This is a genomic window from Roseburia porci (genome assembly GCF_009695765.1).
In the GTDB taxonomy this organism is placed as follows: domain Bacteria; phylum Bacillota; class Clostridia; order Lachnospirales; family Lachnospiraceae; genus Roseburia; species Roseburia porci.
In genome coordinates, this window is record NZ_VUNI01000021.1 from 1 (window position 1) to 56511 (window position 56511).

Genomic DNA, 56511 nt, shown 5'->3' on the forward strand with positions numbered 1-56511 from the left:
AAAGAAAATAATAGCCAAGCTGGGATATACATCCATGCTTGACTATTATCTAATAGTTAGTGAAAACTAAAGAACCGCCCTGGTACGGAACCGTATGCCGGGTGGTGTGGGAGGACGGTAAATAAAATAATTATTTACCTCCTACCCGATTGGAAATTACTTTGACCTGAGAAAAAGGAGGATATCATGGTCTACGAAATGAACGGGAACGTACGATACAGCGAGGTGGATGCAAAAGGACAGATGACATGGCTGGCTCTTTTGTCGTATTTTCAGGATTGCTCCGTGTTTCAGTCAGAACATCTGAACATGGGCGTCAGATATCTGGCTGAACATCATATGGCATGGGTATTATCCTCCTGGCAGGTCCGTGTGGATGAGATGCCGTATCTTGCGGATGAAATTCACGTGCAGACATGGGCATATGACTTTAAGGGATTTTATGGATACCGCAATTTTGCATTGAATAATGCAGAGGGAAAACGTCTTGCATGCGCCAATTCCATATGGGTGCTGGTAGACACGGAAAGCGGACGTCCACTGCGTGTGCCACAGGATATGGGAGATACCTATGGTATGGATGAACCCCTTGAACTTTCCTGTACAGAACGTAAGATCCGTGTTCCGGAAAACTATGAAGAAAAAGAACCGGTTCGTGTACAAAAGTATTTTATCGACACGAATCATCATATGAATAATGAAAAATATGTCATGATCGCACAGGAATTTGTACCGGAGCATTTTCAAATAGAAGAAATCCGTGTAGAATATAAAAAAGCAGCGGTTCTGGATGATGTTCTGTATCCGCGTGTGACGATCGAAGATCATGAAGTGGTGACTGTTCTTGCAGAGGAGAACGGAAAGCCATATGCAATTGTAAAATTTCTTGGAAGAAAAGAGGGATGAGATGAGATTAGGTGAATATCAGGAATTATATTATGTAAAAAAAGTAGACTTTGGTGTATATCTGGCAGAAGATCCGGACAGCGAGACGCATGTACTGCTCCCGGCGAAACAGGTTCCAGAGGATGCAAAACAGGGAGACAGGATCAGAATCTTCTTATATAAAGATTCAAAAGACCGGCTGATCGCAACAACGAATGAACCAAAACTGACACTTGGAAAGTTTGCTGTACTTCGCGTAAAAGAGGTTGGGAAGATCGGAGCATTTTTGGACTGGGGACTGGAAAAGGATCTGTTTCTTCCGTACAAAGAGATGACACAGAAAGTCGAAGCAGAAGATGAGATCCTGGTTACACTTTATATTGATAAGAGTAACCGTCTGTGCGCAAGTATGAAGGGAATCTATGATCTGCTCCGCAAAGACTCTCCGTATCACAAGGATGATAAAGTGACGGGAAGAGTATATGAATTCAGTGATAATTTTGGAACCTTTGTAGCGGTGGATGATCAGTTTTCAGCAAGAATTCCAAATCATGAAGATCACAGTTTCTTAAGAATCGGAGATGTGATCGAGGCGAAAGTTGTTGGCGTAAAACCCGATGGAAAGCTTGATCTGACGCTCCGTGAAAAGGCATATATTCAGATGGACGCAGATGCGGAAAAGATATTAGAGATCTTAGATTCCTACGCAGGAGTACTTCCGTTTTCCGAGAAAGCAAGTCCTGAGGTTATCAAAAGAGAGACCGGACTGAGCAAAAATGCATTCAAACGTGCAGTCGGACATCTGTATAAAGAACATCTGGTTGACCTTACAGATGGAAAAATCCGAAAGATCTGAAACCAGAATAGAGGGTAGACAGACAAAATGACTTGTAATATAGTGTAGATATATACATGAATCAGGTCTATGATCGGTATGTTAATAACAGGAAAGAAGGAATTATCAAATGAAAAAAGTAATCAGCACTCCAAAAGCTCCGGCAGCAATCGGACCATATTCACAGGCAATCGAAGTAAACGGAATGGTATATACATCAGGAATCATTCCTGTAGTTCCGGAAACAGGTGAGATCCCGGAAGGTTCACAGGCACAGGCAAAACAGGCACTGACCAATCTTTCCAATCTGCTTGAAGCGGCAGGAACCAATATGGACAACGTTGTAAAGACAACTGTTTTCATTAAGGAAATGAATGATTTCGGAACCATCAATGAAGTGTATAAGACATTCTTCTCATCAGACTTCCCATCAAGAAGCTGTGTAGAAGTTGCAAGACTTCCAAAAGATGTTATGTTAGAGATCGAGGCAATTGCCATTAAATAAGAAGTGATATAAAACAGGGCAGTTTCAAAAGTCAGACTTTTGAAACTGCCCTGTTTTATTTTATAGCAAAGGGACTCTTTGCTATACGTATGTATCAATATTGCTGCCAAGATATGGAGTTACTGAATTCTCCATCATTTTGACCATACTGTTTCCCATCTGCTCTGAGGTGTCGAGAGAGTCCGCAAGTAACTGCATGCTGACTGCTCCGCTTAAGGTGTTTGTGGATGGGTTTGCCTGTACCGCACTGAGCGCAGTATCGATTCCATAGAAATCCATAAAATCCCACCTTTCTGGTATCTTTTTCCTATTACAGTTTAGCATGGTGGATATAGAAAGTAAAGAGATACATTCACAGAACCTTCACATAGATGCCATTTGCCATGCAGATTGATTCTTATAATAGAAAATGTAGAAGGAACAGCAAAGTTCTATAGATTCCGTAAACAATGAATGGAGATAGATAAAGGAGGATATTGTATGAAATATCGGAAAACAAAACTAATATGTGGATTGGTGATCAGTGCAATGGTTATGACATCATTTACCGCATGTGGAACATCACAAAAGGAAGAAAGCAGTACAGAAGCAGAAAAGACAGCAAATACATTTGTGTATACAGATGGAACAGAGGAAGATACAGTGTCAACAACGGTTACGGGAACAGTGCAGAGTGTCGACGACAATGAGATTACGCTGAGCATTGGCGGTGGAATGATGCAGGGCGATGCACCGGAGAAACCAGACGGGGACAGCACCGGAAGTGACAGTGGTAATGGAGACAGTGACAGTGGAGACAGTGGAAATCCACCAGCGAAGCCGGAAGGTGACAGCAGCAACAGCGGAAATGACAGTGGAAGTGACACCAGCGAAGGTGCTCCACAGCAGCCGGAAACAGCAACAGCACTTTTGACGATTCAGGATGAATCCGTGATTTCAGTTATGGATTCGGATGGCAATGCAGAAGATGGAAGCCTAAGTGATATTACCGAAGGAAAGACCTTACAGATTGTTTTTGATGAGAATGGAGACATCACTTCGATTACGGTATCTGATGGAATGGGACAGAATATGGCAATGGGCGACGCTGACTGCAAACGGATCAGAAGCAATCTGTATGGAGGGACTCAATACGATTCATCTGTTTGACTGTGATATTACAGGAAATATGCAGGATTTAAGCCAGAATGATACGACATGGACGATTATTGTATACCAGAGTATGTCCGGAGATGCCGAGGTTGGAAACAGTGATATGCAGATCGTGGGAGGCACGCTTACATCAGAAAATGGAGGGCTGATTTATACAACGAATACAGAATGTAATATTCTAATGTCAGATGTGGATATCACATATTCGGATGACAGTGAATTTTTCCTGCAGTGTACCGGAAATACGAATGAGAGAGGCTGGGGAAAAGAAGGCGCAAATGGTTCACAGTGTACATTTACTGCTGATGAGCAGGAGATGGAAGGCGATGTGATCTGGGACAGCATCAGTGATCTTGATTTTTATATGACAAACGGAAGCAGTTTAAAGGGAGCTTTTGTGGACGATGAGACATATGCCGGCGATGGCGGTGACGGATATTGTAATGTTTATATCAGCAAAGATTCAACCTGGACAGTAACCGGAGACAGTACAATCACCAATTTATATAATGCCGGTACGATTGCAGATGAACAGGGAAAAACGGTGACAATCAAAGGTACAGATGGTACCGTATATGTCCAGGGAGACAGTTCCTATACCGTAACGGTTGACAGCTATGGAACTTCTGTAGACCTGTCAGGGGCAGCGGAGACAGACAGCTGGTCGGCGCATGAAGTTGCAAAACCGGAGGAATTGTAACATTTAAAATTTGTGCAAATAAACGGATATTCCAAAAATTTACATAAAACTGCCGAACTTATGTAAAAACTGCCAAAAAAAGTACGAAAACTGACGAAAAAATACTGGAATCGGGTTGACACAAAGTTGTGCCTTTGTTATAATAGCACCGTAACATTTGTAATAAATTCGTAATAAATGTTATATGGGGAAATTTGGAGGCATCATTTTTATGAGAAAAAACGTAACAAGAGTAACAGCATGTGTACTGACCGGTATTATTACCATCGGTACAGGAACTATGGCAGTGCAGGCAGCACCGACAGCAGGTGTTACAAGTTATACGTCTAATATTATGACATCATCCGCACTTCCAACAGCAGGTGTTTCACTTGCACTTTCACAGTGCATGAAGCAGAGTGAAGAAAGCGCAGTGCTTGCTACAGCACAGCCGGCAGTTGAGGAGAACGAAGCTCCGGTCGTTGCAAGTGAGTATGCAGATATCGCAGTTGCCCAGGTTGACAATTATGTCAACGTCCGTTCCGGAGCATCTGAGGACAGCGATGTTGTTGGTAAGCTTTATGACAATTCCGCAGCTACTGTTGAAGGAGAAGAGAATGGATGGTATAAGATCTCTTCTGGTAACGTAGAAGGCTATGTTAAGACAGAATTTGTAGTTGTTGGAGATGAAGCTCTTGCCAAGAGTGTTGGAAAGAGAGTTGCAACTGTAAATACAGAGACATTGAAAGTTCGTACTGAGGCTTCGACAGACAGTCAGGTACTTGGACTGGTTCCTGATCAGGAAGAACTCTCTGTTATTGATGAGTCAAATGACGGATGGGTAGCAGTATCCATTGAAGAAGGAACCGGATATGTATCCAGTGATTATGTAAATTTATCAACAGAGTATACATATGCTGAATCCAAAGAAGAAGAGGAAGCTCGTCTTGCTAAAGAAGAAGCTGAGAGACAGGCGGCAGCAGAAGCAGCTGCAGCAGCACAGGCAGCTCAGGAGGCGGCAGCTAAGAAGAACAGTACCAAATCTTCTACATCCACAGCAACAAGTTCATCATCAAGTGCAGCAACTGAAAGCAGCAGTGCATCAAGCTCACAGAGCTACAGCGCGCCAAGCGGAAGCAATGGCCAGGCAGTTGCCAATTATGCAGGTCAGTTTGTTGGTAATCCATATGTATATGGTGGAACAAGCTTAACAAACGGAGCTGACTGCTCAGGATTTGTAATGGCTGTATATGCACAGTTCGGAATCAGCTTACCACATAGCTCAAGTGCAATGAGAAGCTGTGGATATGAAGTAAGTGTATCAGACATGCAGCCAGGTGATATCGTATGCTACAGTGGACATGTTGCAATTTACGTAGGTAATAACACAATTGTACATGCTGCAACAAGTTCAACAGGTATCAAATATACTTCACCTGCAAACTACAATCCGATTATTACAGTTCGTCGTATTTTCTAGTAAGAATCTGAGAACAGGTTAATATTGTATAGAATCAGCAAAGATGCCGCAGACCATATGGTCTGCGGTTTATTTTGTGTTTACAGAAAAGAAATACAATATTGTCGGAATTGTGTGTCTAATGCAACTCAAAATTCATTTCCTGCAAAATAACAACAAAATCGACAGCAGTCATTCTATACAGTTTGCACAAAATATCAGGAATCGACAAAAGGAAATGACAAGTTACCTACATTACAGTGGACAAGAGTGTGGAAAAGTTATCCACATTACATGCCCTAAAAATGGCACAAAAATGAGTTATACACTAAGTTATGAACTTTATCCACAAAAAAGTGGGTAATTTTCAAGTTGATAGAGTGAAATAAAAAGAACAATTGTTTTGTTCAGATATCATAAAGTTGATAAGGTTGACAGAAAAATCAAATTTGTAATTGACATTTCAAATGTACAAAAACAAAAAATAGTAAACCGAATTGTGATAAAATGTTGTAAATTGTTTTAAATTGACACACAAAACAAGAAGTTGAAAAATAGCTGTGTTTTTGCTATAATGTTGCATGTTTGGTTAATACAGAAATTAGAATATATTTTGAAATAATTCAAAGACTAAGTGTGAATAATATGATTAAAAAGATAGATATTGCTGGAATTCAAGTGGATAATTACACCGTGCGCGAATCGATCATGCTTGTAGAGAAAAATATGAGCAGGCAGATTTTTACAACACTTGAAGAAGTGAATATGCAGATGCTTCTTCTTGCAGAAACAGATGAGCGCATGAGGGAATCCTTAGAGAAACTGGATTACTCTGTAATCGCGGAGACCGGAATATTAAATGCGGTTGGTGAGAATTCTATTCAGCGAAAAAGAGAAATTGAAGATCATGACTTTTACTTTGAGCTGCTGAAGCGGCTTGAACGGAACCATAAATCAATCTTTCTTCTTGGAAAGTCAAGGGAAGAATTAGAACAGGCACTTCAGACGATCGAAGAAGATTTTCCGAAATGCAGATTTGTGGGAGCAGAAGCAATGGATGAGTGCGTTGGTGCAACAGATGCAATCGTCAATGAGATCAACGCCGCTACGCCGGATGTCGTGATCTCAATCCTGCCTACACCGGAACAGGAATATTTCCTTCTGGACAATCGCAATAAATTAAGTACGACACTCTGGTATGGAATGGGAAGCGAGAAGATCGCAAGAAAGAAACATGGATTTATCCACTTTATCCGGAATATGATTTCTCTTCGTAAGCTGGAACATACGATAACCAGCTATGAGGAAAAGGAAACAGAAAATGAGTAACAAAAAGAAACAAACAGCAGCCGAATATATATCGGTTGTAATCGGAACTGCATTGATGGCGTTCGCGTGTCAGTGCATTTACGATCCGATTGGTCTGGTAATCGGAGGATTTACCGGATTATCCATTATTATTAAAAGTGTATCCTCTGTGTTCATAGAAGGTGGAATTCCGCTTTGGATTACAAACCTTATGTTGAACGCTCCGGTTTTTATCATCGGATATCTTCGGCTTGGAAAGAAGTTTATCGGTCGTACCCTGTTTGGTACGGTGATGCTTTCGGTATGGCTGTATATCATTCCTTCGGTCGATCTGACACAGGGGGATTATACACTTGCAGCTATTTTCGGTGGTGTACTTGAGGGCGCGGGTATGGGACTGGTGCTCAGAGCCAAGGCAACGACCGGTGGAACAGATATGGTTGCCACACTGATCCAGTCTTATGTCAGACATTGTTCGATCGTCCGTATCATGCAGATTCTGGATGGTTCAATCGTTCTGATCGGAATGTATGTGTTCGGTTTAAGACCGGCACTGTATGCGATTGTCGCAGTATTCTGCATGGCAAAAGTATCCGATGCGATCATGGAAGGATTTAAGTATTCCAAAGCAGCATATATTATCACAGACCGGCATGATGAAGTGGCTAAGGCAATCCTTGAGGATCTGGACAGAGGTGTTACCGGGCTTAAGGCAAGGGGCATGTACACACAGAAAGAAAAGTGTGTACTCTATTGTGTGGTATCACAGAAGGAGATTGTCGCATTAAAAGAGCTTGTTGTGGAAATTGACCCAAAAGCATTTGTTATAGTTTCCGATGTTCGTGAGGTTTTAGGCGAAGGATTTCTGGAATACGCAGAAGAATAAAGGATAGAATTGTGACTTTGGTAAGTTTTACTAGTGAAAATTTACCAAGTATTTTTAAGAAAAAAAGAGGAATTGCATAAAAAATGCACATTACCTCTTTCTTTTTTTGTATTTATGCTATAAAATAGGAATTGGTATTTATGCAAATCGCAAATAAATTTGAGAAGGAGCGTAAACTATGATTTCCAATCAGATACTTCAGAATACAATCGATGGGCTCAAAGGGATTACCCGTACCGATCTTTGCGTGATTGACGTGGAGGGCAAGATCCTTGCGGCAACTTTTCCGGATGCAGAACAGTTTGTAGCGCCTGCACAGGCATTTGTCGGTTCACCCGCAGATTCACAGGTAGTGGGAGGCTGTCAGTTTTTCAAGGTTTTTGATGATCATCAGTTGGAGTACATCCTTCTCGCTTATGGGGACAGCGATGATGTGTACATGATTGGGAAGATCGCAAGCTTCCAGATCCAGAACCTTCTGGTCGCATATAAAGAGCGCTTTGACAAAGATAACTTTATCAAGAATCTTCTTTTGGACAATCTTCTTCTTGTGGATATCTACAACCGTGCCAAGAAGCTTCATATTGAGACCGAAGTGCGCAGAGTAGTATTTATCGTAGAGACGAACCGTGAGAAGGACGGAAATGAACTCGAGAAGATTCGGGGACTGTTTGGCGGCAAATCCAAAGATTTTGTCACAGCAGTGGATGAGAAGAATATCATCGTGGTCAAAGAACTTGCAGATAATGAAACATATGACGATCTGAATAAGACTGCAGACGTTATTATCAATTTATTTAAGTCAGACTCAGACTGCAATATTCATATTGCATACGGAACCATCGTACATGAGATCAAAGAAGTTTCACGTTCCTACAAAGAAGCGCGTATGGCACTGGACGTAGGCAAGATTTTCTTTGAAGAGAAAGACGTGATCGCATATTCACAGCTCGGAATTGGACGACTGATCTATCAGCTTCCGATCCCGCTTTGCAAGATGTTTATCAAAGAGATCTTTGATGGCAAATCACCGGACGATTTTGATGAGGAACTTCTTACTACGATCAATAAATTCTTTGAGAACAGTCTGAATGTTTCCGAGACATCCAGACAGCTGTACATCCACAGAAATACACTTGTATATCGTCTGGACAAGCTTCAGAAGAGTACAGGACTGGATCTTCGCGTGTTTGAAGACGCGATCACATTTAAGATCGCACTTATGGTAGTAAAATATATGAAATATATGGAGTCATTGGATTATTAATAAGTAAGGAGATTGCAATGATTAAACTTGAACATGTCAGCAAGGCATACCAGGCTGGAGTGCCTGCGCTGAATGATGTGAACCTTGAGATAGAAGAAGGTGAATTCGTGTTCGTTGTCGGAGACAGCGGATCAGGTAAATCAACACTGATCAAGCTTCTTTTGAAGGAACTGGAGCCGACAGAAGGAACCATAACCATTAATAATAAAGATCTTAAGAAGATCAGACGTAAGCAAATCCCGAAATTCCGCCGTAACATTGGTGTTGTATTTCAGGATTTCCGCTTGTTAAAAGACAGAAATGTCTATGACAATGTTGCATTTGCACAGAAGGTTGTCGGAGAGACAAATGCGCATATCAAAAAGCGTGTTCCGCAAATGCTTTCCATGGTAGGCCTTGCCGCAAAATACCGTTCTTTCCCGAAACAGTTATCCGGTGGTGAGCAGCAGCGTGTGGCAATCGCCCGTGCGCTTGTCAACGAGCCGAAGATTCTGATGGCAGATGAGCCAACCGGTAACCTGGATAACAATAATGCCTGGGAGATTATGAAACTTCTTGAGGAGATCAACGAGAAGGGCACGACAGTTGTTGTCGTAACACATAACCTTGAGATCGTAAAAGTTATGAAAAAACGTGTGATCACAATTAAAAAAGGTGTCGTAGTAAGTGACAGTAAGGATGGTGATTACAGTGAGAATTAATACCTTATTTTATTCCTTCAAACAGGGAATTAAGAACATCTGGAGAAATAAAATGTTTTCTCTTGCATCAATCGCAACGATGGCAGCCTGCATTTTCATGTTCGGTCTTTTTTATGTCATCGTTTCAAACTTTACTTCGATGGTAAAAGATGCCGAGGAAGGCGTAGCAGTAACAGTATTTTTTGATGAGGGAATTTCCGATGAGCAGATCCAGCAGATCGGAGATCAGATCCGAAGCCGTGCGGAAGTTGCAAAATGTGATTATCTGTCAGCGGATGAAGCATGGGAGAATTTCAAGAAAGTATATTTTGAAGGACATGAGGATCTTGCAGAGGGATTTGCACAGGATAATCCACTGGCCAATTCCGCAAGTTATCAGATCTATCTGAACGATGTTTCCATGCAGGAATCACTTGTTACATATCTGCAGTCGCTGGATGGGGTGCGTGAAGTGAACCAGTCTGAAGCGGTGGCCAATACATTGACAGATTTTAACAAACTGATCGGGTATGTATCAGCAGGAATCATTCTGATTCTGTTAGGTGTTGCGGTATTTTTGATCAGCAATACGGTTACCGTAGGTATTTCTGTAAGACGTGAGGAGATTGCGATTATGAAACTGATCGGAGCGACCGATTTTCTGGTGCGTGCTCCGTTTATTGTAGAAGGAATCGTGATTGGTCTTGTGGGGGCGGCTATTCCGCTTGTACTTTTGTATTTTATGTATGACCGTATTATCATATATATCAGTCAGAAGTTCAGCTTTATCGGATCTATGATGAACTTTATTTCGACAAAAACAGTATTCCATACGCTGATTCCGGTTGCGCTTCTTCTTGGAGTCGGAATTGGTTTCTTTGGAAGTATGATAACGATTCGTAAACATTTAAAGGTTTAATGTATGAATAAAATGAAATATATCCGCAGGATCCTGTCGGTAATGCTTGCATCTGTACTTACAGGAACAATGGTTTTTTCCGCTTATGGAGAGTCATTGTCTGAAGCAAAAGATAAGAAAGCAAAGCTGGAACAGTCTTTGGCGCAGGCGGAAGCGCTGATCGACGAACTGAGTTCGTCACAGGATGCTGCAGAAGACAAGATCACGGAGCTGAATAAACAGCTTTCCGATATTTCGGACCAGATTACAACGCTGCAGAATCAGCTGGCAGACAAAAACCAGCAGATTCTGGTCTCTCAGGATGCAGTAAATGCAGCAAGAGAGACGGTGAATGCCCAGTATGCAGAGATGAAAAAGCGGATTCAGTTCATGTATGAGAACGGTCAGACTACGGTGCTGGAGATGATGCTGACATCGGGAAGCCTGGCCGATTTTGTTAATATAGCCGAATATTTTTCCAAGGTCACAGCATATGACAGGGATAAGCTGACAGAGTATGAGAATTCCGTTGCAGAGCTTTCCAATGCGGAGGAAACACTGGAGAAAGAATACGAAGAACTTCAGGCCATGAAAGAAGAGGTTGAGCAGGATCAGGAGGCGGTTGCATCCATGCTTTCACGAAAAGAAAGCGAACTTGCGTCAATCTCAGGTAATCTGGACGAGGCAGAACAGCTGGCACAGTCTTATGAAGCTGAGGTACAGGCCCAGAATGAAGTGCTTGCGGCAATTCAGGCGGCAGAAGCAGAGCGTCTGGCTCAGGAAGCTGCCGAAGTGGCAGCACGTAAAGAAGAGGAAGAAAAGCAGGCACAGCAGGCCGCAGATGCCGGGAATGCTTCTGATGGAGGTACAACAGAGAATGAAAGCGGTACGGAAAATACAGCCAATAATTCCGGCAGCGGCAATAACAGTTCTTCTTCGGCTGAAAATAATAATGCGTCTTCCAACAATAATTCCGGTAATACTTCCGGCGGAAGCAGTTCCAGCTCGACTTCGGGAAGCGGAAGCTCTTCTACGGCGCCAACCGGGGCATTTGTATGGCCGGTTCCGGCATCCAGAGTGATCAGCAGCGATTATGGATATCGTGAAGTGCCAATTGCTGGTGCAGGAGCGAACCATAATGGAATCGATATAGCCGCACCATATGGAAGCAGTGTTCTTGCGGCAGCAGATGGGAAGGTGATTACATCAAGACTTTCTACAACCGCAGGAAATATGATCATCATCGATCATGGAGGCGGAGTGTATTCCGTATATATGCACAATTCGGCAAGACTGGTATCGGTCGGAGACCGTGTGACCGCAGGACAGACCATTGCTCAGGTTGGAAGCACCGGACTTTCTACCGGAAATCATCTGCATTTTGGCGTCAGCGTGAATGGCGTCTATGTGAATCCGTGGAATTATCTAAGATAAATCATAAGAAAACTGTTCTTTCTCTGGAAAGAGCAGTTTTTTGCATTGTGCAATTTGATTACTATAATTTAGAAGGAAAGCCGCCTTTTGTTATCCTAAATTTATAGAAAAACCACACACTTTTGTGGTAAAATGCAATTAACATTGTAACAATCTGGAAGACAGGAAGGAAATAGCAGAATGAATTACATGGAACAGGACAATCAGACAACAGAACAGAGCCTGCAGCCAGAACCATATGGTGATGCAGGGAAAAAGAAAAGAAAGAAACCGGGATTTGCCGCAGGCGTGGTTGTGGGAATTGCAGCCGCAGCGGTTATTCTGGTCGGCGGAACATTTGGAATCTGTAAAATTGGAAATTACCAGATGGTCATCGGAAGCAGAGGTGCTTCCCAGGTAAAAAACACGAAGGTGCTGGATAAGGACACCGTTGATAAGGTTGATGAACTGACCAATTATATGGATCTTTATTATTATGAAGACTATGATGTACAGGATGTGCAGGATGGATTGCTGGAAGGTGTGGTATCCGGACTTGGAGACAAATATTCTGCATATTATACGGCAGAGGAATATAAGGAGCAGCAGCTGAGCACATCAGGAACCTATTATGGAATCGGAGCAGCACTTGCCCAGGACAAAGACACGATGCAGGTCACCATTACCAAGATCTATGAAGGAACCCCTTCCGAAGAGGCAGGACTGAAAAAGGATGATGTCATTGTATCTGCGGACGGAACGGATGCAACCAGCATGGAACTTACCGATTTTGTAAAACTGATCCGTGGCGAAGAAGGAACAACGGTACACCTTGAAGTATATCGCCCGTCAACCGAAGAAACACTGGAATTTGATGTAGAACGTAAAAACGTAGAGCTTCCGAGCGTTTCCAGCCAGATGCTTGCAAACAATATCGGATATATCCAGATCTCAGAATTCCAGAGTAAAACAGCGGAACAGTTTGAGAGTGCACTGTCATCCCTGCAGGATCAGGGTGCTCAGTCACTGATCGTTGATGTTCGTGGCAATGGAGGTGGACTGGTAGATTCCGTTGTGGCAATCCTTGATGATATTCTGCCGGAAGGAACCGTTGTATACACTGAAGATAAATATGGTAATCGTCAGGATTATACTTCAAGCGGAGATACATATCTTGACATGCCGATCGCAGTACTCGTAGATCAGAACAGTGCAAGTGCATCGGAGATCTTTGCAGGAGCCATCAAAGACTATAACTATGGTACACTGATCGGAACAAAGACCTTTGGAAAAGGAATCGTCCAGACGGTATTTTCACTGCCGGAAGGCGATGCAATCAAGATTACAACAGCCAAATATTTTACACCGAACGGCAATTATATCCATGGAGTTGGTATTGAACCGGATATTGAACTGGAATATCAGTTTATGGGCGGCGAGAATGATGAATACTCCGTAGATCTTGATAACCAGATCCAGAAAGCCATTGAAGTTCTTTCTAATCAGTAAGAAAGTTTTACTTAACGAGAATACAGGGAGGAACAAGAGTATGAAATGGCTGTTTCGAATTGTTTCCACAGCAGCTGTGATCGTCTGGATGTGTCTGATCTTTGGATTTTCCGGGCAGAAAGCGGAGCAGTCCACCGGGCTTAGCACACGTGTCAGCATAGATATTGTTGAGACGGTGAATGAGATCGGACATCAGAACTGGTCAGAGGAGACCGTGACGGATTATGCAAAGAAAATTGAATATCCGGTCCGGAAATGCGCACATATGACAGAATATGCGATCCTGGCATTACTTGTATTTGTAATGCTGGGAAGCTATGGAATGCGTGTGTGCAGGCTGCGTTACTGCATCGCGGTATTATATGTGTTTGTGTATGCATCTACGGATGAATTCCACCAGCTGTTTGTCGCAGGACGCAGTGGACGGTTCAGTGATGTGTGCATCGACACAATCGGAGCTGTGATTGCAATGCTGTTGTTATCCGGACTGATACATCTGGTGCAGAAGCGTAGAACAAAAGCTTAATCAGAAATGAGCAAAACCTTAAAATTATGTGTAAGCCTATAACGTGCTTTGCCACATAATAAAAATATGATATGATAATACCGATGACAAAAATCAGACGTTTGTGATAAGAAAGAGGTGATTCTGTGGTTGAATTAGATAATTTCAAGAGCGTGCTTGGCACTTACAAAGCTCCGCTGCAGGAAGTGAGGGATTCACTTTGACCTGGCTGGCAAAGAGCAGAAGATCCAGGAGCTAGAACGAGAGATGGAGGCAGCGGATTTCTGGAATGATCCGGTTGTCTCACAAAATAAAATGAAAGAACTGAAAAGCCTGAAAGACGATGTTTCGACTTATGCAGCCCTTGCACAGCAATATGAAGATATTGAGACCATGATCGAGATGGGATATGAGGAGAATGATGAATCCTTAATTTCTGAGATTCAGGGGATGCTGGATGAATTTATTCAGACGTATGATGCAATCCGCATGAAAACGCTTTTATCTGGAGAATATGACGGAGATAATGCAATCGTATCGCTCCATGCAGGCGCAGGCGGCACAGAGTCCTGTGACTGGGCACAGATGCTGTTTCGTATGTATTCCAAATGGGCTGACAAGAAAGGATTTTCCCTTGAGGTGCTGGATTCACTTGACGGAGAAGAGGCCGGAATTAAGTCCATTACTTTCCAGGTCAACGGAGAGAATGCATATGGTTACATGAAATCCGAAAAGGGCGTGCATCGTCTGGTCCGTATTTCACCGTTTAATGCGGCTGGAAAACGTCAGACATCATTCGTATCCTGTGATGTTATGCCGGATATTAAAGAGGATCTTGATGTTGAGATCAACGACGACGATATCCGTGTGGATACTTATCGTTCAAGCGGCGCCGGTGGACAGCATATCAATAAAACATCATCGGCAATCCGTATTACCCATCTTCCGACAGGAATCGTGGTACAGTGTCAGAATGAACGTTCCCAGCATATGAACAAGGAAAAAGCAATGCAGATGTTAAAAGCAAAGCTGTATCTTTTAAAACAGCAGGAGAATGCTGAAAAAGCAGCAGGAATCCGTGGTGAAGTAACAGAGATCGGCTGGGGCAACCAGATCCGTTCCTACGTTATGCAGCCATATACGATGGTCAAAGATCACAGAACCGGAGTTGAGTCCGGTAATGTGGATGCTGTCATGGATGGAGCAATCGATCCGTTTATTAACGGTTATCTGAAGTGGTTATCACTTGGATGTCCGAAGAATATGGGAGGGGACGATGAGTAAAAGTCAGATCATCTGGCTCATCATTCTGTTTTTGATCCTTGCAACTGCATGTGCAGCATATGTTGCCTACCGTAAGATTCAGAGAAAAATCAAGAATTTTTCAAGAGAGATCTTTGGTACCGACGATCTGATCGAGGGTTGGAACCAGCAGGCAGATGAGCTTGCGGAAACACCCAAATCAGTATCCGGTATGACAAGGCTTATGGAACCGCAGATCGCGCGTGATTTTCCGGATTTTTCATGGACACAGTTCAAAGGAAAAGCGGAAAACATGCTGATATCTGCGCTGCAGGCAATTGCTGCAGGGGACATTTCACTTCTTACGGGTGCCTCCAGTGAATTGCAGGATCAGGTATCCGGGATGATAGCGGATAACAAAACAGCCGGAGTGAAGGAGTTTTACAATAATATTCATATCCATCAGACCGAGATCGCAAATTATGTAAAAAAAGAAGGCAAATGTGTGATCACGATCCAGAGTGCGGTTGAATTTTATCATTATATAGAACAAAATGGTGTCGTTACAGAAGGCAGCAAAGAGAGAAAAACACAGAGTAAATATAACATAGAGCTGGTGTATATTCAGGATGCAGCCATTGCCGACAAGGGAAATGCCATAGGCACGACCTGTCCGAATTGTGGTGCACCAATCACCAATCTTGGAAGCATGGTATGTGAATACTGTGGTTCCGCAGTGACACCGGTCAATATCCGGGTATGGTCGCTGGAGAGATTCTATGAAGTTGATTACCGTCATGCGTAACGGCAGATTATGAGCATATAGTCAGCAGAAGGCGGATATCATAAGATATACATAAAAACACAATGGTTTATACAGGAGGTAAGTTAAGTTATGGGAATTATCAGAGCAGTTGGCCAGGCAATCAGCGGTGGACTTGCAGATCAGTGGTTAGAGGTTATTGAGCCGGATGACATGGGAGACCACACCGTCTTTACAAGTGGTGCACTGATCCGGAGAGGCCAGAATACAAAGGGAACCGTAAATACCGTATCAGACGGTTCTGTAATCCATGTATATGACAATCAGTTCATGATGCTGGTAGATGGAGGAAAAGTCGTAGATTATACCGCAGAGCCGGGATATTACAAAGTAGATAACTCTTCCCTTCCGTCTATGCTGAATGGACAGCTGAAAGAGTCGATCAAGGAAACATTTTCACGTCTGAAGTTCGGTGGGGAAACACCGACTGCCCAGAAGGTATTCTTCATTAACCTTCAGGAGATCAAAGGAATCAAATTCGGAACAAGAAATCCGATCAACTATTTTGACAGTTTTTATAATGCAGAGCTGTTTTTACGCGCACATGGAACTTATTCCATCAAGATTACCAATCCGCTGCAGTTCTATGCAGAGGCAATTCCAAGAAATGCAGATAAAGTAGAAATTGAAGAGATCAATGAGCAGTATATGGCTGAGTTCCTGGAGGCATTGCAGTCTTCCATCAACCAGATGTCTGCAGACGGAACAAGAATTTCCTATGTCAGCGGAAAAGCAAGAGAACTTGGCAAATACATGGCAGATACACTCGATGCTGACTGGACACAGATGCGTGGTATGGAGATCCAGGCAGTAGGTATCGCAAGTGTATCTTACGATGAGGAATCACAGAAACTCATTAATATGCGTAACGAAGGTGCAATGCTTGGAAGTGACCCAAGTGTGCTTCGCGGTATGGCTGTTAAAAACATCACAGAAGGTGTACGCGATGCAGGGTCCAATGCCGGCGGTGCAATGGCTGGCTTTATGGGAGTCGGAATGGGTATGCAGCAGTTTAATACAACAATGGAAGGCATTAATCAGATGACAAGCGGAATGCAGGCACCAAACGGAGCAGCACAGCAGAATGTCAATCCGGCTGCACCAAATGGCGCAGCAGCACCGGCCGCAGGTCAGCAGCCAGCAGCTCAGGCAGCACCGGCAGGCACAGAATGGGTATGTGAATGTGGAAAACATAATACCGGCAAATTCTGCAGCGATTGTGGTAAACCGGCTCCTGCACCAAAGCAGAGTGAGGAATGGACCTGTGAATGTGGCAATGTCAACACCGGAAAATTCTGCAGCAACTGTGGCAAACCAGCTCCTGCCAAAGAGTGGACCTGTGAATGTGGACACGTAAATACCGGTAAGTTCTGTAGCGAATGCGGAAAGGCAAGACCATAATGGCAGTTATCAGTTATAAATGTCCGAATTGTGATGGAGAGCTGATCTTTGATCCGGCGACCCAGAAGTATAAATGTGAATATTGTAATTCATTATTCAGCCAGGAAGAATTGGATGCCATGAAACCGGCGGAAAGCACTGAGAAAAAGGTGGGAGCAGAAGCTGCGGAAGCCTCTTCTCAAACGGACGATCAGGCAGAAGAACAGGCAGATGAAAAACAGGAAGAAGCAGTATATTATACCTGCCCGAGCTGTGGCGCGGAAATTGTAACCGATGCAACGACAGCTGCTACGTTCTGTTATTACTGCCACAATCCGGTTGTGCTTGGAGGAAGACTGGACGGAAAATTCCTTCCGGATAAAGTCATTCCGTTTCAGATCGACCGTAAGAAAGCAGAAGAGACATTTCTTGGCTATGTGTCAAAGAAGAAATTTGTCCCAAGAGGATTTTTCAGTAAAAAGAATATCGAGAAACTCAGCAGTGTGTATTTTCCATACTGGCTGTATTCCGTTAAATTAAAAGGAAAAATGAATGCAGAGGCAAAACGCGTTCGTACGTGGGTTGCCGGCGATGAAGAAATCACAGAGACAAAAGTCTATGAATTGTGCAGAGAAGGAGATATTGCTCTTGCAAATCTTCCGGAAAATGCCCTGAAAAAGGCCAATGCGATACTGGCGAAGAATGTCCAGCCGTATCATTTTGATGATATGAAGGACTTCCATATGGGATATCTGTCCGGTTTCCTTGCAGAAAAAAGAGATATTGAGTCTGAGGAGGTTCAGCAGAAGCTCAGACAGGAGATGCGGCATGACGCAGAACAGGTATTCCGGGATACTATGACGGATTATGGAATAGTTAACGTGCACAACTCGGATTTCCATGCCGAGGAAGAAAAGTGGCAGTATGTGCTGCTTCCTGTCTGGACGGTTACATATAAAGGAAATAATGGCAAGATCTATTACTATTCCATGAATGGTCAGACCGGACAGATCTGCGGAGAACTGCCGATTGACTGGAAAAAGGTTATCCTGACCGGACTTGTCACATTTGTGGCAGTACTGATTCTTGGATTGTTAGGAGGTCGCTTTATATGGTAGCAGAATGGTTAAAGGATAAAAAAGCGAAGCTTCTTGCAGGGATTTTTTGTGCAATGGTACTTTCGGTATCAGCATTCTCTCTGCAGCCGGTGTATGCGGCTGCAGAGGATTCTAAAGTAGTGGATGACGCAGATCTTTTGTCATATGACGAAGAGAAAGAGATCCAGTCTATGCTGGATGATTTCGCGGATGAATCGGGATGGACACTGTTTGCAGTCACCACAGATGATGCGAATGGAATGACATCGGAAGAATATGCAGATGACTTTGTAGATCGGAATGCGTTTGAGGAGAATGGTGTATGTTTTCTGATTGACATGGATAACCGTGAGATTTACATGAGCACAACGGGAAGTGCAATCCGTATTCTTACAGATCACAGAATCGACAGCATTATGGATGATTCCTATGAATATGCCGGAGACGGTGAATATGAGAAATGCTTTGAAAACATGATTCAGGAGACGGAGGATTACTTCCACAAAGGAATCGAGAGTGGACAGTACAATTACGACAGAGACACCGGAGAAATCTCAAAGGCGCCGAACAGGCTGACAGTATGGGATATGCTCATTGCCCTGATCGCTGCAGCTGCCGCAGGCGGAGCTGTGATCGCAGTGATCGCCGGAAAATACCGCCTGAAATTTGGAGGCTGGAAATACGATTTCAAAAGTAATTCCAAACTGGATCTGACAAATAAAACAGATCGTCTGGTAAATGAATTCCGAACCGCTCACCACATTCAAAGAGACAGCGGCGGAAGCTCTCACAGCAGTGGTTCACGCAGTACAACACACCATAGCAGTGGTGGTGGAACGCATGGCGGTGGTGGTCACAAGTTTTAAAGTGGCTATCGAACGACAGCGGTTATAATACATATTCGATAAATGCATAGAAAAGAGGTTGCGAAAGCAGCCTCTTTGTGTTATTATCTTCCTCATGAGGACAATTGTCAGTGTGACACAAACATGAAAAGTAAGCTGACAGGCCGCCAGCAGAACCTTTGCCGGTGGCATTTTGTTATTGTATGGGGAGGAAACGAATGCCGGAAAAGACATCTTACTTCGTTTTACGGGAGAAAGCAGTCCCAGAAGTGTTATTAAAGGTGGTTGAAGCCAAACGGTTGATTGACTCTGGCAAAGCTGCATCAGTACAGGATGCAACAGAGATTGTTGGGATCAGCCGAAGTTCATTTTATAAGTATAAAGATGACATTTTCCCATATCATGAAAATGAAAAGGGTAAAACAATAACCATGGTGATCCAGATGGATGATGAACCTGGAATCCTGTCCATGGTGTTAAAGACGATTGCAGACTTTCAGGCGAATGTTCTGACAATCCACCAGAGTATTCCGGTCAACGGAATCGCAGTATTGACACTCAGTCTGGATGTTTTCCCAGAGACAGGTGACATTGAAAAAATGATCCGGGCAGTTGAAACGGGTCATGGAATACATTACACAAAAATACTAGCTAAGGAGTAAAAAGCGGAATGAAAGTAGCAGTTATGGGTTATGGAACCATTGGTTCCGGAGTTGTAGAAGTTTTAAGAATCAATAAGGATCGCATCGCAGAGCGTGCAGGAGAACCGGTTGAGGTTAAGTATGTACTGGACTTAAGAGAGTTCCCGGGAGATCCAATGGAAGATAAGATCGTACATGACTATCAGGTCATTGCCAATGACCCGGAAGTTGGAATCGTTGTAGAGACAATGGGAGGCGTAGAGCCGGCATTTACATTTGTAAAAGCAATGCTTGAAGCTGGTAAACAGGTAACAACGTCTAACAAGGCTCTGGTAGCTGCAAAAGGCGCAGAACTGATCCGTATTGCCCGTGAGAAGAATGTAAACTTCCAGTTTGAAGCCAGTGTTGGTGGCGGAATCCCGATCATCCGTCCTCTGAACTGCTGTCTGACTGCTGATGAAATCGAAGAGATCACAGGTATTTTAAACGGAACAACCAACTACATGCTTACAAAGATGTCTGAGGAAGGTGCTGAATTTGAAGATGTATTAAAGGATGCACAGGCAAAAGGCTATGCGGAGAAAGATCCGACTGCTGACATTGAAGGACATGATCCATGCCGTAAGATCGCAATCCTGACTTCTCTGGTATGTGGCAGACAGGTTGATTTTGAAGACATTCACTGTGAAGGTATTACAAAGATCAGTGCTACCGACATCAAATATGCCAAGGCAATGAATCGTTCCATCAAACTTCTGGCTTCCAGCCGCAAGGTAGGAGAGAGTTATGTTGCAATGGTTGCACCATTCTTACTTCCACAGACACATCCGTTATGCAATGTCAACGATGTATTTAACGGTGTATTTGTACATGGTAATGTACTCGGCGATGCAATGTTCTATGGAAGCGGAGCTGGTAAGCTTCCGACAGCAAGCGCGGTTGTAGCAGACATTGTGGATATGGCAAAACATCAGAATGTAAATATCGTGATCGACTGGAAAGAAGAGAAAATGGAACTTCTGGATTACAAGGACTGTACAAATGTATTCTTCGTAAGAACTGCAGCAAGCAAAGCAGATGCAGAGAAAGTATTTGGCAAAGTTACCTATGTAGAAGCTGGAATTTCCGGAGAGATCGGATTTACAACAGAAGCAATGACAGAAGGCGAGTTTGAGACGAAGGCAGAAGAGCTTGGTATCTTAAACCGTATCCGTCTTGCGTAGGAGGGTATCCGAAATCTGGCATTCCGATTATGGATTTCTCCGTAAACAATGAAAAATGATCGATTGCGGAGAAAAATTTGCAGATTTTAACATATAAAACGGGCGATTCTCCGTAGGAAAAAGAAAATTATTGATTACACCGACGGATATTGAAAATATGATGGTGTAATCATAAAAAGATGTTCATTTACGGAGAAAATGCCAATTATCCTATGGAGTATAGCAATAAAATTAGGTGTAAATGAAGGAAAAATCGCTATTGCGGAGAATTTCACAGGATGATCTGTTTGTTACATGAATAATTATAAGGGGACGTCAATTACGGCAAACGCCGGGATTGACGTCCCCTTTTGTTTTGTACTATTTGCACAAAAACAGATGATATCAATTGACTATTATGTCAAAAATGTTTCAAAGGGTTCCAAACACATTATAGAAATGGTATAATCATTACATCGAAAGGCGATAGAATTTCATAAGGTGGAATCGGAGAGTGGAGATGATTTGACGTGCTTGAAGCAGATTGCTTTAGGTATTCATCTGATGTCCACTTTTCTATTGCAGATGAAAGGGAAGCGCCACGCAGCCAATCAACCACTCCTGGCAGTAACGCGAGGCATATAATTATGGAGGAATCAGGTATGGCAAAGTATATTATGGCATTAGATGCGGGAACAACAAGTAACCGTTGTATTTTATTTGATGAGAAGGGACAGATCTGTTCCATGGCACAGAAAGAATTCCGCCAGTTTTTCCCAAATCCGGGATGGGTGGAGCATGATGCCAATGAGATCTGGTCTACGCAGCTTGGAGTTGCTGTTGAGGCAATGAACATGATCAATGCAAAGGCTGCAGATATTGAGGCAATCGGAATCACCAACCAGCGTGAGACTGCGATTGTCTGGAACAAAGAAACAGGAGAACCTGTATATAACGCAATCGTATGGCAGTGCCGCAGGACATCTGCGATCGCAGATGCATTGAAGGCAAAGGGACTTCAGGAGACATATCGCCAGAAGACCGGTCTGATCATCGATGCGTATTTTTCTGCGACGAAGATTAAGTGGATACTGGACAATGTAGACGGTGCACGTAAGCTCGCAGAAGAAGGGAAACTTTTATTTGGAACCGTGGAGACATGGCTGATCTGGAAGTTTACCAAGGGAAAGGTTCATGTAACTGATTATTCCAATGCATCCAGAACGATGCTTTTTAATATCAATACATTAGAATGGGATAAAGATATTCTAAAGGAACTGGATATACCGGAGAGCATGCTCCCGACACCGGTTCCGTCAAGTCAGATCTACGGATATACCGATCCGTCTTTCCTTGGAGATGAGATTCCACTGGCAGGTGCTGCCGGGGATCAGCAGGCTGCTCTTTTTGGACAGACCTGTTTTCATGAGGGAGAAGCCAAGAATACATATGGAACTGGTTGCTTCTTGTTGATGAACACTGGTGAGAAGCCGGTATTTTCCAAGAATGGACTGGTAACAACCATCGCCTGGGGACTGGATGGCAAAGTCAATTATGCCCTGGAGGGCTCGATATTCGTTGCAGGAGCCGCAATCCAGTGGCTGCGTGATGGAATGCGCCTGATTGATTCCTCTTCCGATTCAGAGTATATGGCAACCAAAGTAAAAGGCACACATGGATGTTATGTGGTACCTGCATTTACCGGACTGGGAGCTCCACACTGGGATCAGTATGCAAGAGGAACCATCGTTGGAATTACCCGTGGAACGAATAAGAATCATATTATCCGTGCAACACTGGAGTCAATTGCACTTCAGGTATGTGATGTTATTGACGCGATGAAAGCAGATGCCGGTATTGAAGTGAAGTCACTGAAGGTAGACGGTGGAGCAAGCGCGAATAACTTCCTGATGCAGTTTCAGTCAGACATGTTAGATGTGCCGGTAAGACGGCCATCCTGCATTGAGACCACAGCAATGGGTGCTGCATATCTTGCAGGACTCGCAGTTGGTTACTGGAAGAATAAGGAGGATGTGATCTCCAACCAGTCGCTTGACCGCGAATTTACGCCTCAGATCGCTCCTGAGGAGCGTGAAACCAAACGAAAAGGCTGGAACAAAGCAGTCAAATATGCATATGGCTGGGCAAAAGAGAATCCGGACGATGAGACGGAGGAAAAGTTATAATTTAGGTATCACAGCGATGGGGGTCGCTTTGATATAGAAATCTTTCGATTATCTTTTGGGAGAAGTAATAGAAGGAATAAAATGGGGAACACGGTGTCAGATATGACACCGTGTTTTTGTGTTTAAAAGTATGGAGTTATTTTCGCGTTTTATTTCAGACGGAAGAAGAAAGCACTGTAAGCGGGCAGTTCATATCCGTCATGGAATTCTACGTCATTTCCGGTGATCAGATCAACTGCATGGCTGCTTCCGAGATTGAATCCAGCCCAGAATGGCGAATCAGCCGCATTGATTGCTACAAGAACACGTTCGCCTTCCCATTCGCGCTTGAAGATGCACTGTCCGTTTGTGAGAACGACAGAGCTGAAATCACCATATTGTAAAGCTTTGGAAACCTTCTTTGCAGCTGCAAGTTTCGAGATCCAGTCAGACAGTTCGTTTTCAACCGGTGCATCAAATGAAACGCGAAGAGCAGGATCTCCATCTTCCTTTCGTCCGGTTGCACCCCATTCGCTGCCGTAGTATACACATGGAATACCAGGCATGCCAAATGCAATCGCATAGATTAACGGCAGGTGCGCCGGATTGTTTAAAATGCTTGCAACACGGGTGACATCATGGTTATCCACGAAGGAAAGCAGATGTTTTCCTTTATATAAAGTCCACTGTTCCGGACCAAACTGACGAAGGAGGGAATGATTGATCTCAAACATGTTCATGGAATTAAAGCTTGAATGAAGTCCCTTATAACATTCGTAGTTTGTGACAGAATGTAACATCTCATCATTCATGATCTGGTTATAATCGCCATGAAGTGTTTCGCCGACAAGGAAGAAATCCGGTTTTAATTCGTTACAGAAGCTGCGGAGCCTTCTCATGAAATCGTGATCCAGACAATAGGCAACGTCGAGGCGGAGTCCGTCAATATCGAATTCTTCGACCCATCCACGGATTGCAGAGAAGATATGCTGGATGACATCTTCGTTGCGGAGATTCAGTTTGACAAGGTCGTAGTTGCCTTCCCAGCCTTCATACCACAGACCGTCGTTGTAATTGGAGTTCCCGTCAAAGGCAATGCGGGAAAACCAGCTTACATATGGGGAAGCTTCCCGGTTTTTTAGAACGTCCTGAAATGCCCAGAAACCTCTTCCGACATGATTGAATACACCGTCTAAGACGACACGGATACCTTCTTTATGAAGATTGCTGCAGACTTCGGCAAAATCCTCGTTGGTTCCAAGCCGGGTATCGATCCGGGTGTAATCTCTTGTGTTGTAACCGTGTGTATCGGATTCAAAGACCGGTGAGAAGTAGATGGCATCCGCACCGAGCTTTTTGATGTGAGGAATCCAGTCATTGACTTTTAAAATGCGGTGTTCTAATACACCATCGTTTTCAAATGGTGCGCCGCAGAATCCTAACGGATAGATCTGGTAAAATACACTTTCGTAAGCCCACATAATATTACCTCCTGATATTCTATGTTGTTTTTTAACCAAGTAATGCTTTATCGGATGCGAATTCTTCTCCGGAAACCTCTTCGAATTTGAGGAGAAGATCTTCTACGGTAAGGCGTTTTTTCTCTTCGCCTGAGATATTTAAGATGACTTTTCCGTTATTCATCATGATCAGGCGGTTGCCGTGTGCGATGGCGTCACGCATATTGTGTGTGACCATCATGGCGGTCAGATGGTTCTCAGTGATGATCTTGTCGGTAAGAGCAAGAACTTTCGATGCCGTCTTAGGATCTAAGGCAGCCGTATGTTCATCGAGAAGGAGCACCTTTGGCTTCTGGAGAGAGGCCATAAGCAGTGTGACAGCCTGACGCTGGCCGCCGGAGAGAAGCCCGACTTTTGAAGTCATGCGGTCTTCCAGACCAAGGTCAAGTTCCTTTAAAAGTTCATGGAAGTGTTCTTTTTCGGCTTTGGTGATACCCCAGCGGAGTCCGCGTTTCTGTCCGCGTCGTGCGGCAAGAGCAAGATTCTCATCGATCTGCATAGTGGCAGTAGTACCGGTCATCGGATCCTGGAATACGCGGCCGAGGAAAGAAGCACGTTTGAACTCCGGAAGTCCGGTTACATCAACTCCATCGATTAAAATCGCCCCATCATCTACCGGCCAGGTGCCTGCGACCGCATTTAACATGGTTGATTTTCCGGCGCCGTTTCCACCGATCACAGTAACAAAGTCACCTTCATCCAGTTTTAAGTTTACCCCGTTTAAGGCATGCTTTTCATTGATCGTTCCAAGATTGAACGTTTTATGTACATTGCGGATCTCTAACATTTACTTCTCCTCCTTATTCTTGGCATCTACATCACCGTATGCAGTGGCAGAACGGCCAGCTAACATGGCAGCAGCGCGTTTTCCTGCTTTTGCAAAGGAACTTTTGCTCTTTCCCTTTAAGTATGGAACTGCAAGGAAAATGGCAACGATGATCGCTGTAAAAAGTTTTAAGTCATCACTTGGCATTTTCAGCCAGAGTACGATACCGATGACGATGTAGTAGATGATGCCACCGATGACAACAAAGATCAGACGACCTTTGAAATCCATGCGTTTTCCAAGGATCGCATCGCCAAGGACTTCTCCGATGATAACTGCAGCCAGACCAATGACGATACCGCCACGTCCCATATTGACATCAGCGAATCCGGAATACTGTGCGAGCAGTCCGCCGGATAATGCAACGATTGCATTTGAGATGGAAAGTCCGATCAGTTTCATATTATCAATGTTGATTCCCTGTGCACGGCTCATGGCAGGATTACAGCCGGTTGCACGGATGGCAGAACCCTGCTCGGTTCCGAAATACCAGTATAAAACGATAATCAGAACGGCTGCAAAAAGAAGTCCGATCACGATTGCAGAAGTCAGGTTACGGGAAGAAAGGATCAGGCTGTATTTGTCAACGCTGAGTGCCTGGTTTGCATGACGGTCCATAATATTTAAGTTGATCGAATAAAGTGCGATCTGTGTCAGAATACCGGCAAGGATCGGTGGAATTCCGAGTTTGGTATGTAAAAGACCCGTGCAGAGGCCTGCGAGAAGTCCGGCAATGCAGGCACAGAGCAGAGCAACCCAGATGTTATAGCCTTTTACGGTCATCATAACGGTAACCGCACCGCCGGTTGCAAAAGAACCGTCTACGGTCAGGTCTGCAAAATCGAGCAGACGGAATGTGATATACACACCAAGTGCCATGATTCCCCAGATCAGGCCCTGGGCGATGTTACCCGGCAGCGCATTGGTGAATGCAAGCGGGTTTAAAGATGAAAAATAGTTGATCAGAAACATGTGTTTACCTCCATAGTAAAATATTACATTTTCCAATAAAACAGAAAAAAGGCCCATTGGACCTTTACTCTGTATATGGATGTGAATTAATCTGCTTTCAGTTCTTCGTAGCCGTCCGGAATGGTGATTCCAAGTGCATCGGCACGGTCAGCGATGTATTCTTTTGTGAATTTTGGCGCAGACTGGACTTCCATGGTAGAGATATCTTTTCCGTTTACAAGAATATCATATGCCATTTCTCCGGTTGTATATCCGAGATCATAGTAGCTGATGGAAAGTGTTGCAACACCACAGCCTTTGGCAATTCCTTCTTCGCCAGCGAAGATCGGAACTTTTGCAGGAGAAGCTACATTGTTGATGGCTTCTGTGCAGGATGCAGCAGTATTATCAGTCGGGATATAAATGACATCGGAATTATCACAGGCACTCTGTGTTACCGAAGCAACATCGTTGGAATCGGAGAATGTGTATTCTTTTACAGTGTATCCCTCGTCCTTCAGATATTTGGTAATGGTAGTAGACTGGTAGATACTGTTTGGCTCAGAAGAACAGTATAAGATACCTACATTTTTGGCATCCGGGAATAATTCGGCGATACATTTGGCCTGCTGGTCAAGTGGTGCAAGATCTGTTGTTCCGGAAATGTTTTTTCCGGTTGTTCCGGTCCAGTCGGATACGTCGAGTGCTGTTGCATAATCAGTAATGGATGTTCCAAGTACCGGGATTGTATCGGTTGCTGCTGTAGCAGCCTGAAGGGCAGCAGTTGCATTTCCGAGGATCAGATCATAATTGTTGGTTGCAAATGTGGTACAGATGGTAGAACAGGTAGATGCATCTCCGGCAGCATTCTGCTCATCAAATTTGACATTGTCACCGAGTTTATCCGTAAGTGCATCTTTAAATCCCTGGGTTGCGGCATCAAGCGCTTCATGCTGAACCAGCTGGCAGATACCGATGGTGTAAGTCTTGCCGGATGTATTTCCGGAACTTTGCGTACTGTTTGTGCCTGCGTCAGAACTTCCACAGCCTGCAAGAGATAATGTCAGGGCAGCGGCAAGAACAACGGAAGCAAATTTGGTTGCCTTTTTCATACTTATAACCTCCTTGTGACACTAATGCTTTAACGCATCAATGCATCGATTGAATAAATTATATGCGCTTAAAGCGGAGAAGTCAATCATTTTATATGGATGGAAAAAGCGTGGAATCTAAGGAAAAGTCAATGACTTTTTTGCCGGGATATGCTATGGTAACAGCAGGGAGAGTGGAAAGGAATAAAATATGGGGGTAAAAGAATGGATTTTTGCAGTGACAGAAGCAATGCTGGCGCTTGTCTATCCGCCAAGATGTCCGGTGTGCGACGAGATCGTTGCGTTTGAAGACAGAGGGAATGTGCATCCGGAATGCAGGAAGAAGCTTTTTCAGATCACTGGCCCAGTCTGCATGAAATGCGGACAGCCGGTCGACAATGCCAGAATTGAATTTTGCTTTGACTGCGGGAAAAAGCAGCATCATTACCGGCAGGGAAAGGGTGTTTTCCTATATAAAGGGGACATCAAACAGACCATGTACCGGTTCAAATATTCCAATAAGAGAGAGTATGCAGCATTTTTTGCAGGGGTGGCAGCAGAACAGTACACAGAATGGATGCTGCGCATCGGGGCAGAAGTTATCGTACCGGTTCCGATGTACAGAAGAAAGCAAAAGCTCCGCGGATATAATCAGGCGGAGGTGTTTGCAAGGGAACTTTCCAGGCGGACGGGCATTCCATACAGGACAGATCTGGTTTCCCGGACACGCGATACGAAGCCGCAAAAGAATTTAAATGACACAGAACGCAAAAATAATCTGAAAAATGCTTTTCATGTGTCGCAAGATATTGTAAAATATAGATATATTCTATTAGTTGACGATATTTACACAACAGGCAGTACGGTTGACACCATTGCACAGGCGGTACTGCAGACGGGTGTAATCGATATTTATTCCCTGAGCATCTGCATCGGGAAAGGCATATGAGGAGGTTTGCGTTATGGAGGTTACGAATTGCAGAGACTGCGGTCGTTTGTTTAATTATATTTCGGGTCCGAGAAGATGTCCGGAATGTCAGAAGAAGCTGGAGGAGAAGTTTCAGCAGGTGAAGGAATTTTTGCGTCAGAATCCGGATTCCAGCATCAGTCAGACGGCGACTGAGAATGAGGTATCTGTGAAACAGATCAAACAGTGGATTCGTGAAGAGAGACTTGTAATCTCCAATGGAATGGCAGAGGGAATCGTCTGTGAGAGCTGTGGAAAACCAATCCGCACAGGCCGTTTCTGCGAATCCTGCAAGAAGACGATGGTACAGGATCTGTCCAGTGCGTTCGAGAAACCGAAGCCTGTGGAACGAAGTCTGCATACAGAGAAAGAGAATGACCGCATGAGATATCTGAAATAAAGAGAACAACCAAAGCTGCAGAGTAATCTGCAGCTTTTTCATATAAAGATTAGGGGGCGGTGATTTTTAGTGGCAGGCAAATTGCACAAAACAGAGACTGATTTTGTGACCTGGGAGAAAATTAGAAAATCTTAGTTTACCTACGGGCAACTAGTGTTTTGCTGCCATGGACGGCAGCAAAAGTCTTAACGACCCATGGACGGGGCGTTTAAGACGTACACGTCACTTTGAAAAAACAAATCAGGTAAACTTAGATTTTCTTATTTTCGGACAATGGAACATAATAGGCACTGTTTTGTGCAATTTGCCTGCCACTAATATTAAGGTCACCTCCCCAACCTTTATATGAAAAACGCGCCACACAAGAAACATTTGGAAAATATAGAGTGGTATGGTATAATGATTTTTAACAATGCGCAATTGCGTCCAGAAGCAAGGGAGTTTATTACATGATTAACGAGGAACGTGTAAAAGAATTATACGAGATCGCAATATATGATAACGGGAAAAAGAAGAAGTCCGGACAGATGGGGATGTATTATCGCAGTGATTATATCAGCAAGGAAATGATCAAGAGCATTTTTACAGGAACACTGGCATTTCTTTTGTGTGCGACACTTTGGATCTTCTATGATATGGAGAATATCTTAGCGTCTATTAATTCACTGGATGTGATTGCAATTGCAATCAGCACAGTATGCAAATACGCCGTTTTTATGGTGATTTATGAGATCATTACATACATCATCTATTATCGCCGGTATACACGGGGGCGGAAGGAACTGAAAGAATACTGCAGTCACCTGAAGAGAGTCAATAAGCTCTATGAACGGGAAGACAAGATTAAAAACAGCAAATAGCACTTGGGGAGGACTCAATGACAAAATTATTGGAATATAAAGATAAAATTATTCGTTTTTATGAGAATTATGAGACGTACATGTATCCGGCATTTAAATTTGTGATTGCATTGATTACGTTTTTACTGATCAATACCAATATTGGATTTATGACCGCGATCAGCACATTTCCGGTAGCACTGATCCTTGCGCTGGTGTGCTGCCTGCTTCCACAGAATGGAACAATCTGGATTGCAGCATTCGTGATCATCGCAGATATGTATGCATTATCACCGGAGGTGGCGCTGACAGCCGCAGTACTTCTTGCAGTGGTTTACTTTGTATATTTCCGTTTTGCACCGAAGGATGGTATGGGAGCACTGTTTACTCCGATTGCTTTCAAATTGAACATTCCTTATATTATGCCGGTCGGCACCGGACTTTTCGGGGAACTGTATTCGGTGATTTCCGTTGTATGCGGAACCGTTGTATATTATTTCCTGGACGGAATTCACAGAAACAGTACAACACTTGCAGCAGTTGTTACGGAAGATAAGACTGGAAGCACATCAAAGTTCAGCGTTTCCGTAGGACAGCTTCTTGGGAACAAAGAGATGTTTCTTGTGATCGGTATTTTTGTTGTGACATCAATCGTTGTATATTTTATCCGCAGAACCACGATGGACCATGCATGGCTGATCGCTATCGTGTCCGGAGTACTGATCCAGGCACTGGGACTTTTTGCGGGATACCTGATCCTTGGCATTACAGGTAAGACAGTTACATTGATCATCGGCGCAATCCTGTCTCTTGTGATCGGTTTTATCCTGCAGTTCTTTTTCATGAATCTGGATTATGCAAGAACGGAACGTGTGCAGTTTGAGGACGATGAATATTATTACTATGTAAAAGCAGTTCCAAAGAAGACCGTTGCGGTTCAGGAGAAAACAGTCAAGCATTTTGGTAATACTGCAAGTATGGGGAAACGCATTGACCACAGTAAGCAGGAACTTTCGGAAGAAGAAGAGGAACTTGCCCGCAAGGTATTTGCGAAGGAACTGGACATTGATGAAAAATACCTGAAATAATTTCGGAAAAAAACATATAATTTTAAAGAAAACGCAAGTAATTGTTCACATTTTGGACATGTACCTGCGGTAGAATTGGAAAATTGTGAGAAAGGAGAGAAAAATGAACGGTATATTTGAAACACTTCAGATGTTTAACGAAAGTATACACAACAACTATAATCTGCCGGATATCCATATCGGACCGACAGACTGTGTCGAGATCCTGATTATTTCTTTCCTGTTTTATCATGTATTATTGTGGATCAAAAACACACGGGCATGGAATCTGTTTAAAGGAATTATCGTGCTCCTGATTTTTGTACTGGTAGCGGCAATTTTCCAGATGAATACGATACTCTGGCTGGCACAGAATACCTTTAATGTCGGTGTGATCGCACTGGTTATCATTTTCCAGCCGGAACTCAGACGCGCACTTGAGAACCTTGGTACCAGGAATATTCTTGGCAATCTGTTTAGTTTAAATAAGACAGATGAAGCCAAGTTCAGCGATCGTACCATTGATGAACTGGTAAAAGCAAGTTATGCAATGGGAAAAGTCAAGACAGGAGCACTGATCGTAATTGAAGATGACATCAAATTAGACGAGTATATCCGTACCGGAATTGATGTAGATGCGCTCGTATCCAGTCAGCTTTTGATCAATATATTTGAGAAGAATACACCGCTTCATGATGGTGCGGTGATTATGCGCGGGGACAGAGTGGTATCTGCGACCTGTTATCTGCCGCTTTCGGACAGTCTGACATTATCCAAGGATCTTGGAACCAGACACCGTGCAGCAGTAGGAGTCAGCGAAGTAAGCGATTCACTGACGATCGTAGTATCCGAGGAGACAGGAAAGGTCTCTGTGGCAATGCGCGGTCAGATCTATCATAATGTAGATGCTGACTTCCTGCGCGACAAACTGAAATATATGCAGAACCGGAATCATGAAGCAACACGCCTTGAACTGCTGAAAAGGAGGTTATTAAATGCTAAAAAAGATACTAAAAAAGCTGACGAATAACCTTGGTTTTAAGCTTCTGGCTGTATTGTTTGCATTTGCTATGTGGCTTGTAGTCTATAACATTGATGATCCAAGCTCCAGCAAGAATTTTACTGCAACGGTAACCATCCAGAATGCACAGTCGATCTCGGATATGAACAAGTGTTATGAGGTGATCGACGGAACTGGAACAGTAAGTTTTCGCGTTACGGCGAAGAGAAGCATTTTAGAGAAACTGGACTATTCGGATTTTACTGCGATTGCAGATATGAGTCTGATGAATGTAAGCGATGATGGAACGGAAGGAAGCGTTCCGATTGCCATTTCAGTCAATAATTATACGTCCTCTGTCAAAGTCAGCGGACTTACCAAATATCTGAAGGTTTCCCTGGAAGATCTTCAGGAGAAACAGTTCGTGATCACCGCAGACACCAAGGGAAAGGTGGCAGATGGATTTACGCTGGGAGATGTAAGCGTTTCCAATCCGAATGTGATTAAAGTTTCCGGCCCTGCATCTGTGGTCGGACAGATTTCGAAAGTGGTAGCAACGATCGATGTAAGCGGAATGTCAGTGGATATTTCGGACAATGTTGTGCCGGTATTTTATGATGAAGAGGGTAAAACAGTGGATACGACCAAGCTGACACTGAGCAGCAATACAGTGACCGTATCCGCCAAGATCCTGAGTACAAAGGAAGTGCCGATTCATTTCAATACAAGTGGAACACCGGCGGATACGTATTCCGTTGTAGAGATTACCAGTGATCCGGAGACGGTTCAGATTAAAGGAAGTTCTTCTGTGCTGAATCCGATCAGTTCTCTTGAGATCCCGGCTGAGGTGCTGAATGTGGATGGAGCGAATAAAGATATCACGACAAGCATTGATATTTCAGAATACCTTCCGGACGGCGTGTCACTGACCAAGAATTCACAGGCAACCGTTTCCGTTACGATCCGGATTGAACCATATACGACACAGAGTTATAATATTCCGGTTTCCAATATTTCTGTGAACGGGCTGGATGACAATTACAATCTGGCATTTGGACAGTCAACCGTTAATGCATCGGTCAGTGGTATGTCCAGCGATCTGTCTTCGCTGAATGCAAACAGCATTAAAGGAAGCATTGATGTGTCATCTCTTGGAGAGGGAACACATACCGTCAATGTTACGCTGACATTAGATGCGGATAAGTTTGTGCAGCAGACGACAACAACCGATGTTACGATCACCAGAAAGTCGGATGGAACAACAACTACAACGCCATCCAATGATGATAATAACAAAACTTCTAACAGTGAGAGTACTGGAAATAATACCGGAAACGGCACGACAGACACGACTGGAGAAGGCGATGACACCAAAACGACCGGAGACAATGGAACAAACAATAACAATAGTACAGGCAGCGATTCCACAACAAATGGTCATTAAATAATACACAGATAAGGGAGAAAAAGAGTGGTTAGTCAGAAAATAAAGATTATGAATCCAACAGGTCTGCATTTAAGACCGGCAGGTAATTTATGTAAAGAAGCAATGAAGTTTAAAAGTCTTATCACATTTGAATATCGCAATAATGTGGCAAATGCAAAAAGTGTGTTGAGTGTACTTGGAGCCTGCATTAAAAGCGGAGATGAAATCAATCTGATCTGCGACGGAGAAGACGAAGAGGAAGCGCTTGCATCACTGGTAAAGGCAATTGAGGAAGGATTAGGCGAATAAGATGTTAAATTACACAAGATACCGGAGAGTTCCGGTTTTACATTATCCGGAAAGACAGTGGCCGGACAAAGAAATCGAAAAAGCACCAATCTGGTGTTCCGTAGACTTAAGAGACGGTAATCAGGCTCTGATCGAACCAATGAACGTAGAAGAGAAAATGGAGATGTTCGATCTTCTTGTAAAACTTGGATTTAAGGAGATTGAGATCGGATTTCCGGCGGCTTCACAGATTGAGTATGATTTTTTACGTAAACTTGTCAAAGAAAACCGTATTCCGGATGATGTCAAAGTACAGGTTCTGACACAGTGCAGAGAGAACCTGATCGACCGTACATTTGAAGCAATTCAGGGAATCAAGAATGTGGTACTTCACATTTATAATTCCACTTCTACACTTCAGAGAGATGTGGTATTCCATATGGATCGTCCGGAGATCATTCAGATTGCCGTAGACGGAACCAGAATGGTCAAAGAACGCATGAAGAATTTTGACGGCAATCTGCAGTTAGAATACTCTCCGGAGAGTTTTACCGGAACGGAGATGGATTTCGCACTCGAGATCTGTACTGCTGTTCAGAAAGAATGGGATCATGCCAATGACAACCCGATCATTTTCAATCTTCCGGCAACTGTGGAGATGAACACACCGAATGTGTATGCAGATCAGATTGAATGGATGAGCACACATTTTGAAGATCGTGATCACATTATTTTAAGCGTACATCCACATAATGACAGAGGAACCGGTGTAGCGGCAACTGAACTGGCACTTCTTGCCGGAGCAGACCGTGTAGAGGGAACACTGTTTGGAAATGGAGAACGTACCGGTAACGTGGATATCCTTACCGTTGCTTATAATATGTTTTCCCAGGGGATCAATCCAGAGCTGAATCTGGAGAACGTCAACGAGATCATTGATGTTTATGAGAGATGCTGCAAGATGTCCGTCGGAATGCGTCATCCATATGCAGGAAAACTTGTATTTACTGCTTTTTCCGGAAGCCATCAGGATGCCATTAACAAAGGTGAGATGGCAATGAAAGAACGTAAGCAGGAATGGTGGGAGGTTCCTTATCTTCCGATCGATCCGGCAGACGTAGGACGCGAATACGAGCCGGTTGTAAGAATAAACAGCCAGTCTGGTAAAGGCGGTGTCGCATTCGTAATGAATACCGTATATGGTTATAAGCTTCCGAAAGAGATGCAGAGGGAATTCGCAGATGTCATCCAGAAGATTTCCGAAAAAGAAGGCGGAGAAGTATCACCTTCCCGTATCATGGAGGCATTTGAGAAGCATTACCTCAAATTAAAAGAGCCGTTTGAGTTCACATCACTCCGTGTGGAGGATGATCAGGACGACGATGACACCAGAGTGGCTCTGGACTTTAAATATAAAGGGGAAGACATTCATTCCGAGGCAGGTGGCAACGGACCAATCGATGCTGCCAAGATCGCAGTACGCCAGTGCGTACCAAGTGTGGATGTCACAATCTTAAATTATGATGAACATGCACTGAGTGAGGGAAGCCATGCAAAGGCAGCCTGCTACATTCAGATGAGAGATAACAGAAGCGGTAATGTAACATTTGGTGTTGGCGTAAGTTCGAACATCACAAGAGCATCAATCCGTGCCATGTTTTCCGCATTGAACCGTCTTTCGGAAATGGAGAATTACTAGGAGCTATTTCAAAATGAGAATAAGAGAACAGTATAAGCATTTGTTGAACTTTACAGCGAATATTGTAACCTTGATCGTAGACGCAGTCCTGTTCGGACTTGTGTGGTATAACTATTATGCAAGCTGGGAGATGGATAACGGACTTGTTTCCCAGTATTTCCGAAGAGGTAACTGGGCTGTGATCGGAATGTATATCCTGATCATTTTCTTCTTTACCAAAGTGTTCGGAGGTTACCGCATCGGATATATGCGTGTAACGGATATCATTTTATCGAATATGCTGGCACTTGTGCTTGGACATATTGTTGCTTTTTTAGAGCTTTGTCTGATCTGCCGTGACTATGTTAATCCGATTCCATTGATTAACGTAGCAGTCATAGAAGCAGCATTTATCGTGCTGTGGAATATTATGGTGCGTAAAGCATATCAGATGCTGTATCCGCCGAGACAGATGATCCTTGTATACGGACAGTATGCACCGGATGATCTGATCGCCAAGATCAATACGAGAAAAGATAAATATAATATCTGTGGAACAGTAAGCTGCACCGTAGGACTGAACCGGCTTTATCAGATTATTGATGATTATAAGGCAGTCGTGCTTTGTGATCTTCCGGCTGAAGTGCGTAACGACATTATGAAGCACTGTTATGAAGAGGGAATTCGTACCTACGTAACTCCGAAGATTACAGATATCATGTTAAGAGGGGCAGACGATATCCATCTGTTTGATACACCGTTATACCTTTCCAGAAATAACGGTCTGTCCATTGACCAGAGATTTTTCAAAAGAGCCATGGATATCATAATCTCACTGATTGGAATTGTGCTGGCTTCACCATTTATGCTGATCATTGCGATCGCAATCAAACTTTATGACGGAGGCCCTGTGTTCTATAAACAGGAACGTCTGACACGTGGACAGAAGCCATTTATGATCATCAAATTCCGGAGTATGACAACGAAATCCGAGGACAAAGGTGCACGCCTTTGTGCCAAGGACGATGCCAGAGTAACACCGGTTGGTAATATCATCCGGAATATCCATTTCGATGAACTGCCACAGTTATTCAACATCTTAAAAGGTGACATGTCAGTGGTAGGACCGAGACCGGAGCGTCAGGTGATCGCTGACCAGTATATGGATCAGATACCGGAGTTTGCATTCCGTACCAAAGTCAAAGCCGGACTTACCGGTTATGCCCAGGTATGGGGAAAGTACAATACAACGCCATATGATAAGCTTAAGATGGATATCACATACATCGAGAATTATTCCATCTGGCTGGATATCAAGCTGATCCTTCTGACGATCAAGATCCTCTTTATCAAAGAGAATACAGAAGGCGTTGATGAGACTCAGATTACCGCACTAAAAAAACACGATTTATAAATGAGGCGTCATGGGAATATCCGTTTTAATGTCAATTTATCAGAAAGAGAAAACTGAATATTTTCAGGCTGCGATGGAAAGTATCTTAGCACAGACCTGTCCTGCAGATGAGATTGTACTCATCCAGGACGGTCCGCTCACGCCGGAACTTCTTGATATGATCGGGAAATACCAGATACTTTTAGATGACAGACGGAGAGAACAGGGGCTTAACCGCCCTCGTTTTGTTACTTACCGTTTTGACGAGAATGTACAGCTGGGGCGTGCACTTGCAAAAGGTGTGGAACTATGCTCAAATGAGTATATTGCGCGTATGGACACGGATGACATCGCAAGAACCGGGCGTCTGGAAGCGCAGCTTCACTATATGGAAACACATCCACAGACGGCGGTGGTCGGAGGCGCGATCGAAGAATTTAACGATGAAGAGACCGAGCGGCACATCAAGCATATGCCAACCGGAACCGAAAATGTGAGAACTTACGGAAGATACCGGAATCCTGTGAACCATATGACCGTTATGATGCGAAAGAGTGCCATACTGGATGCTGGAAATTATGTACATTTCCCGAATCTTGAAGATTATCATCTCTGGATCAGGGTGCTTGCAAAAGGCTATCAGCTGGATAACCTGGAAGAAGTGTTAGTGGAAGCACGTACGAATGAAGATTTTTATGGAAAACGCGGAGGAAAAGGATATTGGAAGCGTTACATGGAACTGCGGAAAATGCAGCATGAGCTTGGAATCACAACATTTCCACAGTATCTGGCAGCCTGTATGGTCACAACAGCCATGGTAGCGTCACCGAATCAGTTACGGAAGCGTTTCTATCGGATATTACGGAGATAGATTCATTAATAAGAGAGGAGATGGACATGGAAAAAGTATTAAGCGTAGTAATCCCGTCTTATAATGTTGAAAAATATCTGGACCGATGCCTGTCATCATTTGTGAATGCAGAAGTATTAAGAGATATTGAAATCCTGATCATCAATGACGGATCAACGGATAAAACATCTGAGATTGCAGAGAAATACTGCCGGAAATACCCGAGCAGTTTTACCTTATACAATAAAGAGAATGGCGGACATGGCTCCGGCATCAATTATGGAATCGAGCACGCCACGGGCAAGTATTTCAAAGTCGTGGATGGGGATGACTGGGTAGAAACAGGAAATCTGCCTGTGTTTATCCATACATTAAAGAAAACAAATGCAGATATCGTAGCTTCCAACTATCGCCTGGTACAGGATGGAACGGATCAGATATTGGAAGAGCGCTATGCATGCAAAAATAAATATCATTACGGCAAAGAATGGGGATTTGCGGAAGCAGTCAGCGAACCGATCATTAAGATCCATTCCCTGACGATCCGGACCGATATTCTCAAAGAAAACAATATCCGTGTGGATGAAAAAGTATTTTATGAGGATGCAGAATACATTCTGTATCCAATCCCGTTCTGTAAAAATGTATATTATGATCCAACCTTTGTATACATGTACCGTCTTGGCAGAAACGGACAGAGTGTGGATATTGAATCGATGAAGCGGCACCGGAAAGATCATATGCAGGTGCTCAATTCATTATTTGAATATTATATTGACCACCAGTTTATCCAGCAGTACAAGAAGAAATATCTGGAGCGCGGAATCGCATTATCCGTGCAGAACCAGTATCAGATCTATCTTGCAATGGGAGACGAAGCTGGTGTGTATGACAAAATGAAAAGATTTGATACACAGCTTCGGGAAAACTACCCGGGAATTTATCAGGCTGTGACCAAGAAGAGCATTTGGGCAATACGGCACAGCAGCTATCTGCTGTTCCCGTTTGCTGTGAAATTATATAAGCTTATGAAACGTTCGTGAGGAAATTATGGAAAAGATATTATCAATTGTGATACCGACATACAATGCGGAAAAGTTTTTGGATAAGGGACTGCCAACATATATTCTGGATGACAAAGAGAAGATGAAAAAACTTGAAGTTCTTGTTGTCAATGATGGTACACCGGATAACAGTGTTGCAGTTGCACAGAAGTATGTAGATCAGTATCCGGAGACTTTTAAGATCATTAATAAAGAGAATGGCGGGCATGGCTCTGCAATTAATGTGGGCGTGGAACATGTCACCGGAAAGTATTTCAAATGTGTGGATGCGGATGACTGGGTCGTAACAGATGCGCTTTCCCATATGATGGACATTTTAGAGCAGTCCGAGGCAGAGGTGGTCGTATCCAGCTTTAAGAATTATGATCTGATCACACAGTCTTATATTCCAAGGGATATACATAATCCTTCGGAAGATAAGAACAAATTATATACGATTCCTGAGATCATGGAGATCTTTGGAGAGGTTTATTATGGAATGTCTTTCCATGGAGTTACTTACCAGACAAAGTTCTACCGGGAGCAGAATTATAAGCTGACGGAGCATGTATTTTATGAAGATCAGGAATTCGCAACGATTCCGATGTGCCGTGCAACAAAGATTCAGCTGGTTGAGGAAGAACTTTATGTATACCGGATCGGAGATGTGAACCAGAGCATCGCAGCGGAGAGCCAGTTAAAGAAACTTCCGGATTTCCATAAGATCATATTCAGCATGATCGCATTCGAAAAGAAGCTTCCGGAGTGCCCGGAAGGTGCAAGAGACTTATGGGCAAAAAAGGTATCCATGTTTATTGCAAGCTATTATCAGATTGCACTGATCAAAAGCAAAGATAAGAAGAAATACCGTCCGGTCGTAGAAGACATCAACCGGAAGATCGAGAAAGAAAGTCCATATATCTATGGATGCATCAAAAATAAATACAAAGTATTCAGGCTTTTTAACAGATTGCATATGAGCAATGACTTTTATGACAATCAGTTTTCAAAAATGTTAAAATTCGTAAAAAAAGGATTTCATGTAGACAGAAAAATCTATTATTGATAAGGAGCCGGAAGTGGGAGAGAACAGTTTAGACTACAGCAACAACAGACGATGGGAGAATTTATATCTGATCATATATGGGGTGATCGTGGCGCATGATGTTCTGGATGCAACGATGTTTAATATCCAGTGGCCGCCAAAAACAGGGCTTGTTTTGTATTTTGCAATCATGGTATACACCCTTGCAATGCTTTGTTTCAACAACAAATACAGCAAAAAAGAACTGATCTGTGCAGGTGTGGTTCTTGCCGCATTTGTGATTGCAGCAGTGGTTGGAGATAATTCCTTCCTGTTTGAGGTAGGATTTCTGATCGTAGGAGTAAAGAATATACATTTTGACCGGATATTAAAAGTATTTTTCGGAGTCAGCTTTGTAATTCTTGCAGCAGCTATGATCTGCTCCCAGACCGGTATGATTGAAAACCTCGTATATCCTTCGGTAAGAGGCGGGGTACGTCAGTGCTTTGGAACAATCTATCCGACAGATTTCGCAGCACATGTATTCTATATGGCAATGGCAGCACTGTGCGTAAATAATCGAAGAATCCATATTGCAGATATCGTGATCGTAGGAGCGCTTGGAGTATTTGTCTATAAAGCATGCAGTGCATTTACCGGAACGATGACACTCGGACTTGCAGCAATCGGTATGATCGTTGTCATGATCGTGCAAAGGAGACTGGAACAGGCGAAAAATCCGGTCATTGTCGTAGATTTTAAGGAAGATGCACCGGCGGAGCCGCAGCAGAAAGCATGGAGAGATGCATTTACCGGAAACCGGTTTGCAGATGAGTCCCCATATGAGACATCAGAGGAAGTTCTGGAATGTACAGATGCCCCTTCAGGATGGTGGAATGGACTTCTTCGGTTCCTGACACTGGCACCTGTATTCTTTGCAGCACTTTTTATCGGCATGGTGCATCTGTATCGGCCGGAAAGCGCATTCTGGGCGAAACTGGACCAGATCTTAAGTATCCGTCTTTCTGTCAGTGCAGAAGGAATCGCCAATTATGCATACCGTTTCTTCGGACAGCATGTCGAAGAGTTTGGAAACGGCCGCTCGATCGAGACAAGAGAACATTATTTCTTTATAGATGACTCTTATCTCAGGATGGCACTGATCTATGGAATCGCAATCCTGATCGTGGTGCTTATTATGATGATCATCATTGCAAACCGTGCGGTCCGCTATCAGAGATGCATGCTGTATCTGGCAATGCTTCTGATCGCATTACATTGCTTTATGGAACAGCATATGCTTGAAATGGCATTTAATCCGTTCATTCTGGGCATGTTTGCAGACATGAACTGGGAAAGAAAAATACATCAAAAGTAATCACATAATGGAGAATAATCAATGGATTCAAAGAAATGGATTGTACGATATATAGAGCTTGCATTGGACGTTATCGTCATGTTTGTCGCATATGCAGTTGCCAATAAGATCAAGTTCGGTGGATTCCGTACCGGTATTCTCTATCCGGAGGGAAGATACCTGACACTGTTTTTGATTGAGATGGCAGCCTATGGTATCGTCTCTCTTTTGTTTTTTGTCAATGACAATCTGTTAGCAAGAAATGCAGCACAGGAGATTCTTGCGCTGATCAAGATGTTTGCATATACAGTTGCACTTACAGCTCTGTTTATCTATTTTACCAAATCAGCAGAATATTATTCCAGAGAGCAGATGATCTGGTTCTTTGCAATCAGTTTCTGGCTTGTTTTCTTTGTACGTCAGTGGCTCAAACGTATCATCATGAAGAGTTATCACAGATCCGGGGCAAACGAGAAGATCATGCTTGTCACAACATCGGATCAGGCAGAGCGCGTCATAAAACGCATCAAAGAAACAAGAAACTGGTATTTTCGAATCTCCAGCATCGCAATTTTAGATAAGAATATGATCGGAGAAGAAATCAATAAGATTGAGGTTGTTGCGGATGCAGGCAATCTGATGGAGTTGATCTCGACCTCTGAGATTGATTCGGTATTTTTGCATGTTCCGGAATACTATTGTTTCCAGTATAAGAAATTTATCAATGATGTCCGGAGTATGGGCAAGACCATACATCTGAACATCGATGAGTATGAATTGCATTCCGGCTCCAGACAGCTGCAATATCTTGGAAAATTTGCAGTTGTCAGCTGGATCGGTAAATATTACCGTTTGAGAGAACTCGTGTTCAAACGTCTGATGGACGTGATCGGCGGACTGATCGGAACCGTCCTTTTTGTGATATTATGGCCGTTTTTCGCACTTGCGCACTGGATCGAAGGCGATAAAGGACATACGATCATGCCAATCGTCCGTGTCGGAAAGAATGGACGCCGTTTCTATATGTATAAATTCCGCACCATGTATCTCGATGCACAGGAACGCTATATGGTATGGAAAATGGATGGCTCCATCGGAAAAGATCCGCGATACTCCAAAGTGGGAAGAGTGATCAAGGCACTTGGAATCGAACTTTTGCCAAACGCATGGAATGTGCTCTGGGGAGACATGAGTATCGTCGGAGCAAAAGCGCCTTCACTTCCGGATTTTATCGGTTATTCCAAGGAACAGCGAAAAGGTCTCCGGTTAAAACCTGGTGTGACCGGATTCTGGAGAGCTTATTATAAAGAAAGAGGAATCGAAGCACTGCAGCAGGAGTGTGACGATTATTATATTGAGGAATACAGCACACGGCTGGATCTTCAGATCATTGGACGAGCACTCTTAAATAAATTCACAAGCAAAAGAATCTACAGAGATCATTCGGTGGATTTTGAAGACGAAATGGCTTTTCTGGCTGATATACAGGCAGATGAAGCACCACTTGTGTACGAGAAAGATTATGACGAACCGGAACTTCAGACAAGAAAAAGCAATCCGGTGTATGCAGTGTTAAAAAGAGCCTTTGACATTGTGTCATCACTGCTTGGAATGATCATACTTTCACCGGTATTTCTGATTCTGGCGATCATGGTACGCTGGGAAGACGGTGGATCGGTATTTTACGGACACACGAGAGTCGGTTATCACGGGAAAAAGATTACCGTATACAAATTCCGCAGCATGAAAATGCGTGTCGGAGATCTGGAGAAGATCCTTACACCGGAGCAGCTCGAACAGTATAAAAAAGAGTTCAAGATCGATAACGATCCGCGAATTACAAGAATCGGAAATATCTTAAGAAAGACAAGCCTGGATGAACTCCCGCAGTTATTTAACATCTTTAAGGGAGATCTTTCCGTGATCGGACCAAGACCGATCGTTGCAAAAGAAACAGCAATCTATGGCAGACAGGTTGCCAAACTGCTCTCGGTAAAACCTGGACTGACCGGTTACTGGCAGGCATATGCCAGAAATAATGCAACCTACGAAAGTGGGGAACGTCAGAAAATGGAGATGTACTATGTAGATAATCGTTCACTCTGGCTTGACATTAAGATCTTATTCCGCACGGTAATATCTGTTATCAAACGGGACGGGGCAGAATAAAAGCAGGAGAGAATACGGTTTCGGAGGAAGTATCGTGGAGAAAACAAAAACAGTAAGTATTATCATACCAACCTTAAATGCAGAGGGATATCTGCCGCCACTGATCCATGCACTGAAAACACAGACACATGTTCCGGAGGAGATACTGATCGTAGACTCAGAATCAACGGATCAGACCTGTGCGATCGCCAAGCAGGAACAGATTCGCGTGCACAAAGTGAAGCGAAGCACATTCGATCATGGCGGAACAAGGAACCTTGCAGCAGGACTTACAACCGGAGATTATATCTTCTTCCTTTCACAGGATGCACTTCCAGTCAATGAACATTATATTGAGGAAATGGTAAAAAGCCTCGAACAGGATCAGGTGGTCATGACATCGGCGAGACAGATTGCAAGAGTCACGGCACCGCCGATCGAAAAGCTGACGAGACGGTTTAATTATCCGGCAGACAGCTTTGTGCGGACGAAAGCAGACATTGCAAGACTTGGGATCAAGGCTTACTTTTTCTCGGATGTCTGTTCAGCATATCGAAGAGAGTTTTTCGAAGAAATGGGCGGATTTGAGAGCCCGATCCTTACGAATGAGGACATGTTAATGGCATCGAGAGCATTCGGGCACGGCTATGCGATTGGATATTGCGCAGAGGCGAAGGTATATCATTCGCACAAATATACGCTTACACAGCAATACAAACGGAACTTTGATGTATCGGTATTTTTGCAGACCCATAAGGATGAGATCGAATCCGGAAGTTCGACCGGAGAAGGAATCCGAATGGTGCTATATATAGAGAAAGAACTGCTAAAAAAAGGCAGGATCGGTTCCATGATCTGGTGCGTGTTTGACAGCGGAGCCAAATTCCTGGGCAACAGGGCCGGGAAAAAGTTTGCCTCCATGTCACAGGAGACCATTCTTAAGAAAACATCGAATCCGGGATATTGGAAAAAGAAGTTTTCAGACCAGAAATAGTGGAGAATCACATTCCAAATGTGGAAAAGAGGAACTCATATGGAGAATAACGTGGAAAACGTCAGATATCACACAGACAAGATTGCAATTCTGCTTGCAACTTATAACGGAGAGCAGTACCTGCGAGACCAGCTGGATTCCCTGCTGTCGCAGACCTGTCAGGACTGGGTCACTTACATTCATGATGATGGATCGACGGATCAGACCATGAAGGTGATCGAAGAATACACAACAAAATATCCACAGAAATTTGTAAAAGTAGATGGAATATCCACAGGAGGCGCCAAGAAGAACTTCTTTTACCTGCTGTCTTGTGTGGATGCACCGTATCTGATGTGCTGTGATCAGGATGATGTGTGGCTTCCGGAGAAAGTAGAGGTAACCTTTCAGGCGATGAAGCAGCTGGAACAGGAGTACGAAGACAGCGGAAATCAGGAGAAAGAGATACCGCTACTTGTATTTACGGAACTTCGTGTTGTGGATGGAAAGCTGAATACGATTGCGGAGACGATGAGCTCGTATCAGCAGCTGGCATGTAAAGATGCAAAATTAAGCAGGATGATCATTCAGAATGTAGTGACCGGCTGCACAATGATGATAAATCGCAGATTAAAAGATATGATGCTTCAGTATCAGAATATTGAGCATATCATCATGCATGACTGGTGGGGGGCAATCATAGCAGCGCGGTTTGGACAGATCCGTTTTATACCTCAGCCAACGATATGTTACAGGCAGCATGAGGATAACAGTGTGGGAGCCAAGAAAGCAGGAAGCGCTGGCTATATTCGAAAACGTCTTCAGAACATTGCGGATATTAAGCGTTCGTTGGAACTGACAAGGATTCAGACCAGAGAACTGGAACAAAGCTTTCATCTGGAACAGGATCCATTGATTCATGAGTATGGTAATCTGGAAAAGAAAAACAAAATTGCAAGACTTTGTTTTTATCAGAAAAAAGATGTGAAAAAGACCGGATTCTCAAGAAAAGTAGGACTGGTACTTTGGGGCTGATTTGACAAGTTTTTTAATTAATGTTAGAGTAGATTGGTTATTTGTGTTAAAAAAAGAGAGGCAAATATATGCAGATTAAGAAAGTTTTGGTATTAAATCCCTATATTCCGACACTTGGTGGCGGAGAAAAACACATGGGATATATGTGTCAGTTTATTGAGCAGTATTACAATTACGATGTATCAATTGACATCCTTGTTCACAATTACAATGAAGTAGATATACATGCAGAGGATTATGTGACAATCGAAGATATTAATCGACAGTTCGGCCTGAATCTGCAGAAAACAAAAATTCGTAAACTTGATATTGAAAAACCAATGACAAAGCTCGAATTTTTGCATAATAAACAGACAATCGAGGCAATCACAAAAGAATATGATCTGTTTATTAACTTCATGTTTTTAAGCAAACATATGGGAAAAGCAAAAGTGAATATCTATCAGTGCATGTTCCCGCCACATCGTTTTGCAACAGAGATGCAGGACAGCTTCTGGCAGAAGATGGTCGGAAGATATTTTGATTTCCGGTTTTTCCACAGTTATCAGTCAATGATTGCAAACTCTAAATTTACGCAGCACTGGCTTGCAACCTACTGGAAGCCAGATCGTAAAGAAACCTGCATCTATCCTCCAGTCTTTAATGAGGATGAGATCGAGGGAAGATATGTGGAAAGCAAGAAAGAGAACATCATTGTAAGTGTTGGAAGATTCTTTGTGGCAGCACATAGTAAGAAACAGCTGGAGATGGTGGAGTTCTTTGTAAAACATCACGATGAGCTGAAAGACTATGAATACCATCTTGCAGGTGCGGTTTCCAATCTGCCAATTGATATCGAATATTTAAATAAGATCAAAGCGCTTGCTGCTACGGTTGATAATGTATTTATCCATGAGAACTGTCCATTTGACGAACTCATGGATCTCTACAGTAGAGCAAAGATCTTCTGGCATGGCACTGGATATGGAATTGACGAGAACAGAGAGCCGGAGAAGATGGAGCATTTTGGAATTACAACGGTAGAGGCAATGAGTTATGGTGCTGTTCCGGTTGTAATCAATAAAGGCGGACAGAAAGAAACGGTTGAACAGGGTGTCAATGGTTTCCGCTGGAACGACGGGGAAGAATGCATCAAATACACACTTCAGCTTGCGCAGGATGATGCTTTAAGAGAAAAAATGGCCAAAATATCAGTAGAACGTGCGAAAGATTATTCAATCGAAGAATTCTATCGCCGTCATGAAGAGGTGTTCCATGAATTACACATTTAATTATGATGTATCTGTTATATTAGTAAATTATAATGGTAAAAAATATATTGATGCGTTATTTGATTCACTGATCCGATTAGAGCATGATGATTTTACATTTGAGGTCGTATTTGTAGATAATAATTCCTCCGATGGCTCTGTAGAATATCTGAAGCAGAATTATAAGGATAAATGTAATCTGAATATTGTAGAAACCGGAGAAAATAAAGGATTTGCAGGTGGAAATAATGCAGGTGTTGCAGCTTCCAGTGGACGTTATGTCGTTCTTTTGAACAATGATACGGCAGTAGATCCAAAATGGCTGACAAATCTGTATCATTTCATGCAGAAACACCCGGAATGTGGAATGGCCAACTCTAAGCTTTTGTTTTTTTATGATTTTATCAAGCTTACATTTGAAACATCGGATAAGGTCATTCTGAATAAAGAGATTCGCATTAATGGTAAGGAATATACCATTGACAGTAAATTCTGTAAGAATCTGTTATATGAACCGGACCAGCTGGTTTGTTTTGGACATACAGAAATCAGTGTGCCATTGATAGAGGGGCTGGAATCACAGTCGGATTATCAGTTTGAATTTGAAGTAAAAAGCGCTCCGGCTGGCTCTAAGATCAAATGCGAGACAGAGAGTGTAGAGGCACAAAGTGGAAAAGTGTTGCTGGAATTAGATAATTCCAAAATTCAGGAATTCCGCTATAGTCTGATTCAGAATGCCGGTTCTGGAATTAATCAGGATTATGATGGATTTGATATTGGCTTCTGCGAAAAAGACAGTGAAAAATATCAGAAAAGTTATGAACTCACCAATGGATGTGGAGCATCCATTATGATGTTACGCGAGGACTTTGACAAAGCGGGCTGCTTTGATGAACGTTTCTTTATGTATTATGAAGATACCGATCTGTCACTGCGTATTCGCAAGCTTGGAAAGAAAATACTTTTCTGTCCGGATTCAATTGTTCGTCACATTCATACAGGAAGCAGTAAGGAGTGGTCCCCATTCTTTACGTATCATGTATATCGGAATAAACTTTTAATGATTGGAAAGAATGTTTCTAAGAAAGCATACTGGAAGTATTTCCTTCAGCAGTATTATCTTGGAATTCGGCATAGAGATCCAATGAAACGTAAAGGAACAATGGATTCACTGAAGATTTTACGTGGAAATAATGATGTTCATTATGAGGCACAGTAGGAGAATATTATGAGTTATATCAAAGAGATTATTAGCAATCGTAAGCTGATTGCGAAATTATCATTCAATGATTTTAAAACAAAATATGCGGGATCCTTTCTTGGAATCGTATGGGCTTTTATACAGCCGTTAATTACCATTTTTGTATACTGGTTTGCATTTCAGGTCGGACTCAGAAGTCAGTCAGTAGGAAATTTCCCATTTGCACTCTGGTTTATGGCAGGTCTGATTCCATGGTTCTTCTTTTCAGACGGATTAAATGGAGGAACGAATGCACTGATCGATTATAGTTACCTCGTAAAAAAAGTCGTATTCAATATTGATATTTTACCGATTGTAAAGGTAATTTCAGCGGTATTTGTACATGTATTCTTTATCCTGTTCTTACTGATCATGTATGCATTATATGGATATTTACCGGATGGATATTCTTTACAGATCCTTTATTATTCAGCAGGTTTATTCTGTCTGGTGCTTGGTTTATCCTATATTACAGCTCCGCTTGTTGTATTTTTCAGGGATCTTGGACAGATCGTCAATATCATCTTACAGGTAGGCGTATGGATGACTCCAATTCTTTGGAATATCGATACGATGGAAGTCAGTGATACAATTAAGAATCTGCTGAAACTGAATCCGGTATATTATATTGTACAGGGATATCGAGACTCACTGATCAATAAGGTTGGATTCTGGGAGCATCCGGGAAATACGATTTATTTCTGGGTATTTACCATAGTAGCATTTGCGATTGGTACACATTTATTTAAGAAATTAAGACTGCACTTTGCAGATGTACTGTAACAGAGGGATGGAAATATGGAAGATATTGCAATCAAGATTAATCATGTAAGCAAGATGTACAAGCTCTATAATAAGCCATCAGATCGTTTTAAAGAAGCACTCGGGCTTAGTAAAGAGAAAAAATATAAAGAACATTATGCATTAAATGACGTATCATTTGATGTAAAACGTGGAGAAACGGTTGGAATTATTGGAACAAATGGATCCGGAAAATCCACAATTTTAAAAATTATCACAGGCGTTTTAAATCCTTCAGGTGGAAATGTTGAAGTAAACGGAAGAATTTCAGCGTTGCTTGAGCTTGGTGCCGGTTTCAATAATGAATATACGGGGCTGGAAAATGTATACCTGAATGGTACAATGATTGGATTTTCAAAAGAAGAGATCGATGAGAGATTGCAGGATATTCTTGATTTTGCAGATATCGGGGATTTCATCAATCAGCCGGTAAAAACCTATTCAAGTGGTATGTTTGTACGTCTGGCATTTGCAGTTGCAATCAATATTGATCCGGAGATCTTGATCGTTGATGAGGCATTGTCTGTTGGTGACGTATTCTTCCAGGCAAAGTGTTATCACAAATTTGAAGAATTTAAAAAGAATGGAAAAACAATTCTTTTCGTAAGTCATGATCTGAGTTCTATTAACAAATACTGCGATCGTGTTGTTCTTCTGAATAAAGGTGATAAACTGGCAGAGGGTGAGCCAAAAGACATGATCAACATGTACAAGAAACTGCTTGTACAGGAACACGATGCAGTTATGGACATGGCTAAGCCGACCGAAGCACTTCATATTACAGAATTAAAAGAGGGAGAGCTTTGGCAGAAAGCATTTAATCTGAATCCAAATCATGAATCCTATGGGAATGGTGAAGTCAATATAGTGGATTTCGCCATTGTTGATCATAACGGAAGACTCAGTAATACCATAGAGAAGAATACAGAATGTACCATTAAAATGAAAGTGCAGTTTACACAGGATGTTGATGCTCCAATTTTTGCATTTACCATCAAAGATCTCAAAGGAACTGAGATTACTGGAACCAATACTCAGCTTGAAGGCATAGAAGATATGGAATGCAAAGCCGGAGAGATAAAGACGATTGAATTTAAGCAGAACATGAATCTTCAGGGTGGTGATTATCTTATTTCATTTGGATGTACCGGTTTTAAGATGGGAACTTTCACGGTATATCACAGATTGTATGACCTGCTGAATCTGAATGTTGTTGCAAAAAAGAATTCTGTAGGATATTTTGATATGAACTCAGAAGTTAATATAGTTGAGGGTTGAGGTGTGAAATGACAGAACAGATAGGGAAAGTAACTGTAAATTATCAATATTATGAGGGACAGGATTTCTACAGCGATGGAGACGTGGAAGATGAGATCCTTCAGATTGTGAAAGAACATCAGGAAGACGAATATAACCAGATCATAGCGGAACGCAAGAACTGGCCAATTTTATATCATTTGTCACATATTCGCGGGAATATTTTACAAAGTATGCCGATCGGAAAAGAGGATGAAGTACTTGAAATCGGCGCGGGTTGTGGAGCAATTACAGGAACACTGGCACGCAAAGCAAAACATGTGACTTGTATTGATCTGTCCAAAAGACGTTCTTTGATCAACGCATATCGAAATCAGAAATGCGACAATATTGAAATTATGGTTGGAAATTTCCAGGTCATTGAACCGAATCTGCCAAAACAATATGATTGTATTACTTTGATTGGAGTGCTGGAATATGGAGCTTCCTATATACAGTCGGAAGATTCTTACTATGAATTTTTAAATATTATCAAAAAGCATTTGAAACCAAACGGTCGTATTTATATTGCAATTGAAAATAAATTAGGAATGAAATACTGGGCAGGATGTCAGGAAGATCACGTTGGTGGGTTCTTTAAAGGTGTAGAAGGATATCATGATGTAAAAGGTGTCTACACGTTTGGAAGAAAAGAACTGGAAGCTTTGATCGGTCGTGCTGGTTATAAAGACATGACATTTTATTATCCATATCCGGATTATAAATTCCCAATGGCAATCTATTCAGATGACTATTTGCCGAAAAAAGGGGAATTAAGCCGGAATAATCTCAATTTTGACAGAGAAAAGATATATATGTTTGATGAGAGTAAGGTATTTGATCAGGTATTGGAAGAAGGGATGTTCCCGTTCTTTTCCAATTCTTTCCTGGTAGAAGCCAGAGTGGGAGAATAGTGATGGAGAAATTAATTTATTCAAAATTTTCGAATGAAAGAGATTCCAGATACGCCATTGAAACCAGTATTGTAATCGATGAAGCACAGAAACAGTGGGTTGTGAAACGACCAATGTCTGCAGATGGAAAGCAGCATTTTGAAAATATCAAACAGGCTTATCACAGTCTGAGTCAGATGTTTCCGGAACAGAAGATGAAGATTCAGCCATATATCGAAGCTGACGGTGAGATCCGCTTTCCGTATGTGGAGGGCGAGGATATGGAGAAGATACTTCATCGTACCTTTGAAAAAGAGGGTTATGAAAATATGCTCGCAATGATCCGGGAATATTTTGCAATGATCCGGGAACACTCTTCGGACTGTACTTATAGCAAAACAGAAGAATTCGTAAAGATGTTTGGAGATTATGATTTCCCGGAAGATACAAAATGCGGGAAAGCCAACAATCTTGATTATGGATTTGCAAATGTAATCGTATCTGGGCAGGAGAAAACACTGATTGATTATGAGTGGACAGTGGATTTCCCGGTTCCGATTGATTTCCTCCTTTACCGGGCGTTACATTATTATGTGTATACCAGCCCGAACAGTATTGAGATGGTCGACAAAGGAATCTTTGATTCACTGGGATTCAGGCAGGACGACATAATCAAATATGTTGCTATGGAAAAACACTTCCAGAAATATATTTCATCCGGAATGACTACATTGGGAGAACTCCATGAGACAATGGGTGCTGCGACATATAATATCAACGAAATGGAGCAGTGTTACAAAAAAGAAAAAGAACCATTAATGCAGGTGTATTTTGATTATGGTGAGGGATTTATCCATGAAAATTCATACTATACAACACCAAAAATTGATGAGGAAGGTGTTGAAACACTTCAAATCGAAAATATTCCTGAGAATGCACTTCGTGTACGTATTGATCCGAGAAAAGAATCCTGTGTTATGAAGGTTATCAGTTTCCAGAATGAGCGTAAGGATGATATGATTTCCAGAATGGATTGCAACGGAACATCCTGTGGAGAACATGTATACGTGTTTAATGTGCCGGATCCATGGTTTGTCGTAGCTCATAAAGACTATCATGAATTGACATTGCAGATATCACTGAAATCAGAATGCTACGTATCTGAGCTGTGCAAGATTAAAGAAGAAAATGAGAATCTGCAAAGAAGAGCAGAAGAGGCAGAGAGACAATATAACGATATATTGAATTCAACCAGTTGGAAGATTACAGAACCGCTTCGCAAAATAAAAAAACATTAGTAAAAACTCCCCTGGAGGTGGAAGCCATCGGGGAGTTTTTTGAGCAGATTATTTGAGAAATGTACGAGGTCAAGAAAATGATAAAGAAAAAAATGGATAAGATATCTTCCATGTGTGGTCTTTTGATTGTATGGGGGATTGTCACAGTTGTTCTTCTGGCAATGTTTCATATTGGTGGATTTCATATAGAATATCCGCTTTCTAATACAGGAAGAGATGACACCAGTTATATGGCTGAAATTAAAATGTCGTATGATACAGGCAGTTGGAAATCAAGCGAATTTCTTGGGGCGCCATTTGGGACAGACAGATCATCGAATGTTTCCTATTACTTATTTAATGATGTGCATTTGTTATCTATGGCACTTGTGTATCTTACGGGCAGTGTGTTTATGGCACAGAATTTGACTTATATTTTACTGTTTTATATTAATTCAGCAGTAACATATGCAGTGTTAAGGGTACGTAAGATTAATCCGGGAATTAGTATTGTTGGAACGATTTCGTTTACTTTTCTGACTTATGTGTTTTATAGAAATGTTTCACATATGATGCTGACACCAATATATACAATTCCTTTGGCAATACTTATTTGCCTATGGATTTTTGAAGATGACCGAGTGGCCAGATATGGAAAAGGATTTTTCCATTATAAAAGAAACTGGGCAGTGATTTTATTTTCGATACTTATTGTAAACAGTGGAATTGGATATTATACCGTATTTGCATGTTTCTTTTTTATGGTGGCTGGAATATATAAAACAGTTGAAAGACGATCATTTCTTGGAATACAGCAGTTTTTGAGTCAGGTTGTAACTACATTTATCTGTATGGGAGTAACGATTAGCGGTTATGTAATTGATGTTCTGCAAGGAAAAAATTCAGTAATGACATCGCTCAGATCCTATGGAGATGCAGAAATTTATGCCTTAAAAATAGTGAGATTGTTTTTACCAACGAAAGGAACTGGAATCCAACGTATTGATAATGTGTTGGCAGCGTATAATGCATCTGCAGTTTGCCAGACAGAAACCTCGGAATATTTAGGGGTGTTGGGTGTGATTGGATGTATCATTCTTTTTCTTGCATTGTTTGTAAATGTAAAAAAATCGGAAATCAAAATGATGTCCGTTATGACAATTTGTGCAATTCTCTATGGTGCAATTGGAGGATTGGGAGTGGTCTTCTTCCTTTTTGTGACGGACATGGTCAGATGTACCAATCGTATCAGCGTATACATTGCGTTTATGTCTATTTATACTGTTTGTCTGCTTCTACAGCGGTTATATAACTGGATAAAACAACATGGGACGATGTTGTCAAAAATATTATTTCAATTTGTAATGTGCCTTGCCCTTGTGGTAACATTATGGAACCAGGTGCAATGGCATCATTTTGACAATAATGCGCAGATTCAGGCGTGTGATATGCAACAATCATTTGTAGAAGAACTTGAAGAGATGGTTCCAGACGGAGCAATGATTTACCAGCTTCCATATTGGGAATATCCACCAGGACCTGGAATTAACAATATGAATCCAAATGAACTTTTACAGCCGTATTTGTATTCAACAAAAGTGAAATGGAGTTTTGGAGCCTTTTCAGGAGAACGTTCTTTGAAATGGAATGCTTACGTTTCACAACTTAATGTGAATGACATGGTAGATAGCTTAAGTTATATGGGATTTGAGGGCATATTTATAAATTCAGGTGCTTACACAGAAGATGAATTTACAGAATTGACGTCACAACTGAATCAGATATTTGGAAAACCAGATATTGTATCAGCAGATGATAAATGGTATTACTATGATATTTCGCAGTATGCACAACAATTGAAGAAGAGCATGTCTGAAGAGGAGTGGCAAAACCATGTGAATCAGGTGAAAGGATATGGAGAACAGGCATCAGATGAATAAATTAGGAAATATGTGTTGGAATTTAATTGAGAAGATCGTACGATGGTGTTTGAAAATTCTATTCCGAATTATACACAAGGATTTAGATGAAACAATCATAGAGGCTTTTTTGCAATTTGTAAAATTTGGCATTGTTGGAGTATCGAACACGATCATCAGCTATGTTTTGTATGCAGGTTGTCTTTTGATTTTTAGGGGCATTGGGATTCTTACGGGAATAGATTATATCGTAGCGCAGGTGATTCAATTTATTTTAAGCGTACTCTGGTCATTTTACTGGAATAATAAATATGTCTTTGAATTGAAAAAAGGAGAGAAGCGTTCTCTTTGGAAGTCTTTATTAAAAACATATGTATCATATTCCTTTACGGGACTGTTTTTAAGTAGTATATTATTAGTATTGTGGGTTCAGATTCTTGGAATATCTGAGTTTATTGCACCAATCATCAATTTATTGATTAGTGTTCCATTGAATTTCATTATTAACAAGTTTTGGGCATTTAAAAAAGCATAGCAATATAATTATGTAGAGGACAGGCTTTATGGAACGAAAAGAAAAATTATATCTGGTAATTCCTTGTTATAACGAGGAAGAAGTATTACATGAAACAGAACATCGTCTGACTGTAAAATTAAATCAGATGATAGCAGACGGATTAATCTCGGATGAAAGCCGTATGGTATTTGTGGATGACGGATCCAAAGACCGGACATGGAATATTATTACAGAACTTCATGAGAAGAATCCGCTGGTACTTGGAATTAAATCTTCCAGAAATCGTGGACATCAGAATACACTTTTGGCTGGTCTTATGACAGTAAAGGACGAATGTGATATGGTGGTATCCATGGATGCAGATCTTCAGGATGATATTGAAGTGCTGGATCAGTTTGTGCAGCAGTATTATGATGGCTGTGAGATTGTATATGGAGTGCGCAGTGCCAGAAAGACAGACACATTCTTCAAGAAATTCACAGCAGAAGGATTCTATAAGCTGATGGAGTGGATGGGAGTCGAAATAGTATTCAACCATGCTGATTATCGTCTTATGAGTAGCCGGGCACTTCAGGAACTTGCAAAATACAAAGAAGTTAATCTGTTTTTAAGAGGAATTGTTCCAATGATCGGTTTTAAGACCGGAATTGTGACATATGAGCGTCATGAACGTTTTGCAGGAGAATCAAAGTATCCGCTTAAGAAAATGCTTTCATTTGCAATGGACGGGATTACATCCCTTAGTATTAAGCCGATTCGTTTTATAACAGGACTTGGAATTACGTTATTCGTAATCAGTATTATTTTACTTGTTTATTATACAATTGGTTACTTCCTTGGTAATACAACACCGGGCTGGGCAACGATCGTTGTTTCAATTTGGGGAATCGGAGGACTGCAGTTACTTGCAATTGGAGTAATTGGGGAGTATATCGGTAAGATTTACATGGAAACAAAAGAAAGACCAAGATATATTATTGAGGAATTCCTCAAATAGAGAATGGAAGGCAGAATCAATTATCATGAAAATAGATCATACATTTGCAATATGTGCATATAAAGAATCAGAGTTTCTGGAGGACTGTATTCAGTCTTTAAAGAATCAGACTGTTCAGACAAATATTATCATGGCAACATCCACGCCAAATGATTTCATTAAGAATATGGCTGCAAAATACGATATTCCATTGTATGTGCGGGATGGCAAAAGCGACATTCGGGATGACTGGAACTTTGCTTATAACCAGGCTAAAACAGAGTGGGTGACAATTGCACATCAGGATGACGAATACAATGAACATTATGTAGAAGAAATGTGTAAGAAACTGGAAGGTGTAAAGAATCCGATCGCATTTGTTACAGATTATATTCCGATTAAAAATGGGCAGATCGGACCGAGAGATATTAATTCCAAGATTCGTCGTTTCCTTCGTAAGCCATTAAAGTATAATAAACTTGCTGGAACGAGATTCTGGAAGAGAGAGATTCTTTCACTGGGGAATACCATTTGTTGTCCTTCCGTCACTTATTACAAGAAAGTATTGGGGGATTCTTTCTTCACATCAGAATTAAAGTTTAATATTGACTGGGATACTTTCCTGAAATTCTCCGAAATCCCGGGGGTATTTGCATATGTTGAAAAACCATTAACTTATTATCGTGTACATGATGGTGCAACCAGTAAGGAATTTATTGTAGATCATAAGAGAGTTGCAGACGACACCTTTATGTTCCAGAAGTTCTGGCCAAACTGGATGGTTAAAATTATTATGCACTTTTATAAACGGGCATATGACACATATAATTAAAAAATACTTAAGGAATATTAAGGAAATCTTAAGAAAAGAATTGCGTGAGATACAATTGCATAGTATAATTGCTACAGAGAGAACATTCGGGTAGCATGCAAAGGCAGGCAGAGTTATGTCTGTCTTTTTTACTTTATAGGAAAGATCGCCTTTGGCGTTCTGTTGAATTGAAAATAGCCCGCACAAAGGCGAGCATGACAAATAAACGATTGTCAGTTTAGAAGATGTAGAAACCTTCTTCACCGAAATCGTCATCAA

53 protein-coding genes are annotated in these 56511 nt (G+C 42.2%); 48 read left to right on the top strand and 5 right to left on the bottom strand.

The features are described from left to right. The first annotated feature begins 186 nt into the window (after nucleotides 1-186). The 3 genes from FYJ75_RS11145 to FYJ75_RS11155 all read left to right on the top strand — a co-directional run bounded on the left by FYJ75_RS11145 (nucleotide 187) and on the right by FYJ75_RS11155 (nucleotide 2225). Nucleotides 187-906 carry an acyl-[acyl-carrier-protein] thioesterase gene (locus FYJ75_RS11145; RefSeq protein WP_154430528.1) on the top strand — a complete coding sequence of 240 codons (720 nt, stop codon included), beginning with the start codon at nucleotides 187-189 and terminating at the stop codon, nucleotides 904-906. 1 nt (nucleotide 907) lies between these two features. Continuing rightward, nucleotides 908-1741 (top strand): CvfB family protein, encoded by an 834-nt coding sequence (locus FYJ75_RS11150; protein WP_154430529.1) that lies wholly within the window; start codon nucleotides 908-910, stop codon nucleotides 1739-1741. Nucleotides 1742-1850: 109 nt separating this feature from the next. After that, on the top strand, nucleotides 1851-2225 hold the full coding sequence (locus FYJ75_RS11155) for a RidA family protein (protein ID WP_154430530.1): 375 nt from the start codon (nucleotides 1851-1853) through the stop codon (nucleotides 2223-2225). Between the two features lie 81 nt (nucleotides 2226-2306). Here the strand turns inward: FYJ75_RS11155 and FYJ75_RS11160 are convergent, their stop codons facing one another. Further along, entirely contained in the window at nucleotides 2307-2504 is a 198-nt protein-coding gene (locus FYJ75_RS11160) for a YjfB family protein (protein ID WP_154430531.1), read from the bottom strand. Between the two features lie 201 nt (nucleotides 2505-2705). On the opposite strand from FYJ75_RS11160, the gene FYJ75_RS11165 reads away from it, so the two are divergent. From FYJ75_RS11165 to glpK, 19 genes are all read left to right on the top strand, one after another. Beyond that, a complete protein-coding gene (locus FYJ75_RS11165; RefSeq protein WP_154430532.1) occupies nucleotides 2706-3374 on the top strand; it encodes a hypothetical protein in 669 nt (222 codons plus the stop codon). Next, entirely contained in the window at nucleotides 3343-4077 is a 735-nt protein-coding gene (locus FYJ75_RS11170; RefSeq protein WP_154430533.1) for a hypothetical protein, read from the top strand. The genes FYJ75_RS11165 and FYJ75_RS11170 overlap by 32 nt, the downstream gene beginning before the upstream one ends. A gap of 211 nt (nucleotides 4078-4288) precedes the next feature. Next, nucleotides 4289-5536, top strand: a complete 1248-nt coding sequence (locus tag FYJ75_RS11175) for a C40 family peptidase (RefSeq protein WP_154430534.1) — start codon at nucleotides 4289-4291, stop codon at nucleotides 5534-5536. A gap of 624 nt (nucleotides 5537-6160) precedes the next feature. Then, nucleotides 6161-6844 (top strand): WecB/TagA/CpsF family glycosyltransferase, encoded by a 684-nt coding sequence (locus tag FYJ75_RS11180; RefSeq protein ID WP_154430535.1) that lies wholly within the window; start codon nucleotides 6161-6163, stop codon nucleotides 6842-6844. Then, on the top strand, nucleotides 6837-7709 hold the full coding sequence (locus FYJ75_RS11185; protein WP_154430536.1) for a YitT family protein: 873 nt from the start codon (nucleotides 6837-6839) through the stop codon (nucleotides 7707-7709). The genes FYJ75_RS11180 and FYJ75_RS11185 overlap by 8 nt, the downstream gene beginning before the upstream one ends. A 178-nt stretch (nucleotides 7710-7887) precedes the next feature. Next, nucleotides 7888-8976, top strand: coding sequence for a PucR family transcriptional regulator (locus FYJ75_RS11190; protein ID WP_154430537.1), 1089 nt, complete (start codon nucleotides 7888-7890; stop codon nucleotides 8974-8976). A 17-nt stretch (nucleotides 8977-8993) separates the two neighbouring features. After that, complete coding sequence (gene ftsE, locus FYJ75_RS11195) at nucleotides 8994-9677, top strand: cell division ATP-binding protein FtsE (protein WP_154430538.1); 684 nt, start codon at nucleotides 8994-8996, stop codon at nucleotides 9675-9677. After that, on the top strand, nucleotides 9667-10575 hold the full coding sequence (ftsX, locus tag FYJ75_RS11200) for a permease-like cell division protein FtsX (RefSeq protein ID WP_328596930.1): 909 nt from the start codon (nucleotides 9667-9669) through the stop codon (nucleotides 10573-10575). The genes ftsE and ftsX overlap by 11 nt, the downstream gene beginning before the upstream one ends. A gap of 3 nt (nucleotides 10576-10578) precedes the next feature. Continuing rightward, nucleotides 10579-11988, top strand: coding sequence for a murein hydrolase activator EnvC family protein (locus FYJ75_RS11205; RefSeq protein WP_154430540.1), 1410 nt, complete (start codon nucleotides 10579-10581; stop codon nucleotides 11986-11988). 180 nt (nucleotides 11989-12168) lie between these two features. Further along, nucleotides 12169-13476: a S41 family peptidase gene (locus FYJ75_RS11210; RefSeq protein ID WP_235907090.1), complete on the top strand. Its 1308-nt coding sequence runs from the start codon at nucleotides 12169-12171 to the stop codon at nucleotides 13474-13476. 40 nt (nucleotides 13477-13516) lie between these two features. After that, nucleotides 13517-14002, top strand: a complete 486-nt coding sequence (locus FYJ75_RS11215; protein ID WP_154430541.1) for a VanZ family protein — start codon at nucleotides 13517-13519, stop codon at nucleotides 14000-14002. 125 nt (nucleotides 14003-14127) lie between these two features. Further along, a protein-coding gene (prfB, locus tag FYJ75_RS11220; RefSeq protein WP_328596931.1) for a peptide chain release factor 2 occupies nucleotides 14128-15265 on the top strand; the annotation gives its coding sequence in 2 pieces (ribosomal slippage) (nucleotides 14128-14202 and nucleotides 14204-15265; 1137 coding nt in all). After that, nucleotides 15258-16028 carry a TIM44-like domain-containing protein gene (locus FYJ75_RS11225; RefSeq protein WP_154430542.1) on the top strand — a complete coding sequence of 257 codons (771 nt, stop codon included), beginning with the start codon at nucleotides 15258-15260 and terminating at the stop codon, nucleotides 16026-16028. The genes prfB and FYJ75_RS11225 overlap by 8 nt, the downstream gene beginning before the upstream one ends. A gap of 90 nt (nucleotides 16029-16118) precedes the next feature. Then, nucleotides 16119-17447, top strand: a complete 1329-nt coding sequence (locus FYJ75_RS11230; RefSeq protein WP_154430543.1) for an SPFH domain-containing protein — start codon at nucleotides 16119-16121, stop codon at nucleotides 17445-17447. Further along, the gene (locus FYJ75_RS11235) at nucleotides 17447-18544 is read left to right on the top strand and encodes a TFIIB-type zinc ribbon-containing protein (RefSeq protein ID WP_154430544.1); all 1098 of its coding nucleotides are present in this window, start codon (nucleotides 17447-17449) and stop codon (nucleotides 18542-18544) included. The genes FYJ75_RS11230 and FYJ75_RS11235 overlap by 1 nt, the downstream gene beginning before the upstream one ends. Then, on the top strand, nucleotides 18538-19389 hold the full coding sequence (locus tag FYJ75_RS11240; RefSeq protein ID WP_154430545.1) for a TPM domain-containing protein: 852 nt from the start codon (nucleotides 18538-18540) through the stop codon (nucleotides 19387-19389). Before FYJ75_RS11235 ends, FYJ75_RS11240 begins: the two co-directional genes overlap by 7 nt. A 197-nt stretch (nucleotides 19390-19586) precedes the next feature. Then, entirely contained in the window at nucleotides 19587-20030 is a 444-nt protein-coding gene (locus tag FYJ75_RS11245; protein ID WP_154430546.1) for an ACT domain-containing protein, read from the top strand. A gap of 8 nt (nucleotides 20031-20038) precedes the next feature. After that, entirely contained in the window at nucleotides 20039-21232 is a 1194-nt protein-coding gene (locus tag FYJ75_RS11250; RefSeq protein ID WP_154430547.1) for a homoserine dehydrogenase, read from the top strand. 641 nt (nucleotides 21233-21873) lie between these two features. Further along, a complete protein-coding gene (gene glpK / locus FYJ75_RS11255; RefSeq protein WP_154430548.1) occupies nucleotides 21874-23397 on the top strand; it encodes a glycerol kinase GlpK in 1524 nt (507 codons plus the stop codon). A gap of 149 nt (nucleotides 23398-23546) precedes the next feature. Here the strand turns inward: glpK and FYJ75_RS11260 are convergent, their stop codons facing one another. The 4 genes from FYJ75_RS11260 to FYJ75_RS11275 form a co-directional block, all read right to left on the bottom strand. Beyond that, entirely contained in the window at nucleotides 23547-24857 is a 1311-nt protein-coding gene (locus tag FYJ75_RS11260; protein WP_154430549.1) for an alpha-amylase family glycosyl hydrolase, read from the bottom strand. A gap of 31 nt (nucleotides 24858-24888) precedes the next feature. After that, on the bottom strand, nucleotides 24889-25683 hold the full coding sequence (locus FYJ75_RS11265) for an ABC transporter ATP-binding protein (protein ID WP_154430550.1): 795 nt from the start codon (nucleotides 25681-25683) through the stop codon (nucleotides 24889-24891). After that, entirely contained in the window at nucleotides 25684-26685 is a 1002-nt protein-coding gene (locus tag FYJ75_RS11270; RefSeq protein ID WP_408638928.1) for an ABC transporter permease, read from the bottom strand. It lies immediately after the preceding gene. A 95-nt stretch (nucleotides 26686-26780) separates the two neighbouring features. Then, complete coding sequence (locus FYJ75_RS11275; protein WP_154430552.1) at nucleotides 26781-27785, bottom strand: ABC transporter substrate-binding protein; 1005 nt, start codon at nucleotides 27783-27785, stop codon at nucleotides 26781-26783. 190 nt (nucleotides 27786-27975) lie between these two features. On the opposite strand from FYJ75_RS11275, the gene FYJ75_RS11280 reads away from it, so the two are divergent. The 26 genes from FYJ75_RS11280 (at nucleotide 27976) to FYJ75_RS11405 (ending at nucleotide 56253) form a co-directional block, all read left to right on the top strand. Further along, a complete protein-coding gene (locus tag FYJ75_RS11280) occupies nucleotides 27976-28713 on the top strand; it encodes a ComF family protein (RefSeq protein WP_154430553.1) in 738 nt (245 codons plus the stop codon). Nucleotides 28714-28726: 13 nt separating this feature from the next. Beyond that, nucleotides 28727-29131 carry a flagellar protein gene (locus FYJ75_RS11285; RefSeq protein ID WP_154430554.1) on the top strand — a complete coding sequence of 135 codons (405 nt, stop codon included), beginning with the start codon at nucleotides 28727-28729 and terminating at the stop codon, nucleotides 29129-29131. 449 nt (nucleotides 29132-29580) lie between these two features. Further along, complete coding sequence (locus FYJ75_RS11290) at nucleotides 29581-29991, top strand: hypothetical protein (RefSeq protein WP_154430555.1); 411 nt, start codon at nucleotides 29581-29583, stop codon at nucleotides 29989-29991. A gap of 17 nt (nucleotides 29992-30008) precedes the next feature. Beyond that, a complete protein-coding gene (locus FYJ75_RS11295) occupies nucleotides 30009-31058 on the top strand; it encodes a hypothetical protein (RefSeq protein ID WP_154430556.1) in 1050 nt (349 codons plus the stop codon). 103 nt (nucleotides 31059-31161) lie between these two features. Further along, on the top strand, nucleotides 31162-32067 hold the full coding sequence (gene cdaA, locus FYJ75_RS11300; RefSeq protein ID WP_154430557.1) for a diadenylate cyclase CdaA: 906 nt from the start codon (nucleotides 31162-31164) through the stop codon (nucleotides 32065-32067). Then, entirely contained in the window at nucleotides 32033-33481 is a 1449-nt protein-coding gene (locus tag FYJ75_RS11305) for a CdaR family protein (RefSeq protein WP_154430558.1), read from the top strand. The genes cdaA and FYJ75_RS11305 overlap by 35 nt, the downstream gene beginning before the upstream one ends. Nucleotides 33482-33508: 27 nt before the next feature. Beyond that, nucleotides 33509-33772: an HPr family phosphocarrier protein gene (locus FYJ75_RS11310; protein ID WP_328596932.1), complete on the top strand. Its 264-nt coding sequence runs from the start codon at nucleotides 33509-33511 to the stop codon at nucleotides 33770-33772. Between the two features lies 1 nt (nucleotide 33773). Beyond that, nucleotides 33774-35450, top strand: coding sequence for a 2-isopropylmalate synthase (leuA, locus tag FYJ75_RS11315; protein WP_154430559.1), 1677 nt, complete (start codon nucleotides 33774-33776; stop codon nucleotides 35448-35450). Between the two features lie 13 nt (nucleotides 35451-35463). Beyond that, on the top strand, nucleotides 35464-36843 hold the full coding sequence (locus FYJ75_RS11320; protein WP_154430560.1) for a sugar transferase: 1380 nt from the start codon (nucleotides 35464-35466) through the stop codon (nucleotides 36841-36843). A 10-nt stretch (nucleotides 36844-36853) separates the two neighbouring features. Next, entirely contained in the window at nucleotides 36854-37693 is an 840-nt protein-coding gene (locus tag FYJ75_RS11325) for a glycosyltransferase (RefSeq protein WP_154430561.1), read from the top strand. A gap of 26 nt (nucleotides 37694-37719) precedes the next feature. After that, nucleotides 37720-38715 carry a glycosyltransferase family 2 protein gene (locus FYJ75_RS11330; RefSeq protein WP_154430562.1) on the top strand — a complete coding sequence of 332 codons (996 nt, stop codon included), beginning with the start codon at nucleotides 37720-37722 and terminating at the stop codon, nucleotides 38713-38715. Nucleotides 38716-38722: 7 nt separating this feature from the next. Next, nucleotides 38723-39781, top strand: coding sequence for a glycosyltransferase family 2 protein (locus FYJ75_RS11335; RefSeq protein WP_154430563.1), 1059 nt, complete (start codon nucleotides 38723-38725; stop codon nucleotides 39779-39781). Between the two features lie 13 nt (nucleotides 39782-39794). Continuing rightward, nucleotides 39795-41117, top strand: coding sequence for a hypothetical protein (locus tag FYJ75_RS11340; protein WP_154430564.1), 1323 nt, complete (start codon nucleotides 39795-39797; stop codon nucleotides 41115-41117). Nucleotides 41118-41138: 21 nt separating this feature from the next. Continuing rightward, nucleotides 41139-43265, top strand: coding sequence for a sugar transferase (locus tag FYJ75_RS11345; protein ID WP_154430565.1), 2127 nt, complete (start codon nucleotides 41139-41141; stop codon nucleotides 43263-43265). A gap of 34 nt (nucleotides 43266-43299) precedes the next feature. Next, nucleotides 43300-44238 carry a glycosyltransferase family 2 protein gene (locus FYJ75_RS11350; protein WP_195838997.1) on the top strand — a complete coding sequence of 313 codons (939 nt, stop codon included), beginning with the start codon at nucleotides 43300-43302 and terminating at the stop codon, nucleotides 44236-44238. Nucleotides 44239-44277: 39 nt separating this feature from the next. Beyond that, nucleotides 44278-45252, top strand: a complete 975-nt coding sequence (locus FYJ75_RS11355) for a glycosyltransferase family 2 protein (protein WP_195838999.1) — start codon at nucleotides 44278-44280, stop codon at nucleotides 45250-45252. Nucleotides 45253-45320: 68 nt separating this feature from the next. Then, the gene (locus tag FYJ75_RS11360) at nucleotides 45321-46523 is read left to right on the top strand and encodes a glycosyltransferase family 4 protein (RefSeq protein ID WP_154430568.1); all 1203 of its coding nucleotides are present in this window, start codon (nucleotides 45321-45323) and stop codon (nucleotides 46521-46523) included. Next, entirely contained in the window at nucleotides 46507-47721 is a 1215-nt protein-coding gene (locus tag FYJ75_RS11365) for a glycosyltransferase family 2 protein (protein ID WP_195839000.1), read from the top strand. Before FYJ75_RS11360 ends, FYJ75_RS11365 begins: the two co-directional genes overlap by 17 nt. A 9-nt stretch (nucleotides 47722-47730) precedes the next feature. After that, nucleotides 47731-48525, top strand: a complete 795-nt coding sequence (locus tag FYJ75_RS11370) for an ABC transporter permease (protein ID WP_154430570.1) — start codon at nucleotides 47731-47733, stop codon at nucleotides 48523-48525. 15 nt (nucleotides 48526-48540) lie between these two features. Next, nucleotides 48541-49821: an ABC transporter ATP-binding protein gene (locus FYJ75_RS11375; RefSeq protein WP_154430571.1), complete on the top strand. Its 1281-nt coding sequence runs from the start codon at nucleotides 48541-48543 to the stop codon at nucleotides 49819-49821. Nucleotides 49822-49829: 8 nt separating this feature from the next. Continuing rightward, a complete protein-coding gene (locus tag FYJ75_RS11380; RefSeq protein WP_154430572.1) occupies nucleotides 49830-50753 on the top strand; it encodes a class I SAM-dependent methyltransferase in 924 nt (307 codons plus the stop codon). A gap of 2 nt (nucleotides 50754-50755) precedes the next feature. Continuing rightward, the gene (locus FYJ75_RS11385) at nucleotides 50756-52030 is read left to right on the top strand and encodes a hypothetical protein (protein WP_154430573.1); all 1275 of its coding nucleotides are present in this window, start codon (nucleotides 50756-50758) and stop codon (nucleotides 52028-52030) included. 77 nt (nucleotides 52031-52107) lie between these two features. Next, a complete protein-coding gene (locus FYJ75_RS11390; RefSeq protein ID WP_154430574.1) occupies nucleotides 52108-53949 on the top strand; it encodes a hypothetical protein in 1842 nt (613 codons plus the stop codon). Next, the gene (locus FYJ75_RS11395) at nucleotides 53942-54463 is read left to right on the top strand and encodes a GtrA family protein (RefSeq protein WP_154430575.1); all 522 of its coding nucleotides are present in this window, start codon (nucleotides 53942-53944) and stop codon (nucleotides 54461-54463) included. The genes FYJ75_RS11390 and FYJ75_RS11395 overlap by 8 nt, the downstream gene beginning before the upstream one ends. Before the next feature lie 28 nt (nucleotides 54464-54491). After that, the gene (locus FYJ75_RS11400; protein ID WP_154430576.1) at nucleotides 54492-55442 is read left to right on the top strand and encodes a glycosyltransferase family 2 protein; all 951 of its coding nucleotides are present in this window, start codon (nucleotides 54492-54494) and stop codon (nucleotides 55440-55442) included. A gap of 25 nt (nucleotides 55443-55467) precedes the next feature. Next, the gene (locus FYJ75_RS11405) at nucleotides 55468-56253 is read left to right on the top strand and encodes a glycosyltransferase family 2 protein (RefSeq protein ID WP_154430577.1); all 786 of its coding nucleotides are present in this window, start codon (nucleotides 55468-55470) and stop codon (nucleotides 56251-56253) included. The last annotated feature ends 258 nt before the right edge of the window (nucleotides 56254-56511 follow it).

What these genes read in the sequence shown, in the direction of transcription:
- FYJ75_RS11145 (WP_154430528.1), top strand. Translation starts at nt 187, where the DNA reads ATGGTCTACGAAATGAACGGGAACGTACGATACAGCGAGGTGGATGCA.
- FYJ75_RS11150 (WP_154430529.1), top strand. Translation starts at nt 908, where the DNA reads ATGAGATTAGGTGAATATCAGGAATTATATTATGTAAAAAAAGTAGAC.
- FYJ75_RS11155 (WP_154430530.1), top strand. Translation starts at nt 1,851, where the DNA reads ATGAAAAAAGTAATCAGCACTCCAAAAGCTCCGGCAGCAATCGGACCA.
- FYJ75_RS11160 (WP_154430531.1), bottom strand. Translation starts at nt 2,504, where the DNA reads ATGGATTTCTATGGAATCGATACTGCGCTCAGTGCGGTACAGGCAAAC.
- FYJ75_RS11165 (WP_154430532.1), top strand. Translation starts at nt 2,706, where the DNA reads ATGAAATATCGGAAAACAAAACTAATATGTGGATTGGTGATCAGTGCA.
- FYJ75_RS11170 (WP_154430533.1), top strand. Translation starts at nt 3,343, where the DNA reads ATGGAGGGACTCAATACGATTCATCTGTTTGACTGTGATATTACAGGA.
- FYJ75_RS11175 (WP_154430534.1), top strand. Translation starts at nt 4,289, where the DNA reads ATGAGAAAAAACGTAACAAGAGTAACAGCATGTGTACTGACCGGTATT.
- FYJ75_RS11180 (WP_154430535.1), top strand. Translation starts at nt 6,161, where the DNA reads ATGATTAAAAAGATAGATATTGCTGGAATTCAAGTGGATAATTACACC.
- FYJ75_RS11185 (WP_154430536.1), top strand. Translation starts at nt 6,837, where the DNA reads ATGAGTAACAAAAAGAAACAAACAGCAGCCGAATATATATCGGTTGTA.
- FYJ75_RS11190 (WP_154430537.1), top strand. Translation starts at nt 7,888, where the DNA reads ATGATTTCCAATCAGATACTTCAGAATACAATCGATGGGCTCAAAGGG.
- ftsE (WP_154430538.1), top strand. Translation starts at nt 8,994, where the DNA reads ATGATTAAACTTGAACATGTCAGCAAGGCATACCAGGCTGGAGTGCCT.
- FYJ75_RS11205 (WP_154430540.1), top strand. Translation starts at nt 10,579, where the DNA reads ATGAATAAAATGAAATATATCCGCAGGATCCTGTCGGTAATGCTTGCA.
- FYJ75_RS11210 (WP_235907090.1), top strand. Translation starts at nt 12,169, where the DNA reads ATGAATTACATGGAACAGGACAATCAGACAACAGAACAGAGCCTGCAG.
- FYJ75_RS11215 (WP_154430541.1), top strand. Translation starts at nt 13,517, where the DNA reads ATGAAATGGCTGTTTCGAATTGTTTCCACAGCAGCTGTGATCGTCTGG.
- FYJ75_RS11225 (WP_154430542.1), top strand. Translation starts at nt 15,258, where the DNA reads ATGAGTAAAAGTCAGATCATCTGGCTCATCATTCTGTTTTTGATCCTT.
- FYJ75_RS11230 (WP_154430543.1), top strand. Translation starts at nt 16,119, where the DNA reads ATGGGAATTATCAGAGCAGTTGGCCAGGCAATCAGCGGTGGACTTGCA.
- FYJ75_RS11235 (WP_154430544.1), top strand. Translation starts at nt 17,447, where the DNA reads ATGGCAGTTATCAGTTATAAATGTCCGAATTGTGATGGAGAGCTGATC.
- FYJ75_RS11240 (WP_154430545.1), top strand. Translation starts at nt 18,538, where the DNA reads ATGGTAGCAGAATGGTTAAAGGATAAAAAAGCGAAGCTTCTTGCAGGG.
- FYJ75_RS11245 (WP_154430546.1), top strand. Translation starts at nt 19,587, where the DNA reads ATGCCGGAAAAGACATCTTACTTCGTTTTACGGGAGAAAGCAGTCCCA.
- FYJ75_RS11250 (WP_154430547.1), top strand. Translation starts at nt 20,039, where the DNA reads ATGAAAGTAGCAGTTATGGGTTATGGAACCATTGGTTCCGGAGTTGTA.
- glpK (WP_154430548.1), top strand. Translation starts at nt 21,874, where the DNA reads ATGGCAAAGTATATTATGGCATTAGATGCGGGAACAACAAGTAACCGT.
- FYJ75_RS11260 (WP_154430549.1), bottom strand. Translation starts at nt 24,857, where the DNA reads ATGTGGGCTTACGAAAGTGTATTTTACCAGATCTATCCGTTAGGATTC.
- FYJ75_RS11265 (WP_154430550.1), bottom strand. Translation starts at nt 25,683, where the DNA reads ATGTTAGAGATCCGCAATGTACATAAAACGTTCAATCTTGGAACGATC.
- FYJ75_RS11275 (WP_154430552.1), bottom strand. Translation starts at nt 27,785, where the DNA reads ATGAAAAAGGCAACCAAATTTGCTTCCGTTGTTCTTGCCGCTGCCCTG.
- FYJ75_RS11280 (WP_154430553.1), top strand. Translation starts at nt 27,976, where the DNA reads ATGGGGGTAAAAGAATGGATTTTTGCAGTGACAGAAGCAATGCTGGCG.
- FYJ75_RS11285 (WP_154430554.1), top strand. Translation starts at nt 28,727, where the DNA reads ATGGAGGTTACGAATTGCAGAGACTGCGGTCGTTTGTTTAATTATATT.
- FYJ75_RS11290 (WP_154430555.1), top strand. Translation starts at nt 29,581, where the DNA reads ATGATTAACGAGGAACGTGTAAAAGAATTATACGAGATCGCAATATAT.
- FYJ75_RS11295 (WP_154430556.1), top strand. Translation starts at nt 30,009, where the DNA reads ATGACAAAATTATTGGAATATAAAGATAAAATTATTCGTTTTTATGAG.
- cdaA (WP_154430557.1), top strand. Translation starts at nt 31,162, where the DNA reads ATGAACGGTATATTTGAAACACTTCAGATGTTTAACGAAAGTATACAC.
- FYJ75_RS11305 (WP_154430558.1), top strand. Translation starts at nt 32,033, where the DNA reads ATGCTAAAAAAGATACTAAAAAAGCTGACGAATAACCTTGGTTTTAAG.
- leuA (WP_154430559.1), top strand. Translation starts at nt 33,774, where the DNA reads ATGTTAAATTACACAAGATACCGGAGAGTTCCGGTTTTACATTATCCG.
- FYJ75_RS11320 (WP_154430560.1), top strand. Translation starts at nt 35,464, where the DNA reads ATGAGAATAAGAGAACAGTATAAGCATTTGTTGAACTTTACAGCGAAT.
- FYJ75_RS11325 (WP_154430561.1), top strand. Translation starts at nt 36,854, where the DNA reads ATGGGAATATCCGTTTTAATGTCAATTTATCAGAAAGAGAAAACTGAA.
- FYJ75_RS11330 (WP_154430562.1), top strand. Translation starts at nt 37,720, where the DNA reads ATGGAAAAAGTATTAAGCGTAGTAATCCCGTCTTATAATGTTGAAAAA.
- FYJ75_RS11335 (WP_154430563.1), top strand. Translation starts at nt 38,723, where the DNA reads ATGGAAAAGATATTATCAATTGTGATACCGACATACAATGCGGAAAAG.
- FYJ75_RS11345 (WP_154430565.1), top strand. Translation starts at nt 41,139, where the DNA reads ATGGATTCAAAGAAATGGATTGTACGATATATAGAGCTTGCATTGGAC.
- FYJ75_RS11355 (WP_195838999.1), top strand. Translation starts at nt 44,278, where the DNA reads ATGGAGAATAACGTGGAAAACGTCAGATATCACACAGACAAGATTGCA.
- FYJ75_RS11360 (WP_154430568.1), top strand. Translation starts at nt 45,321, where the DNA reads ATGCAGATTAAGAAAGTTTTGGTATTAAATCCCTATATTCCGACACTT.
- FYJ75_RS11365 (WP_195839000.1), top strand. Translation starts at nt 46,507, where the DNA reads ATGAATTACACATTTAATTATGATGTATCTGTTATATTAGTAAATTAT.
- FYJ75_RS11370 (WP_154430570.1), top strand. Translation starts at nt 47,731, where the DNA reads ATGAGTTATATCAAAGAGATTATTAGCAATCGTAAGCTGATTGCGAAA.
- FYJ75_RS11375 (WP_154430571.1), top strand. Translation starts at nt 48,541, where the DNA reads ATGGAAGATATTGCAATCAAGATTAATCATGTAAGCAAGATGTACAAG.
- FYJ75_RS11380 (WP_154430572.1), top strand. Translation starts at nt 49,830, where the DNA reads ATGACAGAACAGATAGGGAAAGTAACTGTAAATTATCAATATTATGAG.
- FYJ75_RS11385 (WP_154430573.1), top strand. Translation starts at nt 50,756, where the DNA reads ATGGAGAAATTAATTTATTCAAAATTTTCGAATGAAAGAGATTCCAGA.
- FYJ75_RS11390 (WP_154430574.1), top strand. Translation starts at nt 52,108, where the DNA reads ATGATAAAGAAAAAAATGGATAAGATATCTTCCATGTGTGGTCTTTTG.
- FYJ75_RS11395 (WP_154430575.1), top strand. Translation starts at nt 53,942, where the DNA reads ATGAATAAATTAGGAAATATGTGTTGGAATTTAATTGAGAAGATCGTA.
- FYJ75_RS11400 (WP_154430576.1), top strand. Translation starts at nt 54,492, where the DNA reads ATGGAACGAAAAGAAAAATTATATCTGGTAATTCCTTGTTATAACGAG.
- FYJ75_RS11405 (WP_154430577.1), top strand. Translation starts at nt 55,468, where the DNA reads ATGAAAATAGATCATACATTTGCAATATGTGCATATAAAGAATCAGAG.